Here is a 57087-nt window from a genome sequence, read left to right as displayed (position 1 = left end):
ATGTTAACAGTGAGCGGGCTGTGACAACCAGCATCCCGCCTGCCCGCCATCCCTGAAATCCGCCATTTCGTGCGTCATCTCTCCGTTTCAAACGTCTCCTGGCAAATTGCCGTTCCCAACAACAGAACAGCACTATCTGCTGTTTTCTTCACCTCTCATCGCATTCTTTTACAGGTAAATCGCTTGTTTTTACACCATTATCATCCTGTTAACGGAAGCGCCAGAACCTTAACGCATGGATAAAATCACTCTCGTTGAGCGTACCAGCAGCATTTCGCATGGTTTAAGGTCAAGAATTAGGAATAGTTATAAAATCGAAAGTTTTGTTAAAAAACACAAAAATTTAACATGTTTCCTAAGTAATTTCCTAAAGGTCTTTAGGAATTAAGAAGTTACTGAATACGTTAATACGTGAAATCTGAGAGGTTGTTGAGAAGATGTAGCAACTCATGACGATGATTCAGTCCAAGTTTCGCCAGGATGCAGCTGAGACGGTAAATAATGCGGCTATATGGGCGGTTCTGTAACTGCGCGATCTGACGCAAGGAGCTACCCTGTGACAGCGCCTGTAAGATCGGCCATTCATCCCGTGAAAACCACTCTTTGCGGTTGCCGGCGGGTGCCGGTGCTTCCAGCAAGGTTTGTTGCATAGCCAACGCCGTAAGCTGGCGTTCAAGCACATGAAAAGGGCCAGCCGCTTTACAAAACAGGCGAGCATCATAATCATCGGCGCGGACGAGCAGGTAGGGTGTCAGGTAGGGGGCGAACAGGCTGTGGCGGCGTAATCGGTCCAGCAGGTCAATGAGCGGCGAGGCGCGGCTTTCAATGTCAACTACCAGACGCGATGAAGGCCAGTGATTTAAATCACTGAGAGCGGCATCCAGCGTGGAATAGTCGCAGCAATTGCTCAGGGGCGACTGCCCGCTCAGAAAACCGGAACGGAAATAATTATCCTGTGTGACCAGAATGATAAAGGGAGCATCGGTTTTGCGGGTCTGGTTGATTGACTGGCTCAAATATTCGAGACGATCAAAAAATGGGAGAGCAAAAGGCGAGTGCGTAGAACCCAGTGAATCACTTCCTGTCCGACGACGCCGGTAACGGCGTACTGTCATTCGCATAGCTTCCCTCTTGGCGATGACCGTTCAGTCCTCCTGCCATCTCCAGGATGGCCAATAATATCCCTGACCGAAGCGCGCGCCAGCATGAAGCGCGCATGTACGGTCCCGTTCTGTTTCAATGCCTTCAATAAGCACATTCGCAGCAATTTTTGAACAAAGGGTGACCAGCTGTGTCAGCGCCGGCGTTTCACGTAAACGCCAGAAAGCGATCTTATCGATTTTTATTCCGCATAACGGCAGGCGACAGGATAAAAATGCTTGCCCTGACGCTTCATCAATATCATCCAGCCAGATCCGGTGTCCCCGCGCGGTCAACTGCTGAAGCGCACAACTCACCCTCTGACGTACCGGGTCTGAGAGTGAAAAGAACGAGGCAGGTTCCACGAGTTCAATGTTCAGCGGTGGGCTGTTAAGTTGCAGTAAACGCTGGAACATTTCCGGTATGGTCAGAACGGTTATCGGCAAATTTATGAAAAGGTTGTCACAAGGGAAGGGGTTTTTTAACGCGGCGATCTGTGCTTCCAGCAAAACAAGCGCCCGGGTGGCTGACCAGTCCTGGAAAAAGCTTTCGCTTTGCTGATGCGGCGACAGCACGCTGAGCACTTCGGCCCCCACCGCGCGTGAAGAGGAGAGGGCGACAATAGGTTCAAGCTTAATGCCTGTAATGTCGTGTGAGATGTGCTGCACGCACGAGGGAAAACCTGTCTGCTCTGGCGCTGTCACTCCGTCGTCCTGTTCACTTCCAGCCTCCAGGCGGCCGGGATACCGCAGGACAGTGTGAAGGTGAAGTAAACAGGAAAACAGCAGGCGTTACTTAAAAGCGGCTAAGCCTTTTCGCAGCCCGTAAAAGAGGGATAAATGTTGAAAAAACAGCCGTATTTACAATCAGCTAGTCATTATCGCCAGAGAAGGCGGAAAAGGCATTGACTCACTACGCATTGACCGTATAATTCCAGGCGTTTCACCACCGCGAAGTACACTCTTCTCCGTGCGCCCTTAGCTCAGTTGGATAGAGCAACGGCCTTCTAAGCCGTAGGTCGTAGGTTCGAATCCTACAGGGCGTGCCATTTAAAAACAGGCGCTTACGCCAGTTTCAAGCCAGCCTGATTTTCTTCATGAAACACCCATCGCGAAAGTAGCGTTAACGCACATTTTTCACAGCACAATTGACTGTTATAACAGTATTTTTCTTACGCTGTGGCAATTTTATTATTCCTCTACCATGCTCATATCACCTCACTCTCACTCGTGGGGCTTTTTGTAGTTGCTGATTAATCTCAAGGAAAAAGGTTATGAAAAAAACGACTGCTATTTTGATGGGCGCTGCATTTCTGTTTACCACCAATACCTTTGCGGCTGAACTGCTGACGAAAAACGAGTTTGAGAAAGTTGAATCACAGTATGAAAAAATCGGTACCGTGAGCACGGCTAACGAAGTCTCTGTCGACGATGCGAAAAAAGAGCTGGTCGAAAAGGCCGATAAAGAAGGTGCTGATGTACTGGTGCTGACTTCCGGTAATACAAACAACAAAATTCACGGCACCGCCGATATTTACAAGAAAAAATAATACCTTAGTAACCACCCCTGTTTCGGGGTGGTTGCGCGCCCTACCTCCCACCCAACATTGTTTCTTGCCGCTTCTCGCTCAGAGAGGCCGTTGACACTTGATTACGTTTACATAATGCGTATAGTTCTCATTTGCATTTCTTTTAATAACTTTTAAGGCCCGACAACGGGTCATTTTTGCGCGCACGTTAAGAGCTCATTATGAACAACACCACAATGCACAAAACGCTGCTGGCGATTGCCATCGGCGCGGTAACCCACTCCGCTTTTGCGGCGGATGAGAAAAAAGAGGACACCATCGTCGTCCAGTCCACGGCGGGGAGTGATTTCAAACCCGGCGGCGACCAGCTGGTGCCCGCCTTCCTTGACGGGCAGGTGGCGAACGGCGGGCGCATGGGTATGCTCGGTCAGCAGAACGCCATGGACGTGCCATTCAATATCATCAGCTACACCTCGAAGCTGGTGGAAGATCAGCAGGCGAAAACCATTGCTGACGTGGTTGCCAACGACGCGGGCGTGCAGTTCGTTCAGGGTTACGGCAACAGCGCGGAAACCTTCCGTATTCGCGGCCTGAAGTTTGACGGCGACGACATGACCTTTGGCGGATTGTCCGGCGTACTGCCACGTCAGGTGGTGGATGCCCAGATGGTCGACCGCATCGAGATCTTCAAAGGGGCCAACTCCCTGATGAACGGCGCCGCAAGCTCGGGCGTGGGCGGGATGATCAACCTTGAGCCAAAACACGCGGGCGACACCCCGCAGGCGAAAGTGGGTGTGGACTACACCTCGGATTCCCAGATTGGCACCACGCTGGATGCGGGTCGTCGCTTTGGCGATAACGACCAGTTTGGCGCGCGTGTGAACCTCGTGCATCGCGAAGGGGAAACCGGCGTGCCGAATGACCGCCGCCGCACCACGCTGCTCTCCACCGGCCTGGATTACAAAGGCGACCGTTTCCGCACCTCGCTGGACCTGGGCTACCAGAAAAAAACCTTCCACGGCAGCCCGACCAGCGTCAACATCTCGGCGGTGGATTTTGTGCCTGAACCGCCGAAGAACGATCGCAACTTCTCGCAGAAGTGGGCCTACAGCGATATCGAAAACGAGTTCGGGATGTGGCGCAGCGAGTATGACATCACCGATAGCTGGACGGCGTATACCGGTCTCGGCGCGCAGCACGCGCACGAAGAAGGGATCTACAGCGCGCCGAAGCTCCTCGATAAGAGCGGTAATGCGGTGGTCAGCCGTCTTGATACCAACCGCATCAGCGATTCTGTCAGCGGCATGGCGGGCATTCGCGGTAACTTCACTACCGGATTCGTCTCGCACAAGGTCAATGTTGGCTATTCGGCGATGACCAAAAACGAAAAGATCGCGTGGAAAATGTCGGCGACGAAGGATAATCCGACCACCAACATCTACCACAACACCGGCGTCGATATGCCGGACAGCTCCAACCTCAACGGCTCAGGCGGCAAATACAGCGATCCGCTGACCAGCGGGCGCACCCGCACGCAAGGCTGGCTGCTGAGTGATACCCTGGGCGTGCTGGATGACAAGCTGCTGTTCACCGCAGGCGCGCGGCATCAGAAAGTGGTGATTCGCGGGTACAACAAAATCACCGGTGCGGAAAACGACGCGGACGGTTTCGACGGCAGCCGCTGGATGCCCACCTACGGCGTAGTCTATAAACCGTGGGAGGAAATTTCCCTCTACGCCAACCACACCGAGGCGTTACAGCCCGGTGAAACCGCGCCTCGCTCAGCAAACAACTACGGCCAGAGCACCGGTATCGTTCACTCTAAGCAGAACGAAGTGGGCGTAAAGGCGGACTTTGGCCGCGTGGGCGGCTCCCTGGCGCTGTTTGAGATCAAAATGCCGTCGGCGATCCTTGACGACAGCGGTCACTACGGCCTGGATGCAGAACAGCGTAACCGCGGCGTGGAGCTGAACGTCTTCGGCGAGCCCATGCTCGGGATGCGTCTGAACGCCAGCGCCACCTGGTTGCAGGCCGAGCTGACCAAAACCAAAAACGGCGTCAATCAGGGCAACGATGCGATCGGTATTCCGAGCTTCTACGCCGTGCTGGGCGCAGAGTACGATATTAAGCCGATTGAAGGCCTGACGGCGACCGCGCGCGTTAACCACTCCGGCACGCAGTATGCCGATCTTGCGAACAGCAAAAAGCTGGACAGCTACACCACGCTGGATCTGGGCATGCGCTATCGCTTCGCGGTGAACCACAATGAAAATCAGATGACCGTACGGGCAGGTATCGACAACGTGACCAACGAGAACTACTGGTCAAGCGTGGACGATTCCGGTACTTACATTACTCAGGGCGAGCCGCGTACCTTTAAGGTCTCGGTTGGCTACGAGTTCTAAGCGTTCCACCTCGTTATCCGGGGCAGGGATGCCCCAATCCCTTCGTTGTCGTGTTATAAAATTGTAATAAAAGCTTCTTACACTGGTCGCCACAACCTTACCTCTTGGCCAATGACAGGAAGCCGCTATGGGCAGACCCCTCAAATCCGTTTTTAAAAAAGAACATCGCGACGATATCAGTAACCGCAGCGCTAACCCGGTATTCTCCGAGGTTGCAGAAGTGTTCCTCTCGCGCCGCCGTTTTCTCCAGATGGGGGCCGTAGCGGGGGCTGCCGTATCATTCCCGTATCTGATCACACCCGAAAATGCCATTGCCGCGGTATCGAAGCCTTCCGCGCTGGCAAAAGCGGTTTCCCTGGGCTTTACCAGCATCGACGTCTCTACGGAAGACACGGTCAGGGTGCCGGAAGGTTATATCGCCCGCCCGTTCTATCGCTGGGGCGATCCGACGGGGATCAAAGACAACATGCCGGCCTTTAAGCCGGACGCCAGCAATACCACAGACGAACAGGCTGTGCAGGCGGGCATGCACCACGACGGCATGGCGTGGTTTAGCCTGCCGCAGGGGGCGCAAAACCCGGAGCATGGACTGCTGGCGCTGAACCATGAGTACATCGACAACGGAATGCTGTTTACCGACGGTACGGCGAACTGGAGTCTCGACAAAGCCCGCAAGGGGCAGAACGCGATGGGCGTGTCGGTGGTGGAAGTGAAAAAAACGGGCAGCGGCTGGGAGGTGGTGCGTCCGTCTTCCTTCGCCCGGCGTATTACCGTCAATACGCCGATGCAGCTTACCGGCCCGGCGCGGCATCAGGATTTAATGAAAACCGCCGCCGACCCGCAGGGGGAACGCGTTCTGGGCACCATGCAGAACTGCGCCAACGGCCACACGCCGTGGGGCACCTATCTCACCTGCGAGGAGAACTGGTCGGACATTTTTGTCAAAAAAGCCGATCTCAACCCGCTGGAAAAACGCTACGGCATCAGCGACAGCGATGAATCGTACCGCTGGAACGAGGTGGATGAGCGGTTCAGCGTTGATAAAACCCCTAACGAACCCAACCGTTTCGGCTGGGTGGTGGAGATCGATCCCTACAACCCGACCTCCACCCCGCGCAAGCACACCGCGCTCGGCCGCTTCAAGCATGAGGGGGCCGCCGTCACGCTCGCCGCCGATAATCGCGTGGTGGTCTACATGGGGGACGACCAGAAGTTTGAGTACATCTATAAGTTTGTCTCCGACAAAAAATACGATCCCGCGAACCGGGAAGCCAATATGCAGCTGCTGACGTCCGGCACGCTGTACGTCGCCAGGTTCAACGAGGACGGCAGCGGCGACTGGCTGCCGCTGATCTTCGGGCAAAATGGCCTGGATAAAAGCAACGGTTTTGCAAGCCAGGGCGATCTGCTGATTAAAACCCGTCTGGCGGCCGACGTGGTGGGGGCGACGAAAATGGATCGCCCGGAGTGGATAGCCGTCGATCCGCACGCCAGCGGCAGCGTCTACTGTACGCTGACCAACAACAGCGATCGCGGTAAAGAGGGCAAGGCGCCGGTGGATGCCGCCAACCCGCGCGCTAATAACGTGTTTGGTCACATCATGCACTGGCACGAAGAGGGTGCCGATCCTGCCGCGGCACGCTTTAAGTGGGATATTCTGGTCATGGCCGGGCGCACCGACGGCGACGATCCCAAAGCCAAAGGCTCGATGCAGGGCGCGGCATTTGGCAGCCCGGATGGGTTGTCGTTCGATCACCAGGGCGTGCTGTGGATCCAGACCGACGTTTCCTCCAGCACCATCAATAAGAAAGCCTACGAGGGGATGGGCAATAACCAGATGGTGGCCACCATTCCGGGCACCAACGAGTATCGCCGTTTCCTGACCGGGCCGCGCGGGTGCGAAATCACCGGCATTGCGTTTACGCCGGACAACCGCACGCTGTTTATCAACATTCAGCATCCGGGGGAGGGCGGGGATGATATTACCGACCCGGCCAATCCGCGCGCTGTTTCCAACTGGCCAGACGCCAGCCCGAACGGGCGTCCGCGATCGTCAACGGTGGTGATTACCAAAGCGGACGGCGGGATCATCGGGTCGTGACGTTTATCCGCCGGGCGCATGCGCTGGCCCGGCGTTAAGCTTGCTACCACCAGCATGAAGTGTTAAAACGTGCCCCTTCTAAAAAAGAGACAGGGGTAGGGCGTGAAAGACGCGTCATCCGCTTCAGGCCATGGTAGCGCTGAAGCCTCGTCGGATCAGAATCCGACGCTGCAACGTGGTTTGCAAAATCGACATATTCAGTTAATTGCCCTTGGCGGCGCAATCGGTACCGGGCTGTTTCTCGGCATCGGGCCCGCTATTCAGATGGCCGGTCCGGCGGTGCTGCTGGGTTACGGTATCGCCGGGATTATCGCCTTCCTGATCATGCGCCAGCTCGGCGAGATGGTCGTTGAAGAGCCGGTGTCAGGCTCATTCGCGCATTTTGCCTATAAATACTGGGGCCCGTTCGCAGGCTTCCTCTCCGGCTGGAACTACTGGGTGATGTTCGTGCTGGTGGGGATGGCGGAGCTGACCGCCGCCGGCATCTATATGCAGTACTGGCTCCCGGACGTGCCAACGTGGATTTGGGCCGCGGCCTTCTTCATCATCATTAACGCCGTTAACCTTGTGAACGTCCGCCTGTATGGCGAGACCGAGTTCTGGTTCGCGCTGATCAAGGTGCTGGCGATTATCGGCATGATCGGCTTTGGCCTGTGGCTGCTGTTCTCCGGCCACGGCGGCGAGCGCGCCACGATCGATAACCTGTGGCAGCACGGCGGCTTCCTGGCGACTGGATGGAAAGGGCTGATCCTCTCGCTGGCGGTCATTATGTTCTCCTTCGGCGGGCTGGAGCTGATTGGCATCACCGCGGCTGAAGCGCGCGATCCGCACAAAAGCATTCCGAAAGCGGTCAACCAGGTGGTGTACCGTATCCTGCTGTTTTACATCGGCTCGCTGGTGGTGCTGCTGGCGCTCTACCCGTGGGTGGAAGTGAAATCTGACAGTAGCCCGTTCGTGATGATCTTCCACGATTTGAACAGCAACGTGGTCGCTTCGGCGCTGAACTTCGTCATTCTTGTGGCGTCGCTGTCGGTCTACAACAGCGGGGTTTACTCCAACAGCCGCATGCTGTTTGGCCTCTCCGTACAAGGCAACGCGCCGAAGTTCCTCACTCGCGTCAGCCGTCGCGGCGTGCCGGTCAACTCGCTGTTCCTTTCTGGCGCTATCACCTCGCTGGTGGTGCTGATCAACTATCTGCTGCCGAAAGAGGCGTTTGGCCTGCTGATGGCGCTGGTTGTCGCCACGCTGCTGCTTAACTGGATCATGATCTGCCTGGCGCACCTGCGCTTCCGCGCGGCGATGCGCCGCAAGGGGCGCGAGACGCAGTTCAAAGCGCTGCTCTATCCGGCGGGGAACTACCTCTGTATCGCCTTCCTCGGCCTGATTCTGGTGCTGATGTGCACCATGGATGAGATGCGCCTGTCAGCGATGCTGCTGCCGGTGTGGGTGGTGTTCCTGTTTATTGCATTTAAGCTCTCGCGCAAAAAGTAGCGCGGTTTTCTCCCTCTCCCTGTGGGAGAGGGCCGGGGTGAGGGCACCAGACCGCACCAAACCAGACCGCACCACACTGCCTGCCTTCACACCCGGTGGCGCTGCGCTTACCGGGCCTACAAAGTATCACTCCACCTTTATCGTGACCCCCCTCCCAATTCCGTTTCGATCCACAGGATCTTTATTTTGTAATCGATTACTTTTTATTTGAACTGTTTTGTAATCGATTACTTTTTTCCGGGTGAGGCTTATCATGGTGTCAACTGAGAGTAGTGAAAAGGCGATAACGCAACACCGGCTGCTGGTGCCGCGTCTGTCGCTGATGATGTTTCTGCAATTTTTTATCTGGGGTAGCTGGTCGGTCACGCTTGGCCTGGTGATGACCCGGCACAACATGTCTTTGCTGATTGGCGACGCGTTCTCTGCCGGGCCCATCGCTTCCATTCTTTCGCCGTTCGTGCTCGGGATGCTGGTGGACCGCTTCTTCGCCTCGCAGAAGGTGATGGCGGTGATGCACCTCGCGGGCGCGGTGATCCTCTGGTTCGTGCCGGGGGCGCTGATTGCTGAGAATGGCGCGCTGCTGATTGGCCTGCTGTTTGGCTACACGCTCTGCTATATGCCGACACTGGCGCTGACCAACAACATTGCGTTTCACAGCCTGGCGAACGTGGATAAAACCTTCCCGGTAGTGCGCGTGTTCGGCACCATCGGCTGGATCGCGGCGGGCATTTTCATCGGCGTCACCGGCGTGGCGTCCAGCGTCACCATCTTCCAGGTGGCGGCGGTCAGCTCCGTGCTGCTGGCGGTCTACAGCCTGACGCTGCCGCACACGCCAGCGCCGGCAAAAGGCCTGCCGGTTAAGGTGCGGGATCTCTTCTGCGCGGACGCCTTCGCGCTGCTTAAAACCCGCCACTTCTTCGTCTTCTCCGTCTGCGCGATGCTGATCTCTGTCCCGCTCGGCACCTATTACGCCTACACCGCCTCGTATCTGGCGGATGCCGGCATTGCCGACGTCAGCACCGCCATGTCCTTCGGGCAGATGTCTGAGATCGTCTTCATGTTGGTTATTCCTCTGCTGTTCCGCCGCCTGGGCGTGAAAGTCATGCTGCTGATCGGCATGCTGGCGTGGTTCGTGCGTTATGCCATGTTCGCGTTGGGCGTCAGCGAAGAGGGGCGCATTCTGCTGTACCTCGGCATTCTGCTGCACGGCGTCTGCTACGATTTCTTCTTTGTCGTCGGCTTTATCTATACCGACCGCGTGGCGGGCGAAAAGGTCAAAGGCCAGGCGCAGAGCATGATCGTGATGTTCACCTACGGCATCGGCATGCTGCTCGGCTCTCAGATTTCCGGCGCGCTCTACAACCACCTGGTGGCAGGACAGACCGTGCCGCAGGCGTGGGTCACATTCTGGTGGATCCCGGCGGTGGCTGCCGCGGCGATCGCGCTGATTTTCCTTCTCACGTTTAAGTATGACGATGACAAGGCGTAACGTTCAGGAGGTGGTATGAGGACAATGAAAGGACCCGGCATTTTTCTGTCGCAGTTTATTGGCGCAGAAGCGCCGTTTAATTCGCTCGACGGGCTTGCTGAATGGGCGGCAGGTAAAGGTTATAAGGCGGTGCAGATCCCCTGCAACCATCCGCACATCTTTGACGTCGAGAAAGCCGCAGAGAGCCAGGCCTACTGCGACGACATCACCGCCAGGCTGGCCGCACACGGGCTGGTTATCAGCGAGCTGTCGACCCATCTGGAAGGGCAGCTCGTGGCGGTGAATCCGGTTTACAGCGAGGCGTTTGACCACTTCGCACCCGCCGCCGTGCGCGGTAACGAGGCGGCGCGCCGGGCGTGGGCGACGGAAAAGCTGAAGCAGGCGGCGGTCGCCTCGGCCCGATTAGGGCTGAAGGCGCACGCGACCTTCTCCGGCTCGCTGGCGTGGCCGTTTTTCTATCCGTGGCCGCCGCATAACGAGCAGCGTTTTCAGGAAGCGTTCGAGGAGCTGGCAACCCGCTGGCGGCCAATACTGGATACCTTCGACGAGCAGGGGGTGGACGTCTGCTTTGAGCTGCATCCGGGGGAAGATCTGCACGACGGCGTGACCTTCGAGCGTTTTCTGGCGCTGGTGGATAACCATCCGCGCTGCAACATTCTCTACGACCCGAGCCATATGCTGCTTCAGCAGATGGACTATCTGGCCTTTATTGATCTCTACCATGCGCGCATTAAAGCGTTCCACGTGAAGGACGCGGAGTTCCGCCCCAGCGGGCGCAGCGGCGTCTACGGCGGCTACCAGCCGTGGATCAACCGCGCCGGACGCTTTCGCTCGCCCGGCGACGGGCAAATCGACTTTAAGGGCATCTTCAGCAAGCTGACCCAGTACGACTACGACGGCTGGGCGGTGCTGGAGTGGGAGTGCTGCCTGAAGGATGGCGATACCGGCGCGAGTGAGGGCAGCGAATTTATCCGCCGCCACATTATTCCCGTTTCCGGACGGGCGTTTGATGATTTCGCCGCAGGGGGCTGCCATGATTAACGTCGGGATTATCGGCAGCGGGTTTATTGGCCCGGCACACATCGAGGCGCTCAGGCGTCTCGGGTTTGTGCAGGTGGTCGCGCTCTGCGACGGTTCGCTCGTTAAGGCGCAGGAAAAGGCGCGCCAGCTAAATGTCCCGCATGCTTACGCCAGCGTGGAAGAACTGCTCGCGCACCCCAATCTGCATGCGGTGCACAACTGCACGCCGAACCACCTGCACGCGGAGATTAACCGCCAGATCCTGCGCGCGGGCAAGCACGTGTTTTCCGAAAAGCCGCTGTGCATGACGCCGGACGAGGCGCGCGAGCTGGTGGCGCTGGCGGAGCAGGCGGGCGTGGTGCATGGCGTGAGCTTTGTCTATCGTCAGTTTGCGATGGTGCGACAGGCGGCGAGCATGATGCGCGCGGGCACCCTCGGGCGGCTGTTCGCCTCGCACGGCAGCTATTTGCAGGACTGGATGCTGCTGGAAACCGACTACAACTGGCGGGTGGATGCCGCGCTCGGCGGCGCATCGCGCGCGGTGGCGGATATCGGCTCCCACTGGTGCGATACGGTACAGTATGTGACAGGCAGGCGCATTACCGAGGTGATGGCTGATTTATCCATCGTCTGGCCGAGGCGCAAGGCCAGCGCGGGTGGTCATCAGACCTTCTCCCATGACGAGCAGGCGGAGTATGAAGTCAAACCGGTCACCACCGAAGATTTTGGCTCGGTGCTGTTCCGCTTTGACGACGGCAGCAAGGGCAGCTTTAGCGTCTCGCAGGTGAGCGCGGGGCGAAAAAACCGCCTGACCTTTGAAATTAACGGCAGCGAGCAGTCGGTGGCGTGGGATCAGGAAATCCCGCAGCAGCTGTGGATCGGCCATCGCGCGCGGGCAAACCAGACGCTCACCGACGATCCAGGCCTGATGAACCCTGACGTGGCCGACAGCGCCCACTTCCCCGGCGGACATATCGAAGGCTGGCCGGACGCCTTCAAAAATATGATGGCGCAGTTCTACCGCGCCGTGCAGGCGGGCGCGATGCCGGATACGCCGCAGTTTGCGACGTTTCACGATGGCGCAAACGTGATGTATATCATTGATGCCATTGTGAAAAGCCATCAGCAGCAGCGCTGGGTGCGCGTGGAACAATAACGCGTTGCCCGGTTCGCCGGGCAATAAATTTATGGTAGCCTGCACAAAACGCTAACCGCAGGATGTGTCGTCGCTATGTCAATTCAGAAAATCGCTCAGCTGGCCGGGGTCTCCGTGGCGACGGTCTCCCGCGTGCTGAATAACAGCGACACCGTGAAGGCGAAAAACCGCGAGCGCGTTCTGCGGGCGATTCAGGAGAGCAACTACCAGCCAAACCTGCTCGCCCGTCAGCTGCGCACCGCCCGCAGCTATATGATCCTGGTGATGGTGTCCAACATTGCCAACCCGTTCTGCGCCGAAGTGGTGAAGGGCATCGAAGCCGAGGCGGAAAAGAACGGCTATCGCATTCTGCTGTGCAACTCCGGCTCGGATATTGAGCGCTCCCGCTCGGGCTTAAGCCTGCTCTCCGGCAAAATCGTCGACGGCATTATCACCATGGATGCATTCTCGAAACTGCCGGAACTGGCCGCGCTGATTGGCAACGCGCCGTGGGTGCAGTGCGCCGAATATGCCGATGCGGGCGCGGTCTCCTGCGTCGGCATCAATGATGTGGACGCTTCACAGCATGCCGTCAGCCAGCTGGCCGACGGCGGCCGCAAGCGTATCGCGATGATCAACCACGATCTCAGCTACAAATATGCCCGCCTGCGCGAACGCGGCTACAAGAGCGTGATCCACCTGCGGGATCTGGACTATCAGGCGGTGGAGTACGCCAGTGAGCTCAGCTCTGGTGCGGGCATGGCGGCGATGCAAAACCTGCTAAAAGCAAACCCGCCGGATGCGGTGTTTGCCGTTTCCGATACGCTGGCGGCGGGGGCGCTGCGCGCCATTCAGCAGGCAGGGCTGCGGGTGCCAGAAGATATCGCGGTGGTCGGCTTTGACGGCACCGAGCTGGCGGAGATGGTTTCTCTCACCACCATTGAACAACCGTCGCGGGATATCGGGCGCAAGGCAGTCAATTTGCTGTTAAATAAGATCGACAACCCGGATGCGCCCACGGAGAGGGTCATGATGGACTGGCGCTTTATTTCCCGCGCCAGCACCTGATTATCTGGCGATGACGCCAGCCAGCGAGCGAATATCGTTTCCGGTTGGCGACTGGTGAATACGCAGGCCAAATTCATCCACCACCGCGAAAATATGATCGAAGATGTCGGCCTGAATATCTTCGTATTCCGCCCAGATCACCGTGTTGGTAAAGGCATATATTTCAATCGGCAGCCCGTTGGCATCCGGCGCGAGCTGGCGCACCATCAGCGTCATATCTTTACGAATACGCGGGTGGTTGCGCAGATATTCATTCAGGTAGGCACGGAAGGTGCCGATATTGGTCATCTTGCGCAGGTTTAATACCGATTCCCCTTCGCCGTTCTGCTGATTCCACAGGTTAATTTCCTCATGACGCGCCGCCAGATACGGCTTCAGCAGTTTCGCCTGAATCAGTTTTTGCTGCTCCTGCTCGTCGAGGAAATGAATGCTGGTGGTATCGATATTCAGGCTGCGCTTGATGCGGCGACCACCGGAGGCGGACATGCCGCTCCAGTTGATGAACGCATCGGACACCAGCGCCCAGGTCGGGATGGTGGTGATGGTGTTATCGAAGTTGCGCACTTTAACGGTGGTCAGGCCGATGTCGGTCACCGTGCCGTTGGCGCCGTATTTCGGCATCTCCAGCCAGTCGCCGAGCTTGAGCATGTCGTTGGCGGAGAGCTGAATACCGGCCACCAGGCCGAGTATCGGGTCTTTAAAGACCAGCATCAGAACGGCAGCCATCGCACCCAGGCCGCTTATCAGAATGGCGGGTGACTGACCGATCAGCAGGGAGATAATTAGTATCCCCACCAGAATGGCGCTCACCAGCTTGATGCCCTGGAATATCCCCTTCAGCGGCAGCTGTGACGCGGTGGCCATTTTCTGCGACAGATTGAAAATCACGTCCAGCAACGAGAAGAAGGAGAGTAGGGCATAAACCATCACCCACAATTTCGCGCAGGTGGTAAGTAATTCCGCCGCTTCGCTGCCTTTTTGCAGCCACAGAACCGCCTGAACGTTGACGATTATCCCCTGGAGGGTAAACGCCAGACGGTGAAATAACTTGTTCTGCGTAATGATCTGCAACCATAAATGGCTGCTGGCCTGGGCGCGTTTCTCGAATGCGCGCAGCACCACTTTGTGCAGAATAAAATGAACGATAATGGCCGTAAGAAAAATAATACCAAAGATAATCACTAAAGAGGTGGTGTGATTAATTTCAATCCCTAACTCTTCAACCTGAGCAATTAATTCCTGCATAACGTCTCCTGTATTGATGCAGCCCCATAATGGCGGCTGCGGATCTATTATGCAAATTCAGGCAGTTTTATTTTGTCGCCGGACAGGCCTTGACGACCGGTAAACACAGACGATGGCGCATACGCAGCGTGGCCAGCGCCAGCACCACCATCATGGCCGTTTCCACCATCAGGAAGACATTGACCGCCTGGGTGTAATCTCCGTGATGATTTTGCAGCCCGTGCAGCAAAATCGCGCCGAAAATGGCCGGGCCAAGCCCCAGCGCAGCCTGTTGCAGCGTGCTTAAAATCGCGCTCGCGGCCCCCGCGTCGTCAGGCTGAATATCACGCATCCCGATACGGTAGAAGCTGTTTACAATCAGCGCCTGCCCGTAACCCACCAGCCCGGTGGCCGGGGCCAGCGTCAGCGCGGTATTCTGCATTCCCCAGTGACGGAACGTGGCGATCAACGCCACCAGACCGACAAGCTGAATCGCAAGTCCGGTCAGCAGGATGGCGCTGGTGCTGTAGCGGGCAATCAGGCGTGGGGCGAACCAGGCAGAAATAAAATAGGTGACGCCAAGCGCGATAAAGCTGTTCCCGGACTGCCACGGCGCCATCCCCAGACCGCTTTGCATGGTCAGCGCCATACAGAACATGAACCCGGACCAGACGCTGAAAAAGAGTATCCCGATTAGCACGCCAAAGCGGATGCTGCGCAGCTGCAACAGGCGCGGCGCGATGAGCGGGTGGGCATTCTCACGCTCTTTTTTGCGCGCGTTCAGCACCATTACACAGACCAGCGGCACAATCGCCAGCAGTGCGGCCTTCAGCGGCCACGACCAGTGCCACTGCGGGCCGAGCGCCATCGGGAACAGCAGACAGCACAGTATTGCCGTCAGCAGGACAGTCCCGGTCCAGTCAATGCGCGACGGCGTGTCGCGGCGGGTTTCCGGCACGTAGCGACGGCTCAGCGCCAGCACCACCAGACAAATCGGCACGTTGATAAAGAAGGCGTTGCGCCAGCCCAGCCCGGCGATGTCCGCCGACACCAGCCAGCCGCCACCCATCTGGCCGACGATAAATGCAATACCGCCGATACCCCCGAACAGGCTGATCGCTCTGGCGTGTGCCGTTCCTTTTAACGTCACATGCAACGTCGCGAGAATTTGCGGCATGATCAGCGCGGCGCCCGCACCCTGAATAATGCGCGCGCCAAGCAACTGTTCGATATTGCCCGCCATGCCGCACAGCAGTGAGGCCAGGCCAAAACACGCCACGCCCCACATAAAGAGGCGACGGCGGCCAAGGTTATCGCCCAGCTTGCTGCCGGGTGCCAGGCAGACGGCAAAGGCCACGCCGTAGAGGGCGACGATCAGCTCCAGTTCAGTGGCGGTGGCGTGTAACGAATGGGTGATGGAATCCAGCGCCACGTTGGTGATTGAGGTATCAATCAACGGCAGCATCTGGCCGGTTAACAGCAATATCAGGCCCGCACGACCCGGTGAAACAACTGACGTATTCATGGTGACTCCATTGCGTCAAACAGCGTAGAGTCGTAGCATCAATCATCTGATAAACGGGTACCAGTTCTTACTTATACTGGTACTGACACTACCATGCAGGAGATGTTATGGCGCTGATGTCTGAACCTGTCACCTCTCTCCAGGATGACACCCGCAAGCAGCTGGGCGCGTTTTTGCGTGCCCGGCGCGAAAGCCTCGATCCGCAGCGCCTCGGCTTACCGCGCAGCGGCCGCCGCCGCACGCCGGGCCTGCGCCGGGAAGAGGTGGCGATGCTCGCGGATGTCGGCGTGACCTGGTACACCTGGCTGGAACAGGGTCGGGACGTCAATCCGTCCAGCGCGGTGATGGCCGCCATCGCAAAAGCGCTGCAATGCACCCCGACCGAAGCCCGGCATCTTTTTGTGCTCGCCGGTTTGCCGCCGGGCGAAGCCCCGCAGGCGGTGTGCTGTGAGGGGATCAGCGAAGGCACGCGTCGCCTGCTGGATACCCTGATGCCGAAACCCGCCAGCATTCAGAAACCGAACTTTGATATCGTGGCGTGGAACGACAGCTTCGGACACCTGATGGGCGTCGATTTCAACGGTATTCCGCCGGAAGATCGCAACTGTATTTACCTGTTCCTCACCCATCCGGCGTGGCGCGCGCGGCTCGGCAAACGTGACGACGTGCTGCCGATTTTCGTCTCCTACTTCCGCGCGGCAATGGCTGAGCACCGTGGCGACCCGCTCTGGGAAGCGAAGCTGGCGCGTTTTTTTGCGGTGTCCGAAGAGTTCAAAACCCTGTGGCACCAGCGTAACGACGTGCGCGGCGTGGAGAACCAGCTCAAGCTGTTCACCCATCCCGAGCTGGGGGATTTTCATCTCCAGCAGATGTACTGGTACTCCGCCCCGCGAAACGGATCGCGGCTGCTGGTCTATTTACCCGTGGATGAGGCAGGGGAGAGGGCGATGGCGTGGCTGGCGGAGCAGGGGATATAAATTTTTTGCGAGGGGCTTTCAGGGAATCAACGCTGATCCGGTCCTGCCTGGAATAAGCTGGTAAGGTGAATCACGAAAGGCAAAATTAGCCTTTAATGCAAATTGCCTTACATGCTAATATTATCAGGGATGACATACAGTGTTCAGACTTATCGTTCATGCGGCAGTCAGGGAGGAGATCCTCTCATTGCCTGCGGGTGTTTATCAAGAAGACGCAAAAAACGCCCTCTGCTGAACTCCGTCTGGCACTGAAACGACAACAGGAGATGTTGGATGAGCAAGAAGATTATTGACTGGGATGAACTCAGAGCTGAACTGTTAAGCGATTCAGAAGTTCAGGCTTCCTTTGATGCAGAAGAGCGCAAGGAGCGTCTGCGGGAGATGCTGGCGCAATGGCGCAATCATGCTGGTCTGACGCGCGCCCAGGTGGCGGAGCGGATGGGCGTCAGCGCCCCGACGGTATCAAGAATGGAAGCAAATATTACCCGGGCGAGTCTCGATACATTAACGCGTTATGCGCTGGTGTGCGGGGTTAAGCATCCGCAGATAACGCTTTACTGAAAACGGGCACGCCGATAGCCGGCGTGCCAGAAGCGCTTAGCACTCAGTCACAATCGTGCTCAGCGGCAGGCGAGATTTCGGCAGCGTGGCGTTGAAATCTTCCACGCTGTGATGCCCGACCGGGACCACCACCAGGCTGGTGAAGCCTTTCTCTTTCAGGCCAAACTCTTCGTCGAGGATCGCGGCGTCAAACCCTTCGATTGGTACCGCATCCAGGCCCATCGCGGCCACGCCCAGCAGGAAGTTGCCGACGTTCAGGTAAACCTGCTTCGCCATCCACTGGTCGTCATCTTTCAGATCCACGCGGTGCATGTCGGCAAAATAGCAGCGGCCTTTGTGGTTCGCGGCTTTTGCTTCTGGCGTGTTGAAACGGCCATCGGCTTCTTCCTGATCGACAACGCGCTCAAGCCAGGCATCGTCCATCGCGGTTTTCGCGCAGAACACTACTACGTGAGAGGCATCCAGCATTTTGCGTTCGTTAAACACATAGGTGCCCGCCGCGGATTTTGCCACGCGCGCTTTACCCTCTTCAGTGCTGGCAACAATAAAGTGCCACGGCTGGGAGTTGGTGCTGGACGGGCTGTATTGCAGCAGCGTTTTGATTTTTTCCGCTTCTTCTGCGGTCAGTTTTTTGGCTGGGTCGAACGCCTTGGTAGAGTGGCGTTTCAGGGCGACAGAAATAATATCCATAACAACTCCTGGTGATGAAATTCGCCCGCGGGCGGGCGTGAAAGGAAAGCAGATTACCGCGCGAAGCGGGAAAAGATAAGTGCGATTCGAGCGCTTATTCTGTTCGTCTGAGACGAACAATCAGGCTGGGCGAATCCACTTCTGATCTTTTTTCGGCAGTTTATCAACGACCAGATTCCACGAATCCGTAATCAGGTCGGTGACCAGTTCAGGCGTGATGTCGTCCGTGCCATAAAGGGAGATCCAGTGTTTTTTATTCAGATGGTAACCGGGCTCCACGCCACGGTAGATCTGCTGATTGAGTAGCGATTTTTCCGGATCGGATTTCAGGCTGACGTGGGCCCGATCGTGTGCGGTCGCCATCAGCATAAAAATTTTCCCGCCCACCTTAAACACGTCATACTCCGGGCCAAACGGCCAGCAATGTTCGGTAAAAGGCATCTCCAGCGCGACGCGTCTGGCATGTTCCTGCAAGGATTTACTGTCCATGGTTATCTTCCTCAGCAAGCCCGCGCCACATGGCTTCAAAGCCCAGCGCTTTAAAATCGACGGCACGGGACGGATCGCGGGCGGCAAACTCCATGGTGGTTTCAGCCAGCGATAAGAACATTGCATCACCGAAGGTCTTAAACTCGTCAGACATAAACACCGGGCGGATCGAACGACGACACAGTTCATGCAGTTCCGGGAACATGTCTTTCACCGCCTGCTCGGTTTCGGCGTTCAGCTTTTCACTGACGCCAATCTGACGGATAGCCGCATGCGCCAGGGGGTTACGAATGCCCCAGTCCACATAGCTGTTCCAGATATTGCGGGTATGCTCTTTTGGCTCGGTGATGGTGCGATCGAGATTCGCCAGCATGGTCTGGCAGAGATCCTGCTTCAGATGCAGGTAGAGGGCATTCAGCAGATCGTCTTTGGTAGCAAAGTAGCGAAACAGTGTCCCTTCAGCGACGCCCGCATTACGGGCAATTAACGCCGTTGAGGCGGCAATACCTGACTGCGCAAACGCAGCCGTTGCTGCTTCCAGTAAGGCCTGTTTTTTATCTTCACTCTTCGGACGTGCCACTAAATTTTTCCTCCCGTCAATTGTAAAAGCCCTGATTGAAACACGAGCCTTGATACGCTGCAACGCGGAATGTCAAAGATCGAAAACCTTCTTGACGGAGTAATCATCCTATCTATAATGAGTGCTTACTCACTCATAATCAAGTATCACCCGCGCAAACCATCGGATGGGGCGCGTAGGCGGGTCAGGAAATGAAAAAGCCTCTATTCATCTGCGTGGTGTTAGTCATGATTATTGCTTCAGCTGCCAGTTTACCGTTTGTACTGAATGCCGGATTTGGCCAGCCACCGCAGGGTGCGCAGCTCTCTGAAGTGGAAGCCTCTCCGCACTATCGCGACGGGCAATTCCATAACACGCTCCCTACGCCGGGCTTTACCGGACAACAAAATATGCTGGTGGCGTGGTGGCAGTTCCTTACCCGTAAAACCGAAAACGCCCGTCCTGCGCAGCCGCTGCCGCTGGTGAAAACCGATCTGGCTAGCCTGTCGCCTGAACAGGACACGCTGGTGTGGCTCGGCCACTCCTCCTGGTATATGCAGCTGGCAGGGAAACGCATCCTGATCGATCCGGTTCTGAGTAGCTACGCCGCACCGTTCTCGTTTCTCAATAAAGCATTTGCGGGGGAGTACCCGTGGCGTGCGGAGAGCATGCCGGAGATCGACCTGCTGATTATCTCCCACGATCACTATGACCATCTGGATTACGCCACCATCAAGGCGCTGCTGCCGAAGGTTAAGCGCGTGGTCACGCCGCTGGGCGTGGGTTCGCATCTGCGCTACTGGGGGATGACCCCGGAGATAATCGACGAGCGGGACTGGAACCAGTCGGTGCATATCAGCGATGCGCTGACGGTACATGTTCTGCCCGCGCGCCATTTTTCCGGGCGCGGCATTAAGCGTAACCAGACCCTGTGGGGGAGCTTTATGTTTGTTACCCCAGAGCGAAAGGTTTACTACAGCGGAGACTCCGGTTACGGCCCGCACTTCAAGGCTATTGGCGAGCAGTTTGGCGGAGTGGACTTAGCCATTATGGAAAACGGGCAGTACGACCAGGACTGGAAGTACATCCATATGCATCCGGCGGAAACGGCGCAGGCCTCGGCAGATCTCAATGCCAAAGCGGTCGTACCGGGACATAACGGGCGTTTTGTGCTGGCGAAACATACCTGGAACGATCCACTGATCCAGCTGGCGAAAGCCAGCAAGGATAAAAACTACCGGCTGCTGACGCCGGAGCTGGGCGAGCCCGTGCGGGTGAGTGATACCACGCAACAATTTCGCGAGTGGTGGGAATAATGTTTAAGCGAGAAGCAGAGGGGGAGAGCAGTATGACGATTTCCGCTCAGGTCATTGATACGATTGTCGAATGGATTGATGACAATCTACACCAGCCGTTACGCATCGAAGAGATTGCCCGCCATGCGGGTTACTCAAAATGGCATTTACAGCGTCTGTTTATGCAGTACAAAGGCGAAAGTCTGGGGCGCTACATCCGCGAACGCAAGCTGCTGATGGCGGCGCGCGATCTGCGTGAATCAGACGAGCGCGTGTACGATATCTGCCTGCGCTACGGGTTTGACTCGCAGCAGACGTTTACCCGCATCTTTACCCGCACCTTCAACCAGCCGCCCGGTGCGTACCGCAAAGAAAACCACGGTCGGGCGCACTGAAAAACATCCCCTCACCCCGGCCCTCTCCCCAAAGGGGCGAGGGCGTAATCGTCCCCTCTCCCCTATGGGGAGAGGGTTAGGGTGAGGGGATCAGACCGCACCATGCTTACCAGCTGTAATTCACCGTCGCCGTCACCGTCCGGCCAATCCCGTAGAAGCACGCCGTATCGCTTGCGCACGACGCCACATACTTTGTGTCTGCCACGTTATTGACGTTGAACTGCGCGCTTGCCCCTTTCAGGCTGCGGTTCATCTCGCCCAGGTCGTAGCGCAGCATCGCGTCATACAGATCCACCGATGGCACCTTGAAGGTATTCTTCGCATCGCCGTAGCTGGTGCCGATGTAGCGCATCCCCACGCCAGCGGTCAGGCTCTTCAGCGCGCCGCCCGGAACGGTATAGCTGGCGAACGCCGATGCCATATGTGCCGGAATGCGCGCAGGCGTTTTGCCTTCAGTTCCCGCCACCGTGGTGCTTTCGGTTTTTGCATCGGTGTAAGTGTAGGAGCCAATCAGGTTGATGTTATCCATCAGCGTGGCGTGGATTTCCGCTTCAGCGCCTTTCGAACGCACCTTGCCCGCATTTTCGAACCAGCCTTCAGCGCTGTTATAGGTCGCGACGTTGTTCTGAGTTAAATCGTACAGCGCCAAGGTCATCAGCGTGGTGTCGACCGGCTGATATTTCACGCCAATCTCGGTCTGCTCCCCGGTAGTAGGCCTGAATGGCGCAACGCCCGGCGCACGGTTGGTTTGCAGGTTCGGTTCAAACGAGGTGCTGTAGCTGATGTACGGCGACAGGCCAGAATCAAACGCGTACAGCAGGCCAGTGCGCCAGGTAAATTTGCTGTCGTTCTGCTGCGTAACGCTGTTATCGGTGAAGTCGCTGGTACGCACTTCGCTCCAGTCGTAGCGCCCGGAAACCAGCCACTCCCAGTTATTCCAGCTCATCTGATCCTGAAGATACAGGCCCATCTGGTCGAGATTTTGCTGCTCGTCGGACGCCGTTTTGAAGGTACTTTCATCCACGTTCACGCCGTAAACCGGGTTTGTCCAGTCAAGGTCATACTGTGAGCCGCTCCCGCGCGCCAGCAGCTGTTTATCCTTGCTGGTCTTGTAATCAAACCCGCCGAGCAGGGTGTGGCTGACGCTTCCGGTCTCCAGCTGATATTCCAGCTGGTTATCAAGGCCAAATTCGTTGGTCGTGCGCGCTTCACGCTGGGCGCGACGGGTCAACACCGTGCTGTTGGCCGCGCTGTTGGCGTAAACCAGATAACGATATTTCTGCTTGATGGTGGCGTAACGGGCGTTCTGGCGGAAGGTGAGGTTGTCGGCGAACTGGTGTTCCAGCTCGTAGCCAATCATCGTCTGCTCGCGCCAGGATTGATTGTAATTCGGATCGCTGACGTTAAAATCGCGCGGGATGTACTTCCCGTCGGCACTTTTCACCGTGCCATACGCGGGCAGGAAGTTGCGGTATCCGGCATCCGGATCTTTCTGGTAGCTGGTCAGCAGCGTAAAGCGGGTCTGATCGTTCGGGTACCAGGTGATTGCCGGGGCGATCGCCATCCGCGTCTCTTTATAATCGTCCACCTGATTATGCTGCGTACGGGCGATACCGTTCACGCGATACAGCACGCGGCCGTCGTCGCTCAGCCTGCCGCCGAAATCAAACGCACCTTCGGCGAGATCGTTATTGCCGGTGCGGAACTGCACGTTGTGAATGGCCTCCGCCGTCGGGCGCTTGCTGGTCATGCTGATTAACCCGCCCGGATTCACCTGTCCAAACAGGACCGAGGCCGGGCCGCGCACCAGCTCCACGCGCTCCAGCAGCCACGGGTCAACTGTGCCCGTCTGTGATGAGGCCGTTGCGCCAAAGCTTAAGCCGTCGAGGAATTTCGGCACGTAGCTAAAGCCGCGCACAAACACCTCGTCGTTACGGTTAGACGAGCCCCGGTACTCGGTAAACACGCCCGCCGAGTAGCGCAGCGCCTGCGAAACGGAGGTGACGTCCTGCATGTTCATCTGATCGCGGGTGATCACCGATACCGACTGCGGCGTCTTCACGATCTCCGCGCTGGTCTTGGTGGCGGAGAGCGTTTTCGTCGCCACAATGCCTTTTACGGGCGCAGTGGGCTCTTCACTCACGCCCTGCGTCACCGTAATCGTTTCTTCTTTCGTTTCTGCCTGAGCCGCGACGCTGGTCGTCGCCAGACTCAGCAGCCAGAGCCGCATTATCTTATTATTTTTAAACATTTTTATTGAACGTCCTTGGTTGCTATCGCCATAAAATCACCGGTAAATCCCCGTTGATGATATTGCAAATTATTACCATTTGCATTAGCGTTGTTAACAAATTTCGTTGGGGAACAAGCGGTAATGAAGAGGGTATGGAGTGGGTTGCTGTTGGGGATCGGCGCGCTGCCCGCCGTGGCGGCAACGTGCGAGCAGACGTCCCGGCAGGGCGATATTCAGGGAAAGTTTGATGCCAGCGGCGAAGTCTGCTTCTCCCTGCCTGAACTGGGTGAAAACTATGTTTCCGCCACGCTGAATGACGTGACGGATGCGCGCCTGCTTGATGGGCAAAACCGCCGCATCCGCACGCTGATCGAAAATGGTCCTGCGGACGGGGAACACACGCTGCTGTTTGCCCTGCCGGTGAAACAGAACACCTCGCTGATGCTACACGGAGAAGCCGGTAAGCCGTGGCGTTTTCAGTGGCGGATGAAAGAGACCTCTCCGTTACCACGCGTGCAGATGCTGGCGCCTGAAAGCCCGACGCTGAAGGCGCTGGCAAGCGTCATTTCTGCCGGTGGAAGTACCGAGGCGTTCTGGCAGGCGCAGCGTCGACGGGGAACGCCGATGGTGGAGCCGGTAGATGCGAGCCATAAGCGCGTGACCTTTCTGTGGCGCGGCGCGCGGGATAACGTCTTCATTCTCGGCTCGCCGGCGGGGGATCACGATCCGCTGTTCCGCCTGGGCAACAGCGACGTCTGGTTCCGCAGCTATGTAGTCCCCTCTGATACGGTAATGCAGTACAAGCTCGCGCCCGATGTGCCGATCGTCGAGGGTTCCACACGCGATCAACGCCGCGCCATCCTGGTAAGCGCGCAGGCCGATCCGCTTAACCCGAATACCTTCGGGGAGCAGAAGACCGATCGCTGGAATCGCTATTCGCTGCTCGATCTCAGCCCGGCGCGCTACTGCTCCGTTCGGGCTACGGCACAGCCGCTGGTACACGGGACGTTGAGCCGTCAGAGTTTTTCCAGCCACATCCTTGGCAACGCCCGCGACGTGATGATCTACAAACCGCGCGGCGCACAGCCCGCACGCTGGACGTTAATTCTGTTCGACGGGCAGATTTATCAGGACGAATACCATTTTGCCAACGTGCTGGACGGTCTGATTGCCCGGCATCACCTGCCGCCGATTAACGTGGTGTTTATCGACAGCCTCGATCACGCGCGCCGCGGCAACGAGCTGCCGCCGAACCCGGATTTTGCTGACTTTATGGCGCACGAGCTGCTGCCGTGGCTGCGGGGGAAGGGCATCGGCATGCAGCGGCAGAAAACCGTACTGGCAGGATCCAGCTACGGGGGAATTGCCTCTTCATGGGTGGCGCTGCGCTATCCGCGCCTGTTTGGCAACGTGCTGAGCCTTTCCGGTTCTTACTGGTGGGCGCCGGAAGGTGACGCCCCGGGCTGGCTGACGCGTCAGTACCAACAGTCTCCACCGTATCCGGTGCGCTTCTGGTTACAGGCCGGGAAGTTTGAAACCGCGGGGCCGGGCGGCGGCATCTATCGCACCACGCATGATTTTGAACAGGTGCTGAGGAAAAAAGGCTACCGCGTCAGCTTCCACCCCTCATCCAGCGGCCACGACTACGCGGCCTGGTGTGAAGCGCTGATCCACGGGATGCGCGATCTCACTGGCTTACGACGCCAGTGAAAACCAGCGGCGCCAGATGAAACGCAGGATAAAGAATTCGATGGCGCCGAGCACCAAAAACCACAGACAGAACAGAATGGTGTACAGCTGATTCAGATCGACCATATGAAAGGTCTGAACCAGCTTCTGCGCCAGCACCAGACCCAGCGACGGCGCAGGTAACAGCAGGCAGGAGAGCAGGGCCATCAGCAAAATGCCCCCTGCTGTGAGCAGCGATTCTAACGGGTGTTTCATCGTAATGTTAATCGTCAGTTAAAAATGTCATTGTCCGGCATCCTGAAACGTAAAGCAATATCATCCCCGCTGGCAAAATTGGGTGAAAGGCCACCGTTATTCTGCGAATTAATAACAGAAAACAGATAATATTTTCGGGGCGATTAAATTAATATCGCGTTATGTAAATAAACGTCTTTCTCACGAAAATAATTTTACAAAGCTATAGGTGCTATATCCAATTAACGTCGCAATAACAATGGCTGCGACAATGTATAACGCCAGACGCCGTCCGCGATAAATACCAAACATGCTTCCTCCTCGTTTAGTGTTGGTTTAGAAATATTTTGTAAAAATCAACGCGTCGAAATAATTTTAATCAGTTTTGAATAACCGGGTAGTCAATATATTGCGGTAGATCAATTTAACCCGCAAGACTTAAAAATGAATTATTTAAAGCCAGAAAGGAATTCCGGCTTCCGTCCACCGGATATTGAAGGAAAAATACCATGACCAAAAAAAATTTCTCGCAGAATATGCCACCCGCAGGCGGGCAGGCGTACCAGCAGACCGTAGAGCAGGTGCTTGCTCAGGCGCAGAGCCAGGCTAATGGCCTGGACCGCGCCGAGGTGCAGGCGCGTTTGCAGAAACATGGCCCGAACGCGCTGCCAGAGAAAAAAGGCAAGCCGGGCTGGCTGCGTTTTCTCGCGCATTTTAACGATGTCCTGATTTACGTCCTGCTGGCAGCCGCCGTATTAACGGCAGTAATGGGACACTGGGTTGATACGCTGGTTATTCTGGGCGTGGCGGTAATCAATGCCTTAATTGGCCACATTCAGGAAAGTAACGCGGAAAAATCCCTGAAGAGTATTCGCAATATGCTCTCCAGCGAGGCGCGCGTTATTCGTAACGGCAACCATGAAACTATCCCGACGACGGAAATCGTCCCGGGCGATATTATTGTGTTGCGCGCAGGAGATCGTATTCCGGCGGATATGCGCTTAATCGAAGCGCATAATTTACGCGTGGAAGAGGCTATTCTGACCGGTGAATCCACCGTGGTGGATAAACACACGAACCCGCTGAGCGGCGAATTACCGCTGGGCGACCGCACGAACCTGGTCTTTTCCGGTACGACGGTCAGCGCGGGCGGCGGCGTGGGCGTGGTCATTGCCACGGGCCAGGAGACCGAACTCGGCCACATCAACCAGATGATGGCGGGCATTGAAAAACACCGCACCCCGCTGCTGGTGCAGATGGACAAGCTGGGCAAAGCGATCTTCGCCATCATTCTGGCGATGATGGCCGCGCTGTTTGTCTTCAGCCTGGTGTTCCGCGAGATCCCGATGGGCGAGCTGCTGCTCTCCCTGATTAGCCTGGCGGTCGCCTCCGTACCGGAAGGTCTGCCGGCAATTATCTCCATCATCCTCTCTCTGGGCGTACAGGCGATGGCGCGCAAGCGGGCGATTATCCGCAAGCTGCCGACGGTTGAAACCCTGGGCGCGATGACCGTGGTCTGCTCGGATAAAACCGGCACCCTGACCATGAACGAGATGACGGTGAAAGCCATCATTACCGCCGACACCTGCTACCGCGTGGACGGCAACAGCTACGAGCCGGTGGGCAACATCTATCTCGAAGGCAGCGATGAGCCGGTGCAGATCCAGCCGGGCACCGTGCTGGAGCAGTACCTGCGCACCATCGACCTGTGTAACGACAGCCAGCTGATTCAGGACGAGCGCGGCCTGTGGGGCATCACCGGCGGCCCGACCGAGGGCGCGCTGAAGGTGCTGGCGGCCAAGGCCCACCTCGAGCCGGTCGTGACCACGCTGGTTAACAAGATCCCGTTCGACTCTCAGTACAAGTACATGAGCACCCACTACCAGATTGGCGGTGAGGAGCAGATTTTGATCACCGGCGCGCCGGACGTGATTTTCGCCCTGTGTGAGCAGCAGCAGACCCGCAACGGTGCGCAAGCCTTTGACCGCGCGTACTGGGAAACGGAGATGGAGCGCTATGCGCGTCAGGGGCTGCGCATGGTCGCCGCGGCGTTCAAGCCAGCGAACGGTGAGCAGGCATTGACTCACGACGATCTGAGCCACGGCCTGATCTTCCTCGGCATCGCCGGGATGATGGATCCGCCGCGTCCGGAAGCGATTGAGGCGATTAACGCCTGCCAGCAGGCGGGGATCCGCGTGAAGATGATCACCGGCGATCACCCGCAGACGGCGATGAGCATCGGCCAGATGCTGGGGATCACCAACAGCGAGCAGGCGGTTACCGGCTATCAGCTGGAGAAAATGGACGACGCCGAGCTGGCGGAAGCGGCGGTAAAATATGACATCTTCGCCCGTACCAGCCCGGAGCATAAGCTGCGCCTGGTGAAAGCGTTACAGGAAAAAGGCGAAATCGTCGGCATGACCGGTGACGGCGTGAACGATGCGCCGGCGCTGCGCCAGGCGGACGTGGGTATCGCGATGGGCATCAAAGGCACGGAAGTCACCAAAGAGGCGGCGGACATGGTCCTGACGGACGATAACTTCGCCACCATCGCCAGCGCGGTGAAAGAGGGGCGTCGCGTTTACGACAACCTGAAGAAGACCATCCTGTTCATCATGCCGACCAACCTGGCGCAGGGGCTTTTAATTGTGATTGCGCTGCTGGCGGGGAACATCATTCCGCTGACGCCGGTGCTGATTCTGTGGATGAACATGGCGACCTCCGCCACGCTCTCCTTCGGCCTGGCCTTCGAGGCCGCCGAGCGCAACATCATGCGCCGCCCGCCGCGCCAGACCGGGCAGCACGTAATGGACGCCTACGCCGTCTGGCGCGTGGCCTTCGTCGGCACCATGATTGCCATCGCCGCCTTTGCGCTGGAAGCCTGGCTGGCCCCGCGCGGGCACAGCGCGGAGTTCATCCGCACCGTGCTGCTCCAGATGCTGGTCTGCGCCCAGTGGGTGTACATGATTAACTGCCGCAATACCGAAGGGTTCTCCCTGAACCGCGGCCTGCTGGCGAACAAAGGGATCTGGCTGGTAACGGGCGTACTGTTCCTGCTCCAGGCGGCGATCATCTACCTGCCATTTATGCAGATGCTGTTCGGCACCGAAGCGCTGCCGCTGCGCTACTGGTTCGTGACGCTGGCGGTGGCGGGGGTGATGTTCTTCGTCGTCGAAATCGAGAAGCGACTGACCCGCAGGTTCCGTAAGGCTGCATAACTTTTTGCCCTCACCCTAACCCTCTCCCACAGGGAGAGGGAACCCTGACCTCCCTCTCCCTGTGGGAGAGGGCCGGGGTGAGGGAAAACAACGCCGAGGTACTTCTTAATGAAATTCCCACTCCTGTTCGCGCTCCTCGCCTGCACCCTGCAACCCGCGTTCGCCGCAGTCATTCCCGTGCGTGTTGCCACCGTGGAGCAAACCGCCCACGCCGCCGAGCGCCAAATTCCGGGCCGCATTGAAGCTATCCACACCGTTGAACTGCGTGCACGTACGGAAGGCGTCATCACCAGAATCCACTTCCGCGATGGCCAGTACGTGAAAAAAGGCGACGTGTTGTTCGAACTGGACGACGCCGAGCCGCGCGCCGCCCTGCGTCTGGCGCAGGCCGAAGTGAGAAGCGCCGAAGCCACGCTGCGTCAGGCGCAGCAGCAGCTGTCCCGCTTCGAAAGCCTTGGCAGCAGCAACGCCATCAGCCGCCACGACGTGGACAACGCCCGCATGCAGCGCGACGTCGCCAGCGCCGCGCTGGAGCAGGCGAAAGCCCGGCTCGAGACCCGCAGCGTCACCCTCAACTACACGCGCATTACCTCACCGATTGACGGACGCGTGGGGCACAGCAACTTTCACGTCGGCAGCCTGGTGAATCCTGCCAGCGGTGTGCTGGTGGAGGTGGTGCAGCTCGATCCGATCCGCATCGCCTTTGCGCTGGAAGAGGGCGCGTTTGCCACCAAAGCCGGACAGCATGCGGATATCAGCGCCATGAAGCAGGCCTGGCAGGCGCTGATTGACAGCAACGGCCAGCGCATCAGCGGGGAACTCACCTCCGTGGACAACCGCATCGACCCGCGTACCGCCAGCGTGATGCTGCGCGCCGAGTTCGCCAACCCGCGCCATCAGCTGCTGCCCGGCGGCAATGTGAACGTTTACCTGCGTCCGGCAAGCGAGCTACCGGTGCTGACTCTGCCCGCCGCTGCCGTACAGCAGAATGGCGACGGGTTCTTCGCCTGGGTGATTAACGCCGAGGATAAAGCCGAAATGCGTCCGCTGAAGGTCGCCGGGCAGATCGGCCAGCAGTTCCAGATTGCCTCCGGCGTGAAGCCCGGTGAGCGAGCGATTACTGACGGTGCGCAGCGCGTGCAGCCAGGCGCAACCGTCCAGATATTGAATTAAGGAGCCATCATGCTGACGTTTTTCATCAAACGCCCGCGCTTTGCGATGGTGATTGCGCTGGTCATCACCCTGCTGGGGGCCATCGCGCTGAGGATTATTCCGGTGGAGCAGTACCCGCAGATCACCCCGCCGGTCGTGAATGTGTCAGCGTCATGGCCGGGCGCCAGCTCGGCTGACGTGGCGGAGGCCATCGCCACGCCGCTGGAAACGCAGCTGAACGGCGTGGATCACATGCTCTATATGGAGTCCACCAGTTCGGATGAGGGCTCTTACAGCCTGAACATCACCTTTGCGGCGGGCACCGATCCGGATCTCGCCGCCATCGACGTGCAGAACCGCGTGGCGCAGGCCGTGGCGCAGCTGCCGACCGAGGCGCAGCAAAACGGCGTGCAGGTGCGCAAGCGGGCCACCAACCTGATGATGGGGGTAAGCCTTTACTCACCGAACAACACCCACACGCCGCTGTTCGTCAGCAACTACGCCAGCACCCAGGTGCGCGAGGCGCTGTCGCGTCTGCCGGGCGTCGGGCAGGTACAGATGTTTGGCGCACGGGACTACAGCATGCGCATCTGGCTGAGGCCGGACCGCATGAACGCCCTGAACGTGACCAGCGATGACGTGGCGCAGGCGCTGCGCGAGCAGAACGTGCAGGGGGCGGCGGGCCAGGTCGGCACGCCGCCGGTGTTTAACGGCCAGCAGCAGACGCTGACCATTAACGGGCTGGGGCGCTTAAACCAGGCCGACGACTTTGCCAATATCATTATCCGCGCCGGGGAGATGGGGCAGCTGGTGCGCCTGAAGGACGTCGCCACCATCGAGCTTGGCTCGCGCAGCTACAGCTCTGGCGCGCAGCTGAACGGGCATGACTCCGCCTATTTGGGTATCTACCCGACGCCGTCCGCCAACGCCCTGCGCGTGGCCGATGCGGTGCGCGCGGAGCTGGAACGGTTATCCACGCGCTTCCCGGACGATCTGGTCTATGAAGTCAAATTCGACACCACCTCGTTTGTGGCCGCCACCATCAAAGAGATTGGCGTCTCGCTGGCGCTGACGATGCTGGCGGTGGTGGTCGTGGTGTCCCTGTTCCTGCAAAGCTGGCGCGCGACGCTGATTGTCGCCCTTGCCATTCCGGTGTCGCTGGTGGGCACCTTCGCGGTGCTCTATACGCTCGGCTACTCCGCCAATACGCTGAGCCTGTTCGCCATCATTCTGGCGCTGACCATGGTGGTGGATGACGCCATCGTGGTGGTGGAGAGCGTCGAAACCCTGATGGCGGAAGGGCAGAGCCGCACGGCGGCGACCGCGCTGGCGCTGCGCCAGATTGCCGGGCCAGTGATTGCCACCACGCTGGTGCTGCTGGCGGTGTTTGTACCGGTGGCGCTCCTGCCAGGGATAGTGGGCGAGCTATACCGCCAGTTTGCGGTGACGCTCTCGACCGCCGTCACGCTCTCAAGCCTGGTGGCGCTGACCCTGACGCCCGCGCTCTGCGCGCTGCTGCTGCGCCCGCGTCCGGCACAGCCCGCCGCCGTTTTCCGTGGGTTCAACCGCGGGCTGGACGCCATGCGCATGCTTTACACCCGGATCGTGAGCGTGTTCAACCTCCGTCCGTGGCTGGCGCTGCTGGCCACCGCAGGCGCGGCGGCGGTGGTGGTATTCAGCTTTATGTCGATGCCAAAGGGCTTCCTGCCCCAGGAGGATCAGGGCTACTTCTTCGCCAGCGTCCAACTGCCGGAGGCAGCCTCGCTGGAGCGCACCGAAGCGGTGATGACCACCGCGCGCGAGCTGATCGCTAAAAACCCGGCGGTAGAAGACGTGATTCAGGTCTCCGGGTTTAACATCCTCAACGGCACCAGCGCATCGAACGGCGGGTTTATCTCCATCATGCTCAAAGACTGGAGCGAGCGTCCGCCGCTGGATGAGGTGATGGGCACCCTTCAGCGACAGCTGCTGGCCCTGCCGGAAGCCACCATCATGACCTTTGCGCCGCCGACGCTGCCGGGGCTGGGCAACGCCTCCGGCTTCGACCTGCGCATTCAGGCGCAGGCGGGGCAAAGCCCGGCGGAGCTGGAGCGCGTGACGCGTGAGGTGCTGGCGAAAGCCAACCAGCACCCGCAGCTGAGCCGCGTGTTCACCACCTGGAGCAGCAACGTGCCGCAGATGACGCTCACCGTTGACCGCGAGCGCGCGGCCCGCCTCGACGTGCCGGTGTCACGCATCTTCAGCAGCCTGCAAACCGCCTTTGGCGGCACGCGCGCCGGGGATTTCAGCGTCAACAACCGCGTCTACCACGTGGTGATGCAGAACGAAATGCAGTGGCGCGAGCGCGCGGAGCAAATCAGCGAGCTTTTCGTGCGCAGCAACAGCGGCGAGCGGGTGCGTCTGAGCAACCTCGTCACCATCACGCCGACCGTCGGCGCGCCATTTATTCAGCAGTACAACCAGTTCCCGTCGGTATCGGTGAGCGGCTCGGCAGCGGAAGGGGTAAGCAGCAGCACCGCAATGGCGGCGATGGGCGAGATTCTGGCGGAAAACCTGCCAGCCGGGTACGACTACGCCTGGAGCGGCATGTCGTATCAGGAGCAGCAGACCGGCAATCAGGCGATATGGATTGTGCTGGCGGCGGTGGTGATGGCGTGGCTGTTCCTCGTCGCCCAGTATGAGAGCTGGACGCTGCCGGCGAGCGTTATGCTCTCGGTGCTGTTCGCCATCGGCGGGGCGCTGGTCTGGCTGTGGCTGGCGGGCTACGCCAACGACGTGTATGTGCAGATTGGTCTGGTGCTACTGATAGCCCTCGCCGCCAAGAACGCAATTCTTATCGTGGAGTTTGCCCGCGCCCGGCGCATGGACGGAATGGCGATTGTCGATGCCGCACGGGAGGGAGCATCGCGCCGCTTCCGCGCGGTAATGATGACCGCCGTGTCGTTCATTATCGGCGTCCTGCCGATGATGCTGGCGACCGGGGCGGGCGCCCAGAGCCGCCGCATCATCGGCACTACGGTCTTCAGCGGCATGCTGGTGGCGACCGTGGTGGGGATAGTGTTCATCCCGGCGCTGTTCGTGCTGTTCCAGCGCCTGCGCGAGTGGGGCCACGGCCTTACGGACTCGTCGCCCACAGCTCACAGTGCTTCTGCACCAGAGAAATCAGCGAGCCGCCATCGGCGATAAAGTCCCGCATGCGCTGCGCCTCGCTCTTGCCCTGCTTTAACAGCAGGGCAATTTCCTTGATGGCGCTTGTCGCGCCGAGCTTCTCGGCGGACGGCGCAACCTGCTCGAGCAGCCAGGCGATATCTTCCGCCACGGTTTTGTGCTCGCCGGTATGCACGTCTGTCAGAATGCCTTCCAGCCCGTAGCGACAGGCCTGAAAACGGTTAAAGCGATACAGCAGAAAATCCCGTTCCTGATGCTTATACGGCCGCGCGGTCAGCAGCCAGTGCGACGTCGCCTGAATAAGCCCGGCGATGTTAATCGCGTGGCCGAGCGTCAGCGGGGTATCCATCACCCGTACCTCAACGGTGCCAAAATGCGGGCTGGGGCGGATGTCCCAGTGCAGATCCTTAATGCTGTCGATCATGCTGGTGGAGCTCAGGCGGCGGAACAGCCCCTCGAACTCCTGCCAGCTGTTGACCCACGGCATCTGTCCGTTATCCGGGAAGCCCGAGAAGATGTTGAGACGCGATGAGGCGAACTTCGTGTCCGTGCCCTGCATATACGGTGATGCGGCGGCCAGGGCGATAAAGTGCGGCACAAAGCGCGACAGGCCGTGCAGCAGATAAATTGCGTCGTCCCCGGTCCGACAGCCGACGTGTACGTGCTGGCCGAACACCGTCGCCTGCAAAATCAGATAGCCAAAGCGCTCCAGCGTGACGTTATAGCGCTCGTCGTCACACACCTCCTGACGCTGCCACTTCTGGAACGGGTGCGTTCCGCCGCCGCAGATCTGGATGTGATGCTCCGCCGCCGCGCGCAGGATGCTCTGCTGCATCACCGAGAACTGCGCCGCTGCCTGGTCGATGGTCTGGCACACGCCGGTGGCGATTTCGAGCATGCTTTCGGTAATGTCGTGTTTGACTTCGCCCCCTTTGATGTCGTCTTTGACGGCGGCGATGAGGGCAGAGGAGTCCTGGCTCAGATCGTAACCCGGCGGGTTAACCACCTGGAGTTCGAGCTCAATGCCGAGGGTATAAGGTTCAGAGGATTTGAAGTCGGGTAAGGGCATGGCGCACTCCGTTGTCTGTTATGAATTGAGTATAGACAATGGGCGTGGCGCGCTCTTTTCAGGGTGGTATAACTGATAGCAGGCTTAGCAAAAGGGGAGTGACCCATGTCTGACTATCCAACCATTGCGCTGACAGGACCCGGTGCGATTGGGACCACCATCGCCGCGGTGCTGCATGAAGCGGGCCGCACGCCGCTGCTGTGTGGTCGCACCGCGCATCCGGAACTGCGCCTGCGTCATGATGAGGGTGAAACTGTGGTGCCCGGTCCGGTACTCACCGATCCCAGCGTCATTACGCGCCCCGTTGACCTCGTTTTTTTGGCGGTCAAAACGACGCAAAATGCCGACAGCGCCGGGTGGCTGCGTGCCCTGTGCGATGAAAACACCGTGGTCTGCGCGCTGCAAAACGGCGTGGAGCAGAAAGCCCAGCTTGCGCCTTTGGTTAATGGCGCAACGGTACTGCCCTCGGTGGTCTGGTTCCCTGCCCAGCGCGAGCCGGATGCCTCCGTCTGGCTGCGCGCCAAACCGCGCCTGACGCTGCCGGACGTGCCGCAGGCGCAGCGGGTGGTCGAAGCGCTTCGTGATACGCGCTGCGCGGTTGAGCTCTCGGAAGATTTCCCCACCGTCGCCTGGCGCAAGCTGCTGCAAAACGCGGTCGCCGGGCTGATGGTGCTGGCCAATCGCCGCGCCGGGATGTTCAGGCGCGAGGATATCAGCGAGCTGGCGCTGGCCTACCTGCGCGAGGGGCTGACCGTCGCCCGCGCCGAAGGGGCGAAGCTGGACGATGCGGTGGCGGAGGAGATTCTGGCGAACTTTCAGCGCGCGCCAGTGGATTTGGGCACGTCGATTCTTGCCGACCGTCAGGCGGATCGTCCGATGGAGTGGGATATCCGCAACGGCGTGATCCAGCGCTATGGCCGCAGGCACGGGATTGCGGTGCCCGTCAGCGATGTGGTGGTGCCGCTGCTGGCGGCGGGGAGCGAGGGGCCGGGGTGAGCCAGGGTCTGGCGAGAAGGAAGACCCGGCCGTTGTGCGCCGGGTAACTCTCTTACTTACCCTGACGGGTTTTCTCAGCGTTTAGCTCTTCCATTGTTGCTTCCAGGATCCAGAGGCAGTGAGCACCCTCAACCGTATCCAGCAGCGCCCGGCGGGTGCGCTGATAGAACGCGTCGACTTCGGCGGGGGATTTCTCTAGAGGCGGCGTGCAGACGATATCGCTGCCAACCATGTGCGGCCACTTTCCCGCGTCAATGGTCTGGAGCGCTTTCAGTGTGGCGCTGGTGTTTGTTGTGAGCGCTGCGGCCAAAGCATCCTCCAGCAGTTGCGCCTGCCTGGCGTCAGCCGTGGCAGCCAGCGTTGGGGCTTGCTCAATCCAGTGTGTGTCACCTGAGGCGATTCCATGAAGTGCTGATGGCCAGTCAGTGCTGGCTGCAATGGCTGGGACAGTGAGCGCACAAAGCAGCAGGACGATTGGGTATTTCATCGCACTATTCCCCGCTCGCCGACATCGTTTTTGCACCATACATAAACGGTTATAGACATTTGCTTAAACTCCTTTTAAGAAAATCCTGATAAATTCTTCTATTACAGTCGGTTAATGAACAGACGGGACGTTAACGTTTATAAAAAAGGCCGTCAATGTTGGCGCAACAGGGATATGAAATAGATACTTTTTTGTTGATGCGGATTATGAAAGCCGAAGTATTTCACCGTGGTTTGCAAATATGGGCGATTGGTTTGTTAAGATTTTTAATCGCTAATCAATCAAATAGAACGCAGATTGGGTACATAGAGCCTGCTTTCGCATCAATTCCCCACAAATGCGCTCACCGGCAAACCAAAACGCTTCGCCAGCGCCCGCATATGATCCAGCGTTAACGTGCGCTGTCCGTTCAGGATCCGACTTACCAGAGACTTCTTACCAATCTCGTTCTCGAAGTCGCTCTGAGTGAGCTGGTACTGATCCATTAGCGTTCGCAGTAACGCAACGCCTGACGGAATACTGGCAATACGCGCGTTAAATTCTGCAAACTCCGGGGACTCGTTTTCGTACTTATCGATTTTGGCAGTAAGCATCTCTACCAGCGGGTTATCCGGGTCGTGCTCGATAAGATACTCCACCAGCGCCAGCGCATCCTCGTAGTCTTGCCGCGACGGGCTTGAACCCAGGAAAGGGAGTTCGTTTGTCAGAGCGTTTGCCGCTTTGATGGCTGCTGCATAATTCATTCTTTCGTTCTCCGATAGTAGTCCGTGAGCTTGTCATACTCTGCGTGCGTGCTGATGTGTTTGATGAAGAACTTTCCCCGCTCAAAATCAGCAAAAAACATTACTCTTAGATGCCCGCCACCCACATCAATGACCCACCATTTTTCCCGGTATTTCATCCGGTCCAGGCTGGGAAAGCGCTTTCGCATCTCGTCTGGTGAGGGGTAGTGTTCCTTTTTTAGTACCCGGTAAAGATCGTCCAGGGCTTGTGCTTGATTGGGATAATGTCTGGCCGCTGTGTCGAAAGGCGCTCTTGAGACTATGTGCATCCTTGCCCCTTGTTGCCAAGATGGAAACATTATAGATAGTGGTTGGTGAGTTGACAATGCGGAAACTTCGATGAAAATGCAGTTTCTACATGATCGTGACAATTGAGCTTTGCATTGAGTGCGAGCACTTTAAGTTAGAGTGGTATGCCATTAAAGTGCCAGAAGTATCTTGGCCTGAAGTATTTGTGTGATTTGCGTAGCGTATTCAGGATTTGTTTGCTGAAAAAAAGTGTAGTGGATTATTCTTTTGCTAACGATAGATACCATGATAGTTACGTCGCTTATGCCAAAAGCGTCCTTTAAACATCGTGGATTGGTAGTAGAATTAACTGATGAGCTCAATTTCTTTTATTATCATTATTACAACAGACTTAAAAAGTTAAGTTCAATTATAGATTGATTTTGATGTATAATTATGTCCATTTTACCGTAAACAGACTAAGGAATGAACCATAATGTCTTTTTTGAACGTGATTAGCGATTTTTTAAATAGCCTTCCTCAATGGTTATCATCGTTTATTATCGCTTTAATGGGCGCGGTTGTTGGAGGCTGGTTTACTCTTAGAGGTGTTGATCGCGAGGCAAAGATTACTCGCGCAGAGGCTGAAAAGAACTCCCTTGAGTTGCAGTTGTCTGTATTAAAAGGAATAAAAGGAGAGATTTTTACTTTGATTACTTTGTATAATAAAAGAATGCAAAATCATATTGATAACATTGGGCCGGGAAAAATACTGCCTATTAACTTCCCTGTTGGTGATGATAATTTTACGTTTTACGAGCAAAACGCAAAGATCATTGCAAAACTGAATGATGAAGCAAGAGATTCAATAATTAACATTTACACATATGCTCGCTCATTAATACAGTCCTTCAAAGGAAATAATCAGCTTGTCGTAGATTACGAAAAAATTCTATTTGATATGGCTGATAATAATAAAGATAAAGATATGTATGAAAGATTGCATGCTGCAAAAATTGAAGTGATGGTGGATTATGCACAAGGAATAAAAAATATTGATGCAGAGCTTAGATGTGCTATCGATGAGGGATTTAATGTTATTAATCAAGAAATAGCGGCGCTACAAGTAAAATTAACAAGCTTAGAGTTATAAGAGAGAGTTCTGCTTCTCATTATCAACAAATCATTCACAATGAAATATTGCATTTCTAAAGGCCGAAATCCCGCTTATCACCCAGCAGTATTCCGGCCTCCCATCACCCGCCTCAGTGCGCCGTTATATAAGGCTCCTTCACAAAATCCGCCAGCAGCCAGACCATATCATGCAGCAGCCCGGTGAGTTCTTTCGCTACGCTCGCAGGCAATGTCCCGCCCATTACCGCCAGCGTTAACGCCACGGCATAGTCCACCTGCAACGCCGTATCCTGCCAGCAGTCCGGTACGCAGGAGGCGATCTTTTCCCCTGCGATCAGCTGTTCAACCAGATGCGAAGGCAGTTCGGCATCGCAGCATTCCCGCAGCCGCTTCAGCGCTGCCAGCAGTTGCTTACAGAGCATGGCAAATGTCACCGCATCGTCCGTTTCCACCAGTACGCTCACGTACGCCGCACAGGTGTCGGTTAGTTCAAAGAGATCCGCAGAATCGGGAAGTTGCAGGTGAAGAAGGTGATTAACAGCGCTTTCTTCAGCGTGTACGTATGAAAATCCAGGGGTAGTCGCCATTTAGCATCCTCGTTGTCCAAAAAATGTCATGTTATGCTAACGGGTTCCTACGCCCGGCTGCGGATGTGCCGCAACGCAGGCACTTTAAAACCGCGAAGAAAGGATGAAAAGGGATACCCCTGAATTACATAAGGTTGCTTGCAGGTTTGCGAGGCGGCTTCCAGAACGGCATTGCCGGGTGGCGGCTACGCCTGACCCGGCCTACAAAATCCAAAGCCCCAACAGCGACACGAACCGTAGGCCCGCGCAAGCGCAGCGCCGCCGGGCACCGCCGCGCTGCCGTCACCCCTCGCTCATCATCGCCAGAAACCGCTTCACCGTCCGCGAACGCTCAAATCGCCGCCAGCAGAGTGCGATATCGGTATAAAGCTCTGGTGAGCGCAGCGCATGGTAGGTGACATTCGGCGGAGAAATAGCGGCCATGGATTTCGGCACCAGCGCGAACCCGCCGCCCGCGGAGACCATGCTCAGGGAAGAGGAAAGTTGTGAAGATTGCAGCGTGTGTTGCATATCGATCCCGGCCCGCTCGCAGCTGCCGTAAACGCGGTCATACAGCCCCGGCGCGACCTCCTGGGGAAACAGCACCACCGGCGTATCCCGCAGCTCCTCCAGCGCCAGATCGCCACACGCCGCCAGGGGATGATCGCGATGCAGCGCCACCACCATCGGCTCCCGATCGAGGATTTTTAATTCGAACACCTTACTGCTTTCGCACGGCAGGCGCACAAAGGCGATATCCAGCTCACCCTCCGCCAGCATCGTCGTCAGCGACGACATATTGGCTTCCACCTGGTGAACCTGCACCGCCATGTTCTGCACCTGAAACTGACGTATCAGGGCGAAGATTTTGGGATGAAAAGCATCTGAACTGGTGATGCCAATCGACAGGCTGCCGTTCAGCCCGCGCGCGATGCCCCGGGCTTTCTCCAGCGCGGCGTCGCTCAGCGCCAGGATCTTACAGGCGTCCTCATAGAAGGCTTCTCCCGCCTCGGTCAGCTCCACGCCCCGCGTCAGGCGCCTGAACAGCGGCGTGCCCACTTCCTCTTCGAGCCGTTTGATCTGCTGACTCAGAGGAGGCTGTGAAATACCCAGCGCTTTGGCCGCCCTGGTGAAGTGTCGCTCGCGTGCTACCGCGACAAAATAGCGCAGATAACGAAGTTCCATATCAAAAACGTCTCAAACCAGCATGGATTCTATATTGGAACTCTCTGCTGAATCGGGTCAACATTTATTTAACCTTTATAAATAAAGTTGAAGAGGACGGGCATGATGATGCATTCATCTGCATGCGACTGTGAGGCGAGTTTATGCGAGACCCTGCGCGGGTTCTCGGCTCAGCATCCTGACAGCGTGATCTATCAGACATCGCTAATGAGCGCCCTGCTAAGCGGCGTCTACGAAGGGGAGACCACCATCGCCGACCTGCTGGCGCACGGCGATTTTGGGCTCGGTACCTTTAACGAGCTGGACGGTGAAATGATTGCCTTCAGCAGCCAGGTGTACCAGCTGCGCGCCGACGGCAGCGCCCGCGCCGCGAAGCCGGAGCAAAAAACGCCGTTCGCGGTGATGACCTGGTTCCAGCCGCAGTACCGCAAAACCTTCGACGGGCCGGTCAGCCGTCAGCAGATCCACGACGTGATCGACCAGCAAATCCCCTCCGATAACCTGTTCTGCGCGCTGCGCATCGACGGCAATTTCCGCCACGCGCACACCCGCACCGTACCGCGCCAGACGCCACCGTACCGGGCGATGACCGACGTGCTGGATGACCAGCCGGTGTTCCGCTTTAACCAGCGCGAGGGCGTGCTGGTCGGGTTCCGCACCCCGCAGCATATGCAGGGCATTAACGTGGCGGGCTATCACGAACACTTTATCACCGACGACCGTCAGGGCGGGGGCCACCTGCTCGACTATCAGCTGGAGAACGGCGTGCTCACCTTCGGCGAAATCCACAAGCTGATGATTGACCTGCCCGCCGACAGCGCGTTTTTACAGGCCAATCTGCACCCCAGCAACCTTGATGCGGCTATCCGCGCCGTCGAAAACTAACAGGAGAACTACCGTGAACAGTGAGAAACAGTCACGTCAGTGGGCGCACGGTGCCGATATGGTTGTCGGCCAGCTGGAAGCGCAGGGTGTGAAGCAGGTGTTCGGCATACCGGGCGCAAAAATCGACAAGGTCTTTGACTCCCTGCTGGACTCCTCCATCGAGATTATCCCGGTGCGTCACGAGGCGAACGCGGCGTTTATGGCGGCAGCGGTAGGGCGGCTAACCGGCAAGGCCGGGGTCGCGCTGGTCACCTCCGGGCCGGGCTGCTCCAACCTGATCACCGGCATCGCCACCGCCAACAGCGAAGGTGACCCGGTGGTCGCGCTGGGCGGGGCGGTGAAGCGGGCAGATAAAGCGAAGCTGGTGCACCAGAGCATGGATACCGTCGCCATGTTCAGCCCGGTGACCAAATACGCCGTGGAGGTCAATTCGCCTGACGCGATTGCCGAGGTGGTGTCGAACGCGTTTCGCGCTGCCGAGCAGGGCAGGCCGGGCGGGGCGTTTGTCAGCCTGCCGCAGGATATTGTCGACCAGCCCACCACGGGGGCGATTTTACCCGCCAGCACTGCGGCGCTGATGGGCCCGGCGCCGGAGTCAGCCATCAACGAGGTGGCGAAGCTTATCGCGAAGGCCAAAAACCCGGTCATCTTACTCGGCCTGATGGCCAGCCAGCCCGCCAACAGCGCCGCGCTGCATAAACTGCTGGAGAGAAGCCGTATTCCGGTCACCAGCACCTATCAGGCCGCCGGGGCGGTGAATCAGGAACACTTCACCCGCTTCGCCGGACGCGTCGGTCTGTTTAACAACCAGGCGGGCGATCGGCTCCTGCATCTGGCGGATCTGATCATCTGTATCGGTTACAGCCCGGTGGAATACGAGCCGTCCATGTGGAACAGCGGCGACGCCACCCTGGTGCACATTGACGTGCTGCCCGCCTATGAGGAGCGCAAGTATGTTCCCGATCTGGAACTGGTTGGGGATATTGCCGCCACGCTGAATCTGCTTGCCAGCCGAATCGAGTACAAGCTTGAACTCAGCCAGCGCGCCTCGGAAATTCTTGTCGATCGCCAGCATCAGCGGGACCTCCTCGACCGTCGCGGCGCATCGCTTAACCAGTTTGCCCTGCATCCGCTGCGCATCGTGCGCGCCATGCAGGACATCGTGAACAACGACGTGACGCTCACCGTCGACATGGGCAGCTTCCACATCTGGATCGCCCGCTACCTCTACAGCTTCCGCGCGCGTCAGGTGATGATCTCCAACGGTCAGCAGACCATGGGCGTGGCGCTGCCGTGGGCGATTGGCGCGTGGCTGGTCAACCCGGGGCGCAAGGTGGTGTCGGTCTCCGGGGACGGCGGCTTTTTGCAGTCGAGCATGGAGCTGGAAACCGCCGTACGCCTCAACGCCAATATTCTGCACATCATCTGGGTGGATAACGCCTACAACATGGTGGCCATCCAGGAGGAGAAAAAATATCAGCGTCTCTCCGGCGTGGAGTTCGGCCCGGTCGATTTCAAAGCCTATGCCGACGCGTTCGGTGCGAAAGGCTTTGCCGTCGAGAGCGCCGACGCGCTCGAACCGACGCTGCGTGCGGCAATGGATGTCGATGGCCCGGCCGTGGTGGCCATTCCCGTCGACTACAGCGATAACCCGCTGCTGATGGGCCAGCTCCATCTCAGCCAGATTTTGTGAATCAATATAAGGACAGAGAAATGCAAAAAGTGGCTCTCGTAACCGGCTCCGGCCAGGGGATTGGCAAAGCGATCGCGCTTCGCCTGGTGAAGGATGGTTTTGCCGTTGCTATTGCGGATTATAACGAGGAGACGGCGAAAGCGGTCGCGGATGAGATCACCCGCAACGGCGGGAAGGCCGTCGCCGTGAAGGTGGACGTCTCTGACCGCGAGCAGGTGTTCGCGGCGGTGGAAAAAGCCCGCACCGCGCTGGGCGGTTTTAACGTCATCGTCAATAACGCCGGGGTGGCGCCGTCCACGCCGATCGAATCCATCACGCCGGAGATTGTCGACAAGGTCTACAACATCAACGTGAAAGGGGTGATCTGGGGCATTCAGGCCGCAATTGACGCCTTCCGCAAAGAGGGGCACGGCGGCAAAATCATCAACGCCTGCTCCCAGGCGGGCCATACCGGCAACCCGGAACTGGCGGTCTACAGCTCCAGCAAGTTCGCGGTGCGTGGCTTAACCCAGACCGCCGCGCGGGATCTCGCGCCGCTGGGGATCACCGTTAACGCCTATTGCCCGGGCATCGTCAAAACGCCGATGTGGGCGGAAATCGACCGTCAGGTCTCCGAGGCGGCGGGTAAACCGCTTGGCTACGGGACGGAAACCTTTGCCAAACGTATCACGCTTGGCCGTTTGTCCGAGCCGGAAGACGTGGCCGCCTGCGTCTCTTACCTCGCCGGGCCGGATTCCGACTACATGACCGGTCAGTCGCTGCTGATTGATGGTGGGATGGTGTTCAACTAAATACACAATACTAAAAAGCTCTGACATGAACTTTCCCCTGCTCCCGTGCAGGGGCTTTTTTTTGTCTCGTCAGCCATTGTGCATTACACTGCGCGCTGCAAAACTTTAGTCTTGAGATCTGACAGGCGGTAACAGCGATGAACGGTACAATCACAACGTGGTTTAAAGATAAAGGCTTTGGATTTATCAAAGATGAAAACGGCGACAACCGCTACTTTCATGTGATTAAGGTCGCCAACCCTGATCTGATTAAGAAAGATGCGGCGGTGACCTTCGAGCCAACCACCAACAGCAAAGGCCTTTCCGCGTATGCGGTGAAGGTGATCCCCGAAAGTAAGCACCTCTATATTGCAGGCGAGCGCGTGAAGCTCACCTCGATCAAATCCTTCGTGGTGTTCAGCGAGGAAGAGCCCGTTGATACTAAAATCGACAAAGAGAACGCGGTGCTGTCGGTGGGGCTGCTGATGAACAGCATCAAACCAAAATCCGAGAAAAAGCCGGGCGAAATGCGCACGGTGAAGAAGCTGGCGATCACTACCTTCCAGAACACGACGCTGATCTTCACTGAAGATGAGATCGACATCGACGCCACGGTGAAGCTGCTGAAGTAACGTTTTGCCGGGTGGCGGTTACGCCTTACCCGGCCTACAAAATGCGTGCGGCACTCGCCGCCGCACGGTTTACCCCATCCTGTGCTCGCCCCGCAACATTGCTTCACGGTCAAATACCCGCTGGATCTCCCCGTGCGCCATAAATGCCGCCCGGTCGGACATATGCGCAATCACGTCCGCGTCGTGGCTCACCAGCAGGTAGGTCATGCCGTGCTGCGCCTTCAGGCGGTTGAGCAGGTTAAGAATCTCCGCCTGTACCGACATATCCAGCGCCGAGGTCGGTTCATCCAGCAGCAGAAGCTGCGGGCGCAGCAGCAGCGCGCGGGCAATGGCCACGCGCTGACGCTGTCCGCCGGAAAGCTGATGCGGGTAACGCCTGCCCGCATCGGCAGCCAGACCTACCTGTTGCAGCGCATCCGCCACTTTTTCGGCAACCTGGCTTTCGCCGTGGATGTTTAACGGCTCCGACAGGGTGCGGGCAATGGTGTGGTTCGGGTGCAAAGACGCCCACGGATCCTGGAACACCATCTGCACGTTGCGGCGAAGCGCGCCTTCAAAACGTCGTCCTGGCCGTAAATTTTCCCCGAGGACGGAAATGTGGCCATTCCACTCGCGCAGCAGCCCCGCCAGCACGCGCAGAAGAGTCGATTTGCCGCAGCCGGATTCACCGATCAGGCTGAAGGTTTCACCTTTTTCGATGGCAAAACTGGCGGCGGAAACCGCCGTTTTTTCACCAAAACTCACCCGGAGCTGGTTAACCTCAACGAGTGCCATTGTCGTCCTCCTTCCACGGTTGCGAACGGTCGAGCGTCGGCAGCATCTTGCCAAACGTCCCGGCGTTCGGGCGGCAGGTCCAGAGCGTGCGCGTGTAGGGATGGGTTGCCTGCGGCAACTGGCTCGCCGCCATTTCATCAACGTTCTCACCCTGATACATCACCAGCACGCGGTCGCAGTGTTCCGCGACGAGCGGCAAGTCGTGGCTGATTAACAGCATCGCCATCTGCCGCGCCTCGCACTGCTGTACCAGCAGCTCCAGGATCTGGTTGCGCAGGCGTGCGTCCAGCGCGGAAGTCGGTTCGTCGGCGATCAGCACCTGCGGGTTGTTGACGAGCGCAATGGCGATCATCACGCGCTGGCCCATGCCGCCGGAAAGTTCGCCGGGATAGCGCTGGAGCACGTGCTCGTTCAGCCCCACGGCGCGGATGATATCGTGAATGCGCGCCAGTCGTTCGGCGCGGGGCAGGCGCTGATGGAGGGTCAGCGCCTCATCAAGCTGGGCGGCGACGGTTTTCACCGGGTTTAGCGCGTAGCGCGGGTCCTGTAGAACCATCGCTATGCCGTTGCCGCGCAGCGCCTGCCAGCGGCGGCTGTTCAGGGTCAGCAGGTCGTTGCCAAGCACGTTAAGCCGCTTAGCGCTCACGATGCCGGGCTTGCGCACCAGCCCCATCAGGGCGCGGGCAGACATGGACTTGCCGGAGCCGGATTCTCCCACCAGCGCCAGCCGCTCTTTGCCCAACGTAAAGCTCAGGTTGTTGACCACGCGCGCGGCGGGGTAGTCGATATTCAGCGCATCGACGATGACGCGGTGTTCAGTCATGCTGTGGCTCCAGTACGTCGCGCAGGCCATCGCCCAGCAGGTTAAAGGCCAGGCTGGCAAACAGAATCGCCCCGCCTGGAATGGCGGCAATCCACCACTGGTCAAAAATGACCTGCATGCCGTCGGCAATCATCGCGCCCCATTCCGCCATCGGTGGACGCGCGCCCAGACCAAGGAAGCCCAGCCCGGCAGCGGCCAGAATAATCCCGGCCAGATCCAGCGCCAGTCGCACAATCGCGGAGGGCAGGCACAGGGGCAGAATATGGCCGACCAGCAGGCGCGGGCCGCGAATGCCCATCATCTCCGCGGCGGCCAGATAATCGCTGTGGCGCAGACGCTGGATTTCACTGCGCGCCTGGCGCGCATAGGCAGGCCAGGTCGTTAAGGCCAGCGCCAGCGCGCCGTTCACCAGACCGGGGCCGAGCATCGCGACAAACGCGAAGGCGAGGATCAGGCGCGGCATCGACATCACCACGTCGGTAAAGCGCATCAGGATGCGCTCCATCCAGCCGCCGTAGTAGCCTGACAAAATCCCCACCAGCAGACCGGCGGGGAGGGTAATAACGGTGACTAAGGCCACCAGCCCCAGTGCCGGACGGGTGCCGTAGATTAATCGGGAGAGCAGATCCCGCCCATAGCTGTCAGTACCCAGCCAGTGCTGCGCGTTGGGCGGTTGCAGACGCGCGGCGGCGTCCTGCCAGTTGGGATCCTGCGGCGCAAGCCACGGCGCGAACAGGGCAATAAGCACCAGCAGCGCGATGGCGATCAGCCCGCAAAACGCGGCAGGGGAGCGGCGCAGGCGGCGTAAGAAGAGATAAAACGGCATTAGCGCACCCTGGGATCGGTCGCCCGCACAAGCAGGTCGGTAAGGTTATTGATCAGAACAAAGCAGACGCCAATCAGCAGCGTGCCGCCCATCACGGCGGTGGTGTCACCGGCGAACAGGGCCGTGGTGAGGTAGCGCCCGATGCCCGGCCACGAGAAGACGGTTTCGGTTAATACCGCGCCCTCCAGCATGCTTGTGTAGGCCAGCGCAATCACCGTCAGCAGGGTGCTGCGAATGTTCGGCAGCACGTGACGCAGCAGGATGGTCATCTCTCCGGCGCCCTTGGCGCGGGCGAGCAATATGTACTCTTTGTTCATCTCGCTCAGACAGGCGGAGCGCGTCAGGCGGGTGATGCTTGCCAGCGAGTAGTAGGCCAGCAGCAGCACCGGCAGCACCAGGTGGCTGATGGCGTTGCGGAACGCCTCGCGGTCGCCGGAAAGCCAGGTATCCACCAGCGCAAATCCGGTTCGTGGCTCGACGGTGAATTGCCAGATGTCGTCCAGCCTGCCGGGGCCAGCGCTCCACTGTAGTTTCGCGTAGAACAGAGCCAGCATCAGCAGGCCGAGCCAGAATATCGGCACCGAATTGCCGAGCAGGGTGAGCGTTCTGATCGCTAAGTCCAGTGGCGAACCGGCGTAGCGGGCGCACAGCACACCCGCAATCACGCCGAGTACTGTGCCGATAATTAGCGCCAGCGTTGCCAGTTCCAGCGTGGCGGGAAAGGCGTGCAGCAGGTCCTGCAATACCGGCTGACCGGTAGCGCTGGCGGTGCCTAAATCACCGTGAGCGAGGTTTTGCAGGTAGTGCCAGAACTGCACCGGCAGGGGCCGATCCAGCCCAAGCTGCTGGCGAACCTGATCGTAAGTGGACTGGCTGGCGTGATCGCCGACGATCTGCAATACGCGATCGACCGGGGAAAAGGCAGAGAGCGCAAACGTGACCAGCAGTAGCCCGAACAGCGTGAGCAGGAGAGTCAGCAGACCCTGAAGCACGCGGGTGGAAAGATGTGGCATGGGAAAATCGTTATCCTGAAAATATGCACGAACGACCCCCTCTCCCTGTGGGAGGGGGAGAGGGGGGAAAAGCTACTTCGTAACGCGATCGTACCAGACCATATCCGCGTTCAGCCCCTGCTGATACCCCTTCACATTATCGCGCACCACGATCTGAGTTTTGCCCTGGTCAACGAACACGTACGGCGAGGTATGCTGTAACTGTTCCTGCATCTTCTTATACAGATCCAGACGTTTCGCCGGATCCGGCTCGGCAACCGCCGCCAGCGTGGCCTTGTTCAGCTCCGGGATTTTCCAGCCGTTCAGACCGGCCACGGTGCTGGACTTCCCGTCGTTCCACGCGAAGGCGCTGGCGTTGGAGTGCGCATCGAAGTAATCCGGGATCCACAGACGAATCGCCGCCTGATGCTGCTTAGCGCGCACGCGGGCGTACACCTGGCTACCCGCAGCGGGCAGCAGATCCACCTTCACGCCACCCTGAGCAAAGCTCGCCTGCATGGATTGCGCGATGGTGATGAACGGTGGTTTATTCTCCACGTCCAGCGTGAAATGCGCGTCTTTGATGCCCGCCTTGGCGAGGATCGCTTTTGCTTTTGCCGGGTCAAACGTGAACGGATTGTCCTCCAGCGCGCCCGGCAGGCCGACCGGCAGGAAGCTCTGATGAACAAAATACTGGCCTTTCAGCAGGTCTTTGGTGATGCCTTCATAATCCACCAGCCAGCGCGAGGCTTCCCAGAACGCTGGATTATTCAGCAGCGGGTTAGCGCTGTTGCCGGTGTTAAACACCAGATAGTTTTGCTCGGCAGAAGGGATGCTCAGTACCTTCACGCCCGGCTTGCCGCTGAGGGCGCTTATCTGGTCTGCACCCAGATCGCGCGCCACGTCCGCATCACCCTGCTGGATCAGCAGGCGGCGGGAAGCGGGATCGGGGACGTTTTTAATGATGATGCTTTTAAGCTTCGGCGCGCCGCCGGGCGCGGATTCGTTGGCTTCCAGCACGATGGCCTGATGCGGCTGGTAAACGCGCATTTTGAACGCGCCGCTGCCCGCAGAGTGCATTTTTAACCACGCGTTGCCGAAGTCGTTATCCTTCACGTTCGCCGCAACCTGTTTTTCATCGACGATGGAGGCAATCGGCGTGGAGAGAATATTCAGCGCCACCGACGGGCTAACGTCGGCCGTCCAGTGAAGCGTGAGGGTATGGTCGTCCACTTTCTTTAGCTGGCTGGCGATGTTGCTGGCGTCCCAGCCCAGTACGTTGAGGATAAACGCCGGGGATTTGTTCAGCGTCACGGCGCGGGTATAAGAGAAGATCACGTCTTCCGGGCGCAGCGGGTTGCCGGAGGAGAATTTCGCATCGGGTTTAAGCTTGATGGTCAGGGTTTTTGCTGCCGCGTCCGCATCCCAGCTTTCTGCCAGAACCGGCGTGATTTTTTCCGGATTATCGCGGTCCGGCTGTACCAGACGCTGGTACAGGCTTGGCACGGTCTGGATGCTGGAAAGCTCGTTGGCTTCGGCCGGATCAAGGCTCACGATATCATCCAGACCCTGGGCGACAACCAGCGTGTTGGGCGGGGTAGCGGCGTGAGCAGCGCTTGAGAGCGCAGCCAGCACCAGTAACGGCAGCAGTTTTTTAGTCATAGCGATCCCTGAATAAAATATATTGTGATTGTTTTATGCACCGTTACGGTAGGCTGGCTGAGGATTTCCTCAAAGTCGAAATTCTGCTTTGCTTATGCCATCCGGGAATAACGCATTCGGTCTGGTTATGAGTCACCTCTCTTTTCGTTCGCTTTTTAACCTGCTATAACAAACTCCTTACCTTTCAGGGAGTCACCGCCGTGCCCGAAATCAATCAACATGGTCAAACCGTTAACGATATTGTCCCGGACTGGAAATGCGCCCGCGCGTTAACCCGTACTCTGCTCACCGGCCAGTATTGCCGCCTGGAGCCGCTGGATGCTGACCGCCATTCGGCTGATTTGTTTGAAGCCTATGCGCTGGGTGACGACAGCGACTGGACGTGGCTTGCCAGCACCCAGCCTGTGAGCGTTGAGGCCACTGCGCACTGGGTGCTGGGAAAGGTGCTGGATGACGACCTGGTGCCCTTTGCCGTTATCGATCTGCGCACCGAAAAGGCGGTAGGGCTGGTCAGCTATATGGCGATAGAACGCTTTCAGGGCTCGGTTGAGATCGGCCACGTCACCTGGTCGCGCAGGATGAAGGGCACCCGCGTGGGTACCGAAGCGGTGTGGCTGCTGCTGAAAAATGCCTTTGAGCATCAATATCGCCGGCTGGAGTGGAAGTGTGATTCGATGAACATCGCCTCACGCAACGCGGCGGAGCGGCTGGGGTTTGTCTGGGAAGGGCGCCTGCGCCAGAAGCTGGTGCGTAAAGGCCGCAACCGCGACAGCGATATGCTCTCGATTATTGACGGCGAATGGCCGGAAAAGGATGCGGCTCTGCGGGCCTGGCTGGCAGCGGAGAATTTTGACGGGGAAGGGCGGCAGGTCAGGCGGTTAGAGGAATTTCGGACGTAAAAGCCTTACCCTTCACCCCAACCCTCTCCCCAAAGGAGAGAGGGTGTTCAAGTTCCCTCTCCCCTTTGGGGAGAGGGTTAGGGTGAGGGGAGAAGTTCGCACTCAGCGGCGAACCGGCGCCCCGTTCGCCACATAATACGCCGCCGTGCTCTTCGCCAGCGGCTCGCGCCCGCGAATGGCGTCGGCAATCTTTTCGCCAATCATGATGGTGGTGGCGTTCAGGTTGCCGGTGATAATCTGCGGCATAATCGACGCATCCACTACGCGTAACCCTTCCAGCCCGTGAACGCGGCCTTCGCCGTCGACCACCGCCATTTCGTCGTAGCCCATCTTGCAGGTACCGCACGGGTGGAAGGCGGTTTCGGCGTGGTTGCGCACGAACTCGTCCAGCTGTTCGTCGGTCTGGCATTCGACGCCCGGGCTGATTTCACGACCGCGATACTTGTCCAGCGCAGGCTGGTGCATGATCTCGCGGGTGATGCGAATCGCGTCGCGGAACTCCTGCCAGTCCTGCTCGTGGGACATGTAGTTGAACAGGATCGCCGGATGCTGGTGCGGATCGCGCGACTTGATGCGCACGTGGCCGCGGCTCGGGGAGCGCATGGAGCCAACGTGGCACTGAAAACCATGCTCTTTCACCGCGTTCGAGCCGTTGTAGTTAATCGCCACCGGCAGGAAGTGATACTGAATGTTCGGCCACTCGAACTCCTCGCGGCTGCGGATAAACCCGCCTGCTTCGAAGTGGTTGCTCGCGCCCACGCCCGTGCCGCCAAACAGCCACTCCGCGCCAATCTTCGGCTGGTTCCACCATTGCAGGGCAGGGTAGAGGGAGACCGGCTCCTTACATTCATACTGAAGATACATCTCCAGGTGATCCTGCAAGTTTTCACCCACTCCGGGTAAATCATGTACCAGCGGGATATCAAACTGCTTCAGCAGTTCAGCGTTGCCCACGCCGGAGCGCTGGAGGATCTGCGGAGACGCGATGGCGCCCGCGCACAACAGTACCTCTTTCTTCGCTGTCGCTTTTGACGGAATGGTGCTTTCGCCTTCCAGCCACTCGACGCCCACCGCGCGCTTGCCGTCAAAGATAATGTGATCGGTCATGGCGTGGGTGCGGATGGTCAGATTCGGGCGCGGTTTGGCCTGATCCAGATAGCCGCGCGCGGTGCTGGCGCGTCGGCCCTGCGGCGTGACCGTGCGATCCATCGGGCCAAAGCCTTCCTGCTGATAGCCGTTGAGATCGTCGGTGCGCGGGTAGCCCGCCTGCACGCCTGCCTCCACCATCGCTTCAAACAGCGGGTTCACACCCGGCTTAGAGGTGGTGACGCTCACCGGGCCGTCGCCGCCGTGGTAGTCGTTCGGCCCCACGTCGCGGGTCTCTGCCTTGCGGTAGTAGGGCAGGCAGTTGAGATAGCTCCAGTGCTCCAGACCCGGTTCTTTCGCCCAGTTGTCCAGATCCATTGCATTGCCGCGCACGTAGCACATGCCGTTGATCAGCGACGAGCCGCCCAGCCCTTTACCCCGTCCGCACTCCATGCGGCGGTTGTTCATGTAAGGCTCTGGCTCGGTTTCATACGCCCAGTTGTAGCGCTTGCCCTGCAACGGGAAGGCCAGCGCGGCAGGCATCTGGGTGCGGAAGTCAAAGCGGTAGTCCGGCCCGCCCGCCTCAAGCAGCAGGACGGTGGTGTTTGGATCTTCAGTCAGTCGTGTTGCCAGTACGTTGCCGGCAGAGCCGGCCCCGATAATGATGTAGTCAAATTGCAAATAAACCTCCCGGTTAAAATATGGACTGGAATTTACCCATCTCAACCTGGATGGACTTCACCTGGGTGTAACTCTGAAGCGTCATGACGCCGTTCTCACGGCCAATGCCGGAGTGTTTGTAGCCGCCCACCGGCATCTCTGCGGCGGATTCGCCCCAGGTGTTGATCCAGCAGATGCCCGCTTCGAGCTGATGAATGGCGCCGTGGGCGCGGTTCAGGTCGGTCGTGACGATGCCTGCCGCCAGCCCGTAGTCGGTGTCGTTGGCGCGGCGAATCGCTTCCTCAATGGACTCATAGGTGAGGATGGACATCACCGGGCCGAAGATCTCTTCGCGCACGATGGTCATCTCGTCGGTGCAGTCGGTGAACACGGTCGGGGCCACCCACGCGCCGTTATCGAAGCCTTCGCCCTTCAGCACGTCGCCGCCGCACAGCACGCGCGCGCCTTCCTCTTTGCCTTTGGCGATGTAGCGCATCACGCTGTCGCGGTGCGGGAAGCTGACCATCGGACCAAAGTTGGTAGCTTCATCGAACAGATCGCCCGCGCGGATGCGGCCCACGCGCTCAACGATTTTTTGCTCAAACGCGGCTTTGAACTTCGCGGGCACGAACACGCGGGTGCCGTTGGTGCACACCTGGCCGGAGCTGAAGAAGTTGGCCATCATGGCGATATCTGCCGCGAGATCCAGATCCGCATCGTCAAACACTATCAGCGGGGATTTACCGCCCAGCTCCATCGTCACCTCTTTCAGGGACGAGGCCGCCGAGTTCGCCATCACCTTTTTGCCGCTGGCGACGCCGCCGGTAAAGGAGACTTTCGCGATGCCCGGATGCTCGGTCAGGTACTGGCCGGTCTCCGCGCCTACGCCCGGCAGGACGTTAAACACGCCGTCCGGCAGGCCCGCTTCGGTGTAGATTTCAGCAAGCTTCAGGGCGGTAAGCGGTGTCACTTCGCTCGGCTTGAAGATCATTGCGTTGCCCGCCGCCAGCGCCGGCGCGGATTTCCACAGGGCGATCTGGATCGGGTAGTTCCACGCGCCGATGCCCGCCACCACGCCCAGCGGCTCGCGGCGGGTGTAGACGAACGAGGTGTCGCGCAGCGGGATCTGGCTGCCCTCCAGCGCCGGGATCAGCCCCGCGTAGTACTCCAGCACGTCCGCGCCGGTGACGATGTCGACGGTCGAGGTTTCGGAATACGCTTTACCGGTGTCGAGGGTTTCCAGCGTTGCCAGCTCGTCGTTACGCTCGCGCAGGATATCGACGGCGCGACGCAGGATGCGCGAGCGCTCCATGGCGGTCATCGCCGCCCAGATTTTTTGCCCGCGCTTTGCGCTTTCGACGGCGCGGTCCACGTCTTCGCGCCCGGCGGCCTGCACGGTCGCCAGAACTTCACCGTTCGCCGGGTTGATGGTCTCGAAGGTGCGACCGCTGGTGGCGGATGTATAACCACCATTGATATAAAGCTGCTGTTCTGCCATTCGGGACATAAATTCTCCTCGGTTAGTCGGTCGGTAAATGCTGGCTGATAAAGTGGCTGGTAAGCGACTGGGCCAGGGTTTTATCCAGCGGTTTGCCGCTGAGCGCAGCGCGCAGCCACAGCCCGTCAATCAGTGCGGCGAGCCCGTAGCCCGCCTCTTCAGCCTGTTCACGCGGCAGCTCGCGGCGGAACTCGTACACCAGGTTTGAGAGCAACCGACGGCTGCTGACCTGCTGCAAACGGTAGAGCATCGGCTGATGCATGCTGCTGGCCCAGAAGGCCAGCCAGGCCTTCATCGCCGCGCCGCTAACCTGAGTTTCATCAAAATTGCCGCCGACAATCGCCTGCAAGCGCTGCTCTGCACTGCCGTCCGGCAGGGCGCGTAAACGGCTTAATACCGCGTCGCGCAGCTGACCGGTGATGTCGCGCATGGTCGCTTCCAGCAGACCGTTTTTATCTTTGAAATAGTGGCTGATGATCCCCGTGGATACGCCCGCCCGACGGGCGATCTGCGCGATGGTTGCGTCATGCATTCCCACTTCATTAATTGCTTCCAGCGTGGCATCGATTAGCTGCCTGCGCCGGATCGGCTGCATCCCCACTTTGGGCATTTTTGCCACTCCATTCATCAGCGTTGGTAATCTATTAAAGCGGTTTTTGATTGGACGTTCAATATAAAATGTGTCTTAATTGTTGCGATTTTGGATTTCAATAGTTACAAAAACAGTGGGGATACTGGATGACAGACCTTTCACAAGACAGAGAAAAAGACAAAATCAACCCGGTCGTTTTTTATACGTCCGCCGGGCTGATTTTGTTGTTTTCCCTGACGACCATCTTCTTTCGTGATTTTTCTGCCGAGTGGATTGGGCGCACTCTGGACTGGGTGTCAAAGACCTTCGGCTGGTACTATCTGCTGGCCGCGACGCTTTACATCGTGTTCGTGGTCTGCATTGCCTGCTCGCGCTTCGGTTCGGTAAAGCTCGGGCCAGAGCAGTCTAAGCCCGAGTTCAGCCTGCTGAGCTGGGCCGCAATGCTGTTTGCCGCAGGCATCGGCATCGACCTGATGTTCTTCTCCGTGGCGGAACCGGTCACGCAATATATGCAGCCGCCGGAAGGGGCAGGGCAGACGATGGAGGCCGCGCGCCAGGCGATGGTCTGGACGCTGTTCCACTACGGCCTGACGGGCTGGTCGATGTACGCCCTGATGGGCATGGCGCTCGGATACTTTAGCTATCGTTATAATTTGCCCCTTACCATCCGCTCCGCGCTGTACCCGATTTTCGGCAAAAAGATCAACGGTCCGATTGGCCACAGCGTCGACATTGCGGCGGTGATCGGCACCATCTTCGGCATCGCCACCACGCTCGGAATTGGCGTGGTGCAGCTCAACTACGGGCTGAGCGTGCTGTTTGACATCCCGGATTCGATGGCGGCGAAGGCGGCGCTGATTGCGCTGTCGGTGATTATCGCCACCATCTCGGTGACCTCCGGCGTGGATAAAGGGATTCGCGTGCTCTCCGAACTGAACGTCGCGCTGGCGCTGGGGCTGATCCTGTTCGTGCTGTTTATGGGTGACACCTCGTTCCTGCTCAATGCCTTAGTACTGAACGTGGGTGATTACGTGAACCGCTTTATGGGCATGACGCTGAACAGCTTTGCCTTTGACCGTCCGACAGAGTGGATGAACAACTGGACGCTGTTCTTCTGGGCGTGGTGGGTGGCGTGGTCGCCGTTTGTCGGCCTGTTCCTGGCGCGTATTTCGCGTGGGCGCACCATCCGTCAGTTCGTGATGGGCACGCTGATCATCCCGTTCACCTTTACCCTGCTGTGGCTGTCGATTTTCGGCAACAGCGCGCTGCACGAGATCATCCACGGCAATGCGACTTTTGCCCAGGAAGCGATGGCGCACCCGGAGCGCGGCTTCTACAGCCTGCTGGCGCAGTACCCGGCGTTCACCTTTAGCGCGTCCGTAGCGACCATCACCGGCCTGCTGTTCTATGTCACCTCGGCGGACTCTGGCGCGCTGGTGCTGGGGAACTTCACCTCGAAGCTCAAGGACATTAACAGCGACGCGCCGAACTGGCTGCGCATCTTCTGGTCCGTCGCCATCGGCCTGCTGACGCTCGGCATGCTGATGACCAACGGTATCTCGGCGTTGCAGAACACGACGGTGATCATGGGCCTGCCGTTCAGCTTCGTGATCTTCTTCGTGATGGCCGGGCTGTATAAATCGCTTAAGGTGGAAGACTACCGCCGCGTCAGCGCCAGCCGCGACACCGCCCCGCGTCCGCTGGGCGCGCAGGACAGGCTGAGCTGGAAAAAACGCCTCTCGCGCCTGATGAATTACCCCGGTACGCGCTACACCAAACAGATGATGGAGACGGTCTGTTTCCCGGCGATGGAAGAGGTGGCACAGGAGCTGAAGCTGCGTGGCGCCTACGTGGAGCTGAAAAACCTGCCCCCGGAAGAGGGCGAAAATCTGGGGCACCTGGATCTGCTGGTGCACATGGGCGACGAGCAGAACTTTGTCTATCAGATCTGGCCGCAGCAGTATTCGGTACCCGGCTTTACCTACCGGGCGCGCAGCGGGAAGTCGACCTACTACCGGCTGGAGACGTTCCTGCTGGAAGGCAGCCAGGGGAATGATCTGATGGATTACAGCAAGGAGCAGGTGATTACGGACATTCTGGACCAGTATGAACGGCACCTGAACTTTATCCATCTGCACAGGGAAGCGCCGGGGAATAGCGTGATGTTCCCGGATGCCTAAAGTTTGATCTGAATAAAGTGCGTGAAAGTTAAGGGGCCAGATTGTTATGAATCTGGCCCTGTACTTTTCGAATAGTGCTTATTATATCTTTTACTAGAGGTGTACTATGTACGCCTTTATGTTGTTCCGAGGTATAAAATGAGCATCTTTGATGAACTTAAAACTTCGCTTGAAGAGGCGGTTGAGATCCACAGCGGAAGGAAAGCCGCTTCCCGGGTAACCCGCTATGAAGTTGCTGATGTGCGCGCCATCAGAGAGCAGCTCAATATCACGCAAAGCGAAATGGCGAAGGCGCTTGGCACGAGCGTCGATACGATAAAGAGCTGGGAGTCTAAACGTCGCAACCCAACCGGGCTGGCGGCGAAGGTACTTAATGTGATTCGGGAGAATCCTGCATTTTATAAGGCACTTGCCGGGCAGTGAGTCGCCCTTATGCCGGGTGGCGCTGCGCTTACCCGGCCAACAAAACTCCAAAACTGCTTTACCGTAGGCCTGATAAGCGAAGCGCCATCAGGCTCTCCCTCCGTTGACACAACTTTAATGATAATTATTTTCATTTAAATATAGCCTGTGCTATACCTTATAGCACAGGCTAATTTTGCTTTGATTTTAATCACCTCAGGAGACTTCTGCGATGCATCCACGGCAAGGATTGAAGCGTCTGTTGCTCGGCGCGCTGCTCATGACCGCGACCACCACGGGCGCGCTGGCGGCTGAAAAGTTCCAGGTCATCACCACTTTTACCGTTATCGCTGATATGGCGAAAAACGTGGCGGGGGATGCCGCAGAGGTCACCTCCATCACCAAACCGGGCGCGGAAATTCACGAATACCAGCCCACCCCGGGCGATATCAAACGCGCGCAGAAGGCGCAGCTGATCCTGGCGAACGGCATGAACCTGGAGCTGTGGTTCCAGCGCTTTTATCAGCATCTGAACGGTGTGCCGGAGGTGGTGGTCACCAAAGGCATCACCCCGATGGGCATCAGCGAAGGGCCCTATAACGGCAAGCCCAATCCGCACGCGTGGATGTCGCCGGACAACGCCCTGATTTACGTCGATAACATCCGCGACGCGCTGGTGAAGTACGATCCGGCCAACGCACAGATCTATCAGCGCAACGCTGATGCTTACAAGCAGAAGATCACCGCCACTCTCGAACCGCTGCGCAAGCAGGTCGCGGAGATACCGGAAGACAAACGCTGGATGGTGACCAGCGAAGGGGCTTTTTCCTATCTAGCGCGGGATTTGGGCCTGAAGGAGCTTTACCTGTGGCCGATCAACGCCGATCAGCAGGGCACGCCCCAGCAGGTGCGCAAGGTTATCGATCTGGTGAAAAAACATCACATTCCGGCGGTGTTCAGCGAAAGCACGGTCTCCGATAAGCCCGCCCGTCAGGTGGCGCGTGAAACCGGCGCCCACTATGGCGGCGTGCTGTACGTCGACTCTCTGAGCGCGGAAAACGGCCCGGTGCCAACCTATATCGATCTGCTGAACGTCACCACCCGCACGCTGGTGCAGGGCATCCGCGACGGGATGAAGGAGTAATCATGCAGAAAGGTATTGTTGTAACCGACGTGACCGTGACCTACCGCAACGGCCACACGGCGCTGCGCGACGCGTCGTTCAGCGTGCCGGGCGGATCGATTGCTGCCCTGGTGGGGGTGAACGGTTCCGGCAAGTCCACGCTGTTTAAGGCGGTGATGGGGTTTGTGCGGGCGGCGAGCGGCACTATCTCCATTCTGGGGCTGCCGCCTCACCGGGCGCTGCGTCAGAACCTGGTCGCCTACGTGCCGCAGTCGGAAGAGGTCGACTGGTCGTTTCCGGTGCTCGTCGAGGACGTGGTGATGATGGGCCGCTACGGGCATATGGGGTTTCTGCGTC

50 protein-coding genes, 1 tRNA gene and 1 pseudogene (1 of these 52 only partly in view) are annotated in these 57087 nt (G+C 58.3%); 29 read left to right on the top strand and 23 right to left on the bottom strand.

Annotated elements, in window-relative coordinates; translation table 11 throughout:
• Positions 1-404: 404 nt before the first annotated feature.
• Positions 405-1121 (bottom strand): helix-turn-helix transcriptional regulator, encoded by a 717-nt coding sequence (locus CU081_RS22195; protein WP_022650524.1) that lies wholly within the window; start codon positions 1119-1121, stop codon positions 405-407.
• Positions 1122-1145: 24 nt separating this feature from the next.
• Positions 1146-1808, bottom strand: coding sequence for an EAL domain-containing protein (locus CU081_RS22190; RefSeq protein ID WP_032608685.1), 663 nt, complete (start codon positions 1806-1808; stop codon positions 1146-1148).
• 303 nt (positions 1809-2111) lie between these two features.
• Between CU081_RS22190 and CU081_RS22185 the strand changes: the two genes are divergently transcribed.
• The 9 genes from CU081_RS22185 to CU081_RS22145 all read left to right on the top strand — a co-directional run bounded on the left by CU081_RS22185 (position 2112) and on the right by CU081_RS22145 (position 13377).
• Positions 2112-2188: transfer RNA gene (locus CU081_RS22185), tRNA-Arg, on the top strand.
• Between the two features lie 225 nt (positions 2189-2413).
• Positions 2414-2689, top strand: coding sequence for a DUF1471 family periplasmic protein YahO (gene yahO, locus CU081_RS22180; RefSeq protein WP_003858898.1), 276 nt, complete (start codon positions 2414-2416; stop codon positions 2687-2689).
• A gap of 200 nt (positions 2690-2889) precedes the next feature.
• Positions 2890-5073 (top strand): TonB-dependent receptor, encoded by a 2184-nt coding sequence (locus tag CU081_RS22175; RefSeq protein WP_023324262.1) that lies wholly within the window; start codon positions 2890-2892, stop codon positions 5071-5073.
• A gap of 127 nt (positions 5074-5200) precedes the next feature.
• The gene (locus tag CU081_RS22170; protein ID WP_022650528.1) at positions 5201-7174 is read left to right on the top strand and encodes a PhoX family protein; all 1974 of its coding nucleotides are present in this window, start codon (positions 5201-5203) and stop codon (positions 7172-7174) included.
• 102 nt (positions 7175-7276) lie between these two features.
• A complete protein-coding gene (pheP, locus tag CU081_RS22165; protein ID WP_003858894.1) occupies positions 7277-8665 on the top strand; it encodes a phenylalanine transporter in 1389 nt (462 codons plus the stop codon).
• 253 nt (positions 8666-8918) lie between these two features.
• Positions 8919-10154, top strand: coding sequence for an MFS transporter (locus tag CU081_RS22160; RefSeq protein ID WP_003858892.1), 1236 nt, complete (start codon positions 8919-8921; stop codon positions 10152-10154).
• 15 nt (positions 10155-10169) lie between these two features.
• Complete coding sequence (locus CU081_RS22155) at positions 10170-11195, top strand: sugar phosphate isomerase/epimerase family protein (protein ID WP_003858891.1); 1026 nt, start codon at positions 10170-10172, stop codon at positions 11193-11195.
• The gene (locus CU081_RS22150) at positions 11188-12330 is read left to right on the top strand and encodes a Gfo/Idh/MocA family protein (RefSeq protein WP_032645862.1); all 1143 of its coding nucleotides are present in this window, start codon (positions 11188-11190) and stop codon (positions 12328-12330) included. The genes CU081_RS22155 and CU081_RS22150 overlap by 8 nt, the downstream gene beginning before the upstream one ends.
• Positions 12331-12405: 75 nt before the next feature.
• Entirely contained in the window at positions 12406-13377 is a 972-nt protein-coding gene (locus tag CU081_RS22145; protein WP_022650530.1) for a LacI family DNA-binding transcriptional regulator, read from the top strand.
• Here CU081_RS22145 and CU081_RS22140 read toward each other — a convergent pair whose 3' ends face one another.
• Together CU081_RS22140 and CU081_RS22135 are read right to left on the bottom strand one after the other, a co-directional pair.
• The gene (locus CU081_RS22140) at positions 13378-14622 is read right to left on the bottom strand and encodes a mechanosensitive ion channel family protein (protein WP_022650531.1); all 1245 of its coding nucleotides are present in this window, start codon (positions 14620-14622) and stop codon (positions 13378-13380) included.
• Positions 14623-14689: 67 nt separating this feature from the next.
• Positions 14690-16126, bottom strand: coding sequence for an MFS transporter (locus CU081_RS22135; protein WP_022650532.1), 1437 nt, complete (start codon positions 16124-16126; stop codon positions 14690-14692).
• 107 nt (positions 16127-16233) lie between these two features.
• Here CU081_RS22135 and CU081_RS22130 point away from each other — a divergent pair, with 107 nt between their 5' ends.
• The 3 genes and pseudogenes from CU081_RS22130 to CU081_RS22125 all read left to right on the top strand — a co-directional run bounded on the left by CU081_RS22130 (position 16234) and on the right by CU081_RS22125 (position 17664).
• On the top strand, positions 16234-17103 hold the full coding sequence (locus tag CU081_RS22130) for a helix-turn-helix transcriptional regulator (RefSeq protein WP_022650533.1): 870 nt from the start codon (positions 16234-16236) through the stop codon (positions 17101-17103).
• Between the two features lie 191 nt (positions 17104-17294).
• Positions 17295-17396, top strand: a pseudogene (locus CU081_RS26920) (type II toxin-antitoxin system RelE/ParE family toxin); the annotation flags it as partial.
• Complete coding sequence (locus CU081_RS22125) at positions 17377-17664, top strand: helix-turn-helix domain-containing protein (RefSeq protein ID WP_015571209.1); 288 nt, start codon at positions 17377-17379, stop codon at positions 17662-17664. The pseudogene CU081_RS26920 and the gene CU081_RS22125, both read left to right, overlap by 20 nt.
• Before the next feature lie 36 nt (positions 17665-17700).
• Here the strand turns inward: CU081_RS22125 and nfsB are convergent, their stop codons facing one another.
• From nfsB to CU081_RS22110, 3 genes are all read right to left on the bottom strand, one after another.
• Positions 17701-18354 carry an oxygen-insensitive NAD(P)H nitroreductase gene (gene nfsB / locus CU081_RS22120; RefSeq protein ID WP_023324270.1) on the bottom strand — a complete coding sequence of 218 codons (654 nt, stop codon included), beginning with the start codon at positions 18352-18354 and terminating at the stop codon, positions 17701-17703.
• Positions 18355-18474: 120 nt separating this feature from the next.
• Positions 18475-18843 carry an MmcQ/YjbR family DNA-binding protein gene (locus CU081_RS22115; protein ID WP_022650536.1) on the bottom strand — a complete coding sequence of 123 codons (369 nt, stop codon included), beginning with the start codon at positions 18841-18843 and terminating at the stop codon, positions 18475-18477.
• Positions 18833-19423 (bottom strand): TetR/AcrR family transcriptional regulator, encoded by a 591-nt coding sequence (locus tag CU081_RS22110; RefSeq protein ID WP_003858882.1) that lies wholly within the window; start codon positions 19421-19423, stop codon positions 18833-18835. Before CU081_RS22110 ends, CU081_RS22115 begins: the two co-directional genes overlap by 11 nt.
• 191 nt (positions 19424-19614) lie before the next feature.
• Here CU081_RS22110 and CU081_RS22105 point away from each other — a divergent pair, with 191 nt between their 5' ends.
• Together CU081_RS22105 and CU081_RS22100 are read left to right on the top strand one after the other, a co-directional pair.
• The gene (locus CU081_RS22105; protein ID WP_023315566.1) at positions 19615-20718 is read left to right on the top strand and encodes a RomA family MBL fold metallo-hydrolase; all 1104 of its coding nucleotides are present in this window, start codon (positions 19615-19617) and stop codon (positions 20716-20718) included.
• A gap of 32 nt (positions 20719-20750) precedes the next feature.
• Positions 20751-21092 (top strand): RamA family antibiotic efflux transcriptional regulator, encoded by a 342-nt coding sequence (locus CU081_RS22100; RefSeq protein ID WP_003858880.1) that lies wholly within the window; start codon positions 20751-20753, stop codon positions 21090-21092.
• 106 nt (positions 21093-21198) lie between these two features.
• Here the strand turns inward: CU081_RS22100 and CU081_RS22095 are convergent, their stop codons facing one another.
• A complete protein-coding gene (locus tag CU081_RS22095) occupies positions 21199-23343 on the bottom strand; it encodes a TonB-dependent siderophore receptor (protein WP_022650540.1) in 2145 nt (714 codons plus the stop codon).
• A 123-nt stretch (positions 23344-23466) separates the two neighbouring features.
• Between CU081_RS22095 and CU081_RS22090 the strand changes: the two genes are divergently transcribed.
• Positions 23467-25035 carry an alpha/beta hydrolase-fold protein gene (locus CU081_RS22090; RefSeq protein WP_058647478.1) on the top strand — a complete coding sequence of 523 codons (1569 nt, stop codon included), beginning with the start codon at positions 23467-23469 and terminating at the stop codon, positions 25033-25035.
• Here CU081_RS22090 and CU081_RS22085 read toward each other — a convergent pair.
• Positions 25021-25269: a DUF1158 domain-containing protein gene (locus CU081_RS22085; protein ID WP_003858875.1), complete on the bottom strand. Its 249-nt coding sequence runs from the start codon at positions 25267-25269 to the stop codon at positions 25021-25023. The genes CU081_RS22090 and CU081_RS22085 overlap by 15 nt on opposite strands.
• A gap of 488 nt (positions 25270-25757) precedes the next feature.
• On the opposite strand from CU081_RS22085, the gene CU081_RS22080 reads away from it, so the two are divergent.
• The 3 genes from CU081_RS22080 to CU081_RS22070 all read left to right on the top strand — a co-directional run bounded on the left by CU081_RS22080 (position 25758) and on the right by CU081_RS22070 (position 32804).
• Positions 25758-28466, top strand: a complete 2709-nt coding sequence (locus CU081_RS22080; protein ID WP_003858874.1) for a cation-transporting P-type ATPase — start codon at positions 25758-25760, stop codon at positions 28464-28466.
• 108 nt (positions 28467-28574) lie between these two features.
• The gene (locus tag CU081_RS22075; protein ID WP_022650542.1) at positions 28575-29639 is read left to right on the top strand and encodes an efflux RND transporter periplasmic adaptor subunit; all 1065 of its coding nucleotides are present in this window, start codon (positions 28575-28577) and stop codon (positions 29637-29639) included.
• A 9-nt stretch (positions 29640-29648) separates the two neighbouring features.
• Positions 29649-32804, top strand: a complete 3156-nt coding sequence (locus CU081_RS22070) for an efflux RND transporter permease subunit (protein ID WP_022650543.1) — start codon at positions 29649-29651, stop codon at positions 32802-32804.
• Here CU081_RS22070 and CU081_RS22065 read toward each other — a convergent pair.
• Positions 32734-33855 (bottom strand): YbdK family carboxylate-amine ligase, encoded by a 1122-nt coding sequence (locus CU081_RS22065; protein WP_003858868.1) that lies wholly within the window; start codon positions 33853-33855, stop codon positions 32734-32736. The genes CU081_RS22070 and CU081_RS22065 overlap by 71 nt on opposite strands.
• 105 nt (positions 33856-33960) lie before the next feature.
• On the opposite strand from CU081_RS22065, the gene CU081_RS22060 reads away from it, so the two are divergent.
• Complete coding sequence (locus tag CU081_RS22060) at positions 33961-34851, top strand: oxidoreductase (RefSeq protein ID WP_022650544.1); 891 nt, start codon at positions 33961-33963, stop codon at positions 34849-34851.
• 52 nt (positions 34852-34903) lie between these two features.
• Here CU081_RS22060 and CU081_RS22055 read toward each other — a convergent pair whose 3' ends face one another.
• The 3 genes from CU081_RS22055 to CU081_RS22045 all read right to left on the bottom strand — a co-directional run bounded on the left by CU081_RS22055 (position 34904) and on the right by CU081_RS22045 (position 36389).
• Positions 34904-35338, bottom strand: a complete 435-nt coding sequence (locus CU081_RS22055; RefSeq protein ID WP_022650545.1) for a hypothetical protein — start codon at positions 35336-35338, stop codon at positions 34904-34906.
• Between the two features lie 323 nt (positions 35339-35661).
• Positions 35662-36081, bottom strand: coding sequence for a helix-turn-helix domain-containing protein (locus CU081_RS22050; protein ID WP_022650546.1), 420 nt, complete (start codon positions 36079-36081; stop codon positions 35662-35664).
• The gene (locus CU081_RS22045; RefSeq protein ID WP_022650547.1) at positions 36078-36389 is read right to left on the bottom strand and encodes a type II toxin-antitoxin system HigB family toxin; all 312 of its coding nucleotides are present in this window, start codon (positions 36387-36389) and stop codon (positions 36078-36080) included. The genes CU081_RS22050 and CU081_RS22045 overlap by 4 nt, the downstream gene beginning before the upstream one ends.
• A gap of 455 nt (positions 36390-36844) precedes the next feature.
• Here CU081_RS22045 and CU081_RS26660 point away from each other — a divergent pair, with 455 nt between their 5' ends.
• The gene (locus CU081_RS26660) at positions 36845-37501 is read left to right on the top strand and encodes a hypothetical protein (RefSeq protein WP_022650548.1); all 657 of its coding nucleotides are present in this window, start codon (positions 36845-36847) and stop codon (positions 37499-37501) included.
• Positions 37502-37613: 112 nt separating this feature from the next.
• Here CU081_RS26660 and CU081_RS22035 read toward each other — a convergent pair whose 3' ends face one another.
• Positions 37614-38069 (bottom strand): hypothetical protein, encoded by a 456-nt coding sequence (locus CU081_RS22035; RefSeq protein ID WP_022650549.1) that lies wholly within the window; start codon positions 38067-38069, stop codon positions 37614-37616.
• 282 nt (positions 38070-38351) lie between these two features.
• Positions 38352-39233, bottom strand: coding sequence for a LysR family transcriptional regulator (locus tag CU081_RS22030; RefSeq protein WP_022650550.1), 882 nt, complete (start codon positions 39231-39233; stop codon positions 38352-38354).
• Positions 39234-39338: 105 nt separating this feature from the next.
• Between CU081_RS22030 and budA the strand changes: the two genes are divergently transcribed.
• The 4 genes from budA (at position 39339) to CU081_RS22010 (ending at position 43213) form a co-directional block, all read left to right on the top strand.
• Positions 39339-40118, top strand: a complete 780-nt coding sequence (gene budA / locus CU081_RS22025) for an acetolactate decarboxylase (protein ID WP_003858848.1) — start codon at positions 39339-39341, stop codon at positions 40116-40118.
• Between the two features lie 58 nt (positions 40119-40176).
• Positions 40177-41811 carry an acetolactate synthase AlsS gene (gene alsS, locus CU081_RS22020; RefSeq protein ID WP_225622214.1) on the top strand — a complete coding sequence of 545 codons (1635 nt, stop codon included), beginning with the start codon at positions 40177-40179 and terminating at the stop codon, positions 41809-41811.
• 20 nt (positions 41812-41831) lie between these two features.
• Positions 41832-42602, top strand: a complete 771-nt coding sequence (locus CU081_RS22015; RefSeq protein ID WP_003858846.1) for a (S)-acetoin forming diacetyl reductase — start codon at positions 41832-41834, stop codon at positions 42600-42602.
• Positions 42603-42739: 137 nt separating this feature from the next.
• The gene (locus CU081_RS22010) at positions 42740-43213 is read left to right on the top strand and encodes a cold-shock protein (RefSeq protein WP_003858845.1); all 474 of its coding nucleotides are present in this window, start codon (positions 42740-42742) and stop codon (positions 43211-43213) included.
• Between the two features lie 69 nt (positions 43214-43282).
• On the opposite strand, the gene CU081_RS22005 is transcribed toward CU081_RS22010, so the two are convergent.
• The 5 genes from CU081_RS22005 to CU081_RS21985 form a co-directional block, all read right to left on the bottom strand.
• Positions 43283-43987: an ABC transporter ATP-binding protein gene (locus CU081_RS22005; protein WP_022650552.1), complete on the bottom strand. Its 705-nt coding sequence runs from the start codon at positions 43985-43987 to the stop codon at positions 43283-43285.
• Entirely contained in the window at positions 43974-44810 is an 837-nt protein-coding gene (locus CU081_RS22000) for an ABC transporter ATP-binding protein (protein WP_003858843.1), read from the bottom strand. The genes CU081_RS22005 and CU081_RS22000 overlap by 14 nt, the downstream gene beginning before the upstream one ends.
• Entirely contained in the window at positions 44803-45636 is an 834-nt protein-coding gene (locus CU081_RS21995) for an ABC transporter permease (protein ID WP_003858839.1), read from the bottom strand. The genes CU081_RS22000 and CU081_RS21995 overlap by 8 nt, the downstream gene beginning before the upstream one ends.
• Positions 45636-46649: an ABC transporter permease gene (locus CU081_RS21990; protein ID WP_022650553.1), complete on the bottom strand. Its 1014-nt coding sequence runs from the start codon at positions 46647-46649 to the stop codon at positions 45636-45638. Before CU081_RS21990 ends, CU081_RS21995 begins: the two co-directional genes overlap by 1 nt.
• Positions 46650-46721: 72 nt before the next feature.
• Positions 46722-48290: an ABC transporter substrate-binding protein gene (locus CU081_RS21985; RefSeq protein ID WP_022650554.1), complete on the bottom strand. Its 1569-nt coding sequence runs from the start codon at positions 48288-48290 to the stop codon at positions 46722-46724.
• Positions 48291-48490: 200 nt separating this feature from the next.
• On the opposite strand from CU081_RS21985, the gene CU081_RS21980 reads away from it, so the two are divergent.
• The gene (locus CU081_RS21980; RefSeq protein ID WP_003858833.1) at positions 48491-49189 is read left to right on the top strand and encodes a GNAT family N-acetyltransferase; all 699 of its coding nucleotides are present in this window, start codon (positions 48491-48493) and stop codon (positions 49187-49189) included.
• 102 nt (positions 49190-49291) lie between these two features.
• Here CU081_RS21980 and betA read toward each other — a convergent pair whose 3' ends face one another.
• From betA to betI, 3 genes are read right to left on the bottom strand one after another with little or no spacing between them, the layout of a single operon-like run.
• A complete protein-coding gene (betA, locus tag CU081_RS21975; protein ID WP_003858831.1) occupies positions 49292-50956 on the bottom strand; it encodes a choline dehydrogenase in 1665 nt (554 codons plus the stop codon).
• Between the two features lie 13 nt (positions 50957-50969).
• The gene (gene betB / locus CU081_RS21970; protein WP_022650555.1) at positions 50970-52442 is read right to left on the bottom strand and encodes a betaine-aldehyde dehydrogenase; all 1473 of its coding nucleotides are present in this window, start codon (positions 52440-52442) and stop codon (positions 50970-50972) included.
• A gap of 13 nt (positions 52443-52455) precedes the next feature.
• Positions 52456-53043, bottom strand: coding sequence for a transcriptional regulator BetI (betI, locus tag CU081_RS21965; RefSeq protein WP_003858827.1), 588 nt, complete (start codon positions 53041-53043; stop codon positions 52456-52458).
• Positions 53044-53171: 128 nt separating this feature from the next.
• Between betI and betT the strand changes: the two genes are divergently transcribed.
• The 4 genes from betT to sitB form a co-directional block, all read left to right on the top strand.
• Positions 53172-55205 (top strand): choline BCCT transporter BetT, encoded by a 2034-nt coding sequence (gene betT, locus CU081_RS21960; RefSeq protein ID WP_022650556.1) that lies wholly within the window; start codon positions 53172-53174, stop codon positions 55203-55205.
• A gap of 138 nt (positions 55206-55343) precedes the next feature.
• The gene (nadS, locus tag CU081_RS21955) at positions 55344-55628 is read left to right on the top strand and encodes a NadS family protein (protein ID WP_022650557.1); all 285 of its coding nucleotides are present in this window, start codon (positions 55344-55346) and stop codon (positions 55626-55628) included.
• 211 nt (positions 55629-55839) lie between these two features.
• Positions 55840-56751, top strand: coding sequence for an iron/manganese ABC transporter substrate-binding protein SitA (sitA, locus tag CU081_RS21950; RefSeq protein ID WP_022650558.1), 912 nt, complete (start codon positions 55840-55842; stop codon positions 56749-56751).
• A 2-nt stretch (positions 56752-56753) separates the two neighbouring features.
• Positions 56754-57087: the start of an iron/manganese ABC transporter ATP-binding protein SitB gene (gene sitB / locus CU081_RS21945; protein WP_022650559.1), read on the top strand. 473 nt of this gene lie beyond the right edge of the window; only the first 334 of its 807 coding nucleotides appear in the window; it begins with the start codon at positions 56754-56756; its stop codon lies beyond the right edge, outside the window.

This window comes from Enterobacter sp. CRENT-193 (genome assembly GCF_002787395.1).
GTDB lineage: Bacteria > Pseudomonadota > Gammaproteobacteria > Enterobacterales > Enterobacteriaceae > Enterobacter > Enterobacter hormaechei_C.
The sequence above is the reverse complement of the archived record's forward strand: the minus strand, read 5'-3'. Positions and strand labels throughout refer to the sequence as shown.

What these genes read in the sequence shown, in the direction of transcription:
- CU081_RS22195 (WP_022650524.1), bottom strand. Translation starts at nt 1,121, where the DNA reads ATGCGAATGACAGTACGCCGTTACCGGCGTCGTCGGACAGGAAGTGAT.
- yahO (WP_003858898.1), top strand. Translation starts at nt 2,414, where the DNA reads ATGAAAAAAACGACTGCTATTTTGATGGGCGCTGCATTTCTGTTTACC.
- CU081_RS22175 (WP_023324262.1), top strand. Translation starts at nt 2,890, where the DNA reads ATGAACAACACCACAATGCACAAAACGCTGCTGGCGATTGCCATCGGC.
- CU081_RS22170 (WP_022650528.1), top strand. Translation starts at nt 5,201, where the DNA reads ATGGGCAGACCCCTCAAATCCGTTTTTAAAAAAGAACATCGCGACGAT.
- CU081_RS22160 (WP_003858892.1), top strand. Translation starts at nt 8,919, where the DNA reads ATGGTGTCAACTGAGAGTAGTGAAAAGGCGATAACGCAACACCGGCTG.
- CU081_RS22155 (WP_003858891.1), top strand. Translation starts at nt 10,170, where the DNA reads ATGAGGACAATGAAAGGACCCGGCATTTTTCTGTCGCAGTTTATTGGC.
- CU081_RS22150 (WP_032645862.1), top strand. Translation starts at nt 11,188, where the DNA reads ATGATTAACGTCGGGATTATCGGCAGCGGGTTTATTGGCCCGGCACAC.
- CU081_RS22145 (WP_022650530.1), top strand. Translation starts at nt 12,406, where the DNA reads ATGTCAATTCAGAAAATCGCTCAGCTGGCCGGGGTCTCCGTGGCGACG.
- CU081_RS22140 (WP_022650531.1), bottom strand. Translation starts at nt 14,622, where the DNA reads ATGCAGGAATTAATTGCTCAGGTTGAAGAGTTAGGGATTGAAATTAAT.
- CU081_RS22135 (WP_022650532.1), bottom strand. Translation starts at nt 16,126, where the DNA reads ATGAATACGTCAGTTGTTTCACCGGGTCGTGCGGGCCTGATATTGCTG.
- CU081_RS22130 (WP_022650533.1), top strand. Translation starts at nt 16,234, where the DNA reads ATGGCGCTGATGTCTGAACCTGTCACCTCTCTCCAGGATGACACCCGC.
- CU081_RS22125 (WP_015571209.1), top strand. Translation starts at nt 17,377, where the DNA reads ATGAGCAAGAAGATTATTGACTGGGATGAACTCAGAGCTGAACTGTTA.
- nfsB (WP_023324270.1), bottom strand. Translation starts at nt 18,354, where the DNA reads ATGGATATTATTTCTGTCGCCCTGAAACGCCACTCTACCAAGGCGTTC.
- CU081_RS22115 (WP_022650536.1), bottom strand. Translation starts at nt 18,843, where the DNA reads ATGGACAGTAAATCCTTGCAGGAACATGCCAGACGCGTCGCGCTGGAG.
- CU081_RS22105 (WP_023315566.1), top strand. Translation starts at nt 19,615, where the DNA reads ATGAAAAAGCCTCTATTCATCTGCGTGGTGTTAGTCATGATTATTGCT.
- CU081_RS22100 (WP_003858880.1), top strand. Translation starts at nt 20,751, where the DNA reads ATGACGATTTCCGCTCAGGTCATTGATACGATTGTCGAATGGATTGAT.
- CU081_RS22095 (WP_022650540.1), bottom strand. Translation starts at nt 23,343, where the DNA reads ATGTTTAAAAATAATAAGATAATGCGGCTCTGGCTGCTGAGTCTGGCG.
- CU081_RS22090 (WP_058647478.1), top strand. Translation starts at nt 23,467, where the DNA reads ATGAAGAGGGTATGGAGTGGGTTGCTGTTGGGGATCGGCGCGCTGCCC.
- CU081_RS22085 (WP_003858875.1), bottom strand. Translation starts at nt 25,269, where the DNA reads ATGAAACACCCGTTAGAATCGCTGCTCACAGCAGGGGGCATTTTGCTG.
- CU081_RS22080 (WP_003858874.1), top strand. Translation starts at nt 25,758, where the DNA reads ATGACCAAAAAAAATTTCTCGCAGAATATGCCACCCGCAGGCGGGCAG.
- CU081_RS22075 (WP_022650542.1), top strand. Translation starts at nt 28,575, where the DNA reads ATGAAATTCCCACTCCTGTTCGCGCTCCTCGCCTGCACCCTGCAACCC.
- CU081_RS22070 (WP_022650543.1), top strand. Translation starts at nt 29,649, where the DNA reads ATGCTGACGTTTTTCATCAAACGCCCGCGCTTTGCGATGGTGATTGCG.
- CU081_RS22065 (WP_003858868.1), bottom strand. Translation starts at nt 33,855, where the DNA reads ATGCCCTTACCCGACTTCAAATCCTCTGAACCTTATACCCTCGGCATT.
- CU081_RS22060 (WP_022650544.1), top strand. Translation starts at nt 33,961, where the DNA reads ATGTCTGACTATCCAACCATTGCGCTGACAGGACCCGGTGCGATTGGG.
- CU081_RS22055 (WP_022650545.1), bottom strand. Translation starts at nt 35,338, where the DNA reads ATGAAATACCCAATCGTCCTGCTGCTTTGTGCGCTCACTGTCCCAGCC.
- CU081_RS22050 (WP_022650546.1), bottom strand. Translation starts at nt 36,081, where the DNA reads ATGAATTATGCAGCAGCCATCAAAGCGGCAAACGCTCTGACAAACGAA.
- CU081_RS22045 (WP_022650547.1), bottom strand. Translation starts at nt 36,389, where the DNA reads ATGCACATAGTCTCAAGAGCGCCTTTCGACACAGCGGCCAGACATTAT.
- CU081_RS26660 (WP_022650548.1), top strand. Translation starts at nt 36,845, where the DNA reads ATGTCTTTTTTGAACGTGATTAGCGATTTTTTAAATAGCCTTCCTCAA.
- CU081_RS22035 (WP_022650549.1), bottom strand. Translation starts at nt 38,069, where the DNA reads ATGGCGACTACCCCTGGATTTTCATACGTACACGCTGAAGAAAGCGCT.
- CU081_RS22030 (WP_022650550.1), bottom strand. Translation starts at nt 39,233, where the DNA reads ATGGAACTTCGTTATCTGCGCTATTTTGTCGCGGTAGCACGCGAGCGA.
- budA (WP_003858848.1), top strand. Translation starts at nt 39,339, where the DNA reads ATGATGCATTCATCTGCATGCGACTGTGAGGCGAGTTTATGCGAGACC.
- alsS (WP_225622214.1), top strand. Translation starts at nt 40,177, where the DNA reads ATGGTTGTCGGCCAGCTGGAAGCGCAGGGTGTGAAGCAGGTGTTCGGC.
- CU081_RS22015 (WP_003858846.1), top strand. Translation starts at nt 41,832, where the DNA reads ATGCAAAAAGTGGCTCTCGTAACCGGCTCCGGCCAGGGGATTGGCAAA.
- CU081_RS22010 (WP_003858845.1), top strand. Translation starts at nt 42,740, where the DNA reads ATGAACGGTACAATCACAACGTGGTTTAAAGATAAAGGCTTTGGATTT.
- CU081_RS22005 (WP_022650552.1), bottom strand. Translation starts at nt 43,987, where the DNA reads ATGGCACTCGTTGAGGTTAACCAGCTCCGGGTGAGTTTTGGTGAAAAA.
- CU081_RS22000 (WP_003858843.1), bottom strand. Translation starts at nt 44,810, where the DNA reads ATGACTGAACACCGCGTCATCGTCGATGCGCTGAATATCGACTACCCC.
- CU081_RS21995 (WP_003858839.1), bottom strand. Translation starts at nt 45,636, where the DNA reads ATGCCGTTTTATCTCTTCTTACGCCGCCTGCGCCGCTCCCCTGCCGCG.
- CU081_RS21990 (WP_022650553.1), bottom strand. Translation starts at nt 46,649, where the DNA reads ATGCCACATCTTTCCACCCGCGTGCTTCAGGGTCTGCTGACTCTCCTG.
- CU081_RS21985 (WP_022650554.1), bottom strand. Translation starts at nt 48,290, where the DNA reads ATGACTAAAAAACTGCTGCCGTTACTGGTGCTGGCTGCGCTCTCAAGC.
- betB (WP_022650555.1), bottom strand. Translation starts at nt 52,442, where the DNA reads ATGTCCCGAATGGCAGAACAGCAGCTTTATATCAATGGTGGTTATACA.
- betI (WP_003858827.1), bottom strand. Translation starts at nt 53,043, where the DNA reads ATGCCCAAAGTGGGGATGCAGCCGATCCGGCGCAGGCAGCTAATCGAT.
- betT (WP_022650556.1), top strand. Translation starts at nt 53,172, where the DNA reads ATGACAGACCTTTCACAAGACAGAGAAAAAGACAAAATCAACCCGGTC.
- nadS (WP_022650557.1), top strand. Translation starts at nt 55,344, where the DNA reads ATGAGCATCTTTGATGAACTTAAAACTTCGCTTGAAGAGGCGGTTGAG.
- sitA (WP_022650558.1), top strand. Translation starts at nt 55,840, where the DNA reads ATGCATCCACGGCAAGGATTGAAGCGTCTGTTGCTCGGCGCGCTGCTC.